Below are 56340 nucleotides of genomic sequence, written 5' to 3'. Positions count from 1 at the left end.
CTGGGCAACATCCATTTCAAATCGAGCACGAACCGCGCACCGCGTCAGACGACGCCCGGCAAGCCCGGTGAGCGCCGCATGCTCCAGCTTGAGCTGAAGGTGCTCGCGGACGTCGGCCTGCTCGGCATGCCCAATGCGGGCAAGTCGACGTTTATCTCGTCGGTGTCGAACGCGCGTCCGAAGGTTGCAGACTATCCGTTCACGACGTTGCACCCCAATCTGGGTGTCGTGCGCACGGCGCCGGGCCGTAGCTTCGTGATCGCCGATATTCCGGGGCTGATCGAAGGCGCTGCCGAAGGGGCAGGCCTCGGCCACCAGTTCCTGCGTCACTTGCAGCGCACCGGTCTGTTGCTGCACATCGTGGACATCGCACCGTTCGACGAAGGCGTCGATCCGGTGGCGGACGCAAAAGCCATCGTCCTCGAATTGCAGAAGTACGACGAGGAGTTGTTCCAGAAGCCGCGTTGGCTGGTACTCAACAAGGTCGACATGGTGCCTGAGGCGGAGCGTGAAGCGCGCGTCGCCGACTTCAAGGAGCGCTACGGCTGGAGCGGCCCGACCTTCGAAATCTCCGCGCTGACGGGCGAAGGTTGCGAGAAGTTGTGTCTGGCGGTACAGGAGTATCTGTACCAGCAGCGTGGCGCGGTCGAAGAAGCGATCGAAGACGCCGCCGCCGATCCGCGTTTCCGCGCAGGTAGCGCCACGCCGCCCGCCGACGCCGCACCACAAATCCCAACGGACGACACGCCAAAGGCGTAAACTCCACATCACTCAAACGCTGGCGCTGACGTCGTAAGGTCTCGAACGTCATCAGGTCCCGGGCCTTGCGCCAACGCCAGCGATCCGGCTGCTGTGGCCCAATGAGAGACGATCCGCACGCGCGGCATCGTCCCGGGGCACGGTGGTCTCGTCTTCCCAATACATCCGCAGGAGAATCCAGGTCCATGCGTTCGGTCATCGCCGATGCCAAGCGGCTCGTGGTGAAAGTGGGCTCCAGTCTCGTGACCAACGACGGTCGCGGGCTGGATGATGTCGCCATTGCGCGTTGGGCGCAGCAGATCGCCGCGTTGCGGCACGGGGGCGACGGACGTCCGCCAAAGCAGGTCGTGCTCGTGAGTTCGGGCGCGATTGCGGAGGGGATGCAGCGTCTGGGCTGGGCCAAGCGCCCGAAGGCCATCGACGAATTGCAGGCGGCTGCCGCCGTCGGTCAGATGGGCCTCGCGCAAGTCTACGAGACGCGTTTCGCCGAGCATGGCGTGCGCACCGCACAGATTCTTCTCACGCACGCCGATCTGGCCGACCGCGAACGCTATCTGAACGCGCGCACGACGCTGCTCACGCTGCTGCGTCTGGGGGTGGTGCCGATCATCAACGAGAACGACACGGTCGTGACCGACGAAATCAAGTTCGGCGACAACGACACGCTCGGCGCGCTGGTCACGAATCTGATCGACGGCGACGCGCTCGTCATTCTGACCGACCAGTCGGGCCTCTACACGGCCGATCCGCGCAAAGACCCCGATGCCGAGTTTGTGCACGAAGCCGAAGCCGGGGATGAGCGCCTCGAAGCGATGGCGGGCGGTGCGGGCACGAACATCGGTCGTGGTGGCATGCTGACGAAGATTCTGGCGGCTAAACGCGCAGCGACGAGCGGCGCACATACCGTGATCGCGTCGGGTCGCGAAGCGGACGTACTGGTGCGTCTGGCCGGTGGTGAAGCCATTGGCACGCAACTCGTGGCGCGCACGGCGGTCCTGACGGCCCGCAAGCAATGGATGGCCGATCACCTTCAGGTGCGCGGTCGTGTGGTGATCGATGCGGGCGCGTGCAAGAAGCTGATGGAAGAGGGCAAGAGCCTGCTGCCGATCGGCGTGATCGACGTCGAAGGGACGTTTGCGCGAGGTGAAGTTATCTCATGTGTCGACGAGACGGGCCATGAGGTCGCGCGCGGCCTATCCAACTACAGTGCCTCGGAGGCGCGCCTCATTCGTCGTCACCCGAGCAGCGACATCGAACAGGTGCTGGGCTTTGCGAACGAGCCCGAACTGATTCACCGCGACAACCTGATCCTGCGCTGATCCGCATCCGCGCAGACCGTCAGATGCGAAAAACGCCGGCACGTGATACGTGACCGGCGTTTTTTTGCGTCATGACGCCGTCGAGGCGGCGGCGTCGGTCCGGCACAGACTTAGCGATAGGCGGCGGGCGTCGTCGGATAGCGCAGGTTCTGGACGATGTCCTTGGCGGAGCCGTAGGGCGTCTTGTCCTGGCAGAGGAAGTCGCGGTACAGAATGCCCTGATACGCGGTCGAGCCGTACGGCTTGATCGGACGCCATTCGCTGTTGCGCGCCGGTGCCCACGTGCCGTCCGGACGGCCGGTCGCGTACAGACGCGATTCGAACGACGAGCAGTGGATGCCCTCGTACGACACGTTGCGCGCACCGCTCTTGCTGCGGATCACCGCGATGTAGCGCACCACGCCGTCTTCCCGGGTGACTTCGATGGACTTCGCGTCGACGGCATAGTCGAGCGTGGCGTTCGGCAGCGTCGAGAAGCTGATCAGATCGGCGTCTTGCGGCGCGGCCGTCGGCATCTTGTATTCCGCCTCCTTCCACTTGCCCTTGGCGGCTTCCTGCTGCGCCATGTATTCGTCAAAGTCCTGAACGGGCTGGGACACGCTGCTGCAGGCGGCGATCAGCGCCAGAGCGGCCAGAGAGACAAGCGTGGCCAGGCGCGGGGCGCGGCGGGCAATCGAAGGACGCATGGGAATGTGGTCGAGAGATCAAAAAAAGCCGACGCGGGCAACCGTGCCCGCGTCCGGTGTTGAGACAGGCCGTCAGCCGCCCGGTTCAGTGCCCCCGGCGGTGCTGAAGGTCGGCACTGTCGGCAGTGCCGGTGTTGGCGGCAGGATCGGCGGTGTCGCTGCCGTCACTGTCGCCACAATTGCCGCCGCCGTAGCTGTCCTCCTGCTCGTGCGACGCATCCGTAGCCCCCGGCGGCATTTCGCCGACCCGGGCACCGGCGCGCGGAAACCGTCGCCGGTCCTGCTGGGCGCGTGCAGCCGAGCGTCGCAGATAACGCGAGAGTTCGTTCAGGGCGAGCTGATACACATCGCGCTTGAATTCGATCACGGCGTCGAGCGGCACCCAGTATTCGTTCCAACGCCAGGCGTCGAACTCGGGATGATCGGTTGCGCGTAAGCAGATATCGCAGTCGCGTCCGACCATGCGCAGCAGGAACCAGATCTGCTTCTGGCCCCGGTAATGTCCGCGCACTTCGCGTTTGATGAACTTGTCCGGCACCTCGTAACGCAGCCAGTCGCGTGTGCGACCGATGATTTTGACGTGTTCTGGCTTTAGCCCGGTTTCCTCGTGCAATTCTCGGAACATGGCCTGTTCTGGCGTTTCGCCGTACTTGATGCCGCCTTGCGGGAACTGCCAGGAGTGCTCGCCCAGCCGCTTGCCCCAGAACACTTCATTGCGTGCGTTTAAGAGGATGATGCCGACGTTCGGGCGAAAGCCTTCACGGTCCAGCATACAACCACCCCTGAATCCTTTAAAATTGCTTCGATTATAAACAGATAATCACCGGCGCGGCGGCCGGCGGCGGCTCGGGTAACCGGGGCGGCGCGTACGGCCGGCGGGTGTCTCAAGGGATGCGAGGATGGCGCACGGCGTCAATCCGCATCGTCCCGGCCCCGCTTCCCTGCATCAGACCGAACCGTCGCGTGCGCCGTTGACCCTATTTTTTCCGGAAATCTGCATGAAAGCCTCTCGTTTCTTCATCGGCACCCTCAAGGAAGCTCCCGCCGACGCCGAAATCGTCAGCCACAAGCTGATGATGCGCGCCGGCATGATTCGCCGCGTTGCTGGCGGCATCTACGATTACCTGCCGATCGGCCTGCGCTCGATCCGCAAGGTCGAAGCCATCGTCCGTGAAGAAATGAACCGCGCCGGTGCGCTGGAACTGCTCATGCCAGCCGTGCAACCGGCCGAACTCTGGCAGGAGTCGGGTCGCTGGGAGAAGTACGGCCCGGAACTGCTCCGTCTGAAAGATCGTCACGACCGCGATTTCGTCGTCGGCCCGACCCACGAGGAAGTGGTGACGGATATCGCTCGCCGCGAGATCAAGAGCTATCGTCAACTGCCGGTGAACTTCTATCAGGTGCAGACGAAGTTCCGCGACGAAATTCGTCCGCGTTTCGGCGTGATGCGTGGCCGCGAATTCATCATGAAGGACGCCTACTCCTTCGATAAGGACCGCGCGGGCCTGCAAGTGTCGTATCAAAAGATGTTCGACGCCTACGTGCGCATCTTCACGCGCCTGGGTCTGGAGTTCCGCGCTGTGGTGGCCGACAACGGCTCCATCGGCGGCTCGGGCTCGCACGAATTCCACGTGATCGCCGAGACCGGTGAAGACGCCATTGCCTACTGCCCGACGTCGGACTATGCGGCCAACGTCGAGATGGCCGAAGCGCTGCCGCCGCAAGGTGAGCGTCCGGCCGCTGCCGAAGCCATGACCAAGACCGCGACGCCGGGCAAGGCCAAGTGCGAAGCCGTGGCCGAGCTGCTCTCGATCCCGCTGGCACGCACCGTCAAGTCGATCGTGCTGGCCACCGACAGCAAAGACACCGGCACGCAGGTTTGGCTGCTGTTGCTGCGTGGCGATCACGAGCTCAACGAGATCAAGGCGAGCAAGGTGCCGGGGCTGGGCGAACTGCGCTTCGCAAGCGAAGCCGAGATTGTCGAATGGTTCGGCACGCCGCCGGGCTATCTGGGCCCGATCGGCACGAAGAAGCCGGTCAAGCTCGTGGTCGATCGCAGCGTCGCGCACATGAGCGACTTCGTGGTGGGGGCGAACGAGAAGGACTTCCACATCACCGGTGTGAACTGGGGCCGCGATCTGCCGGAACCGGAAATCGTCGCCGATCTGCGCAACATCGTGCCGGGCGACGCCTCGCCGGACGGCAAGGGCGAGATCGCCCTGTGCCGTGGCATCGAAGTCGGTCACGTGTTCCAGTTGGGGACGAAGTATTCGGAGGCGATGAACGCCACGTTCCTCGACGAGAACGGCAAGCCGGCGCCGATGGAGATGGGCTGCTACGGCATTGGCATCACGCGTATTCTCGGCGCGGCCATCGAGCAGAACTTCGACGAGCGCGGCATCATCTGGCCGGAATCGATTGCGCCGTTCGAAGTGGTGCTGTGCCCGATGGGTTACGACCGTAGCGACGCCGTGCGGGCTGCCGCCGACAAGCTGTACGAAGACCTGGTGGCCGCTGGCGTCGACGTGATTCTCGATGACCGTGGCGAGCGTCCGGGTGTGATGTTCGCGGACTGGGAGCTGATCGGCGTGCCGCATCGCGTGGTGATCGGCGACCGTGGCCTGAAGGAAGGCAAGATCGAGTATCAGGGCCGTCGCGACACGGAAGCCCAGTTGCTCGACGCCGCCTCGGTGGCGGAAGTCGTCACCGGCAAGGTGCGCGCCGCCAAGGCGGTCTGATCGAGTGACATGCGACGCGTTGCCGGTAATTGCCGGTAGCGCGCCGCACGATGCTCAGGTCTCGCGCGCCTCGTATCGGCACAAACGCATTACCTGACGGCAGTCGCCCCGGCGGCTGCCGTTGTCATATCTGAAGGCGTCGTCTGTATGGAATACACGTTCGCGTCGGCCACCGTGCTGTTGCTGCTGATTACCGATCCGTTCGGCAACATCCCCATTTTCGTGAATGCACTGAAGAACGTGCCAGCGGGCCGACGGCCACGCGTGATCGTTCGTGAGGTCTTGATCGCGTTCGCGATCCTGTTGTTGTTCATGCTGGTGGGCGAGCGATTCCTGCGCATGATGAGTCTCACCGACCTGTCGTTGCAGCTCGCGGGCGGTATCGTGCTGTTCCTGATCGCGCTGCGGATGATCTTTCCGCGTCCGGACCACGGCTCGCTGCCGGACGCCGGTGAGCCGTTGATTGTCCCGCTTGCAATTCCGGCGCTGGCCGGGCCGTCGGCCCTCGCGACCGTCATGCTGCTCGTCTCGCAGCAGCCGGGTCGCATGCTCGAATGGATTACCGCGCTCAGCGTGACGATGGCCGTGTGCGCGGTGGTGCTGTTGCTTGCCGACCGTATCGAGCGATGGTTGGGCTCGCGGGTTGTGGCGGCGTTCGAGCGGTTGATGGGGCTGATTCTGGTGGCGATCTCTGTCGAGATGATCCTGAAGGGCGTGAAAGTTTTCGTCCACCAGTTCTGACGCTGGCTCAGGCGGCCGGCGCTGCCGGGCGACACAAAAGAAAAGGGGCCTTGTGCAAACAGGCCCCTTTCTTATTTGTCGCGGGACGAACCCGGCGACGATGTTGCATTCCGATTAGCGCGGCGTCGTCAGCGCGCGAATCGCAGGCAGGTTGCGCCAGTATCCCTTGGCGTCCATGCCGCAGCCGAAGACGTAGCGATCCGGCACGGTGAAGCCGCAGAAATCCGGATGCGACGGCTTCTCCTTCGTCAGGATCTTCTCGCACAACACGGCGCTGTAGAACTTCGATGCGCCCATTTCGAGAATGCGGTCGCGAATCGCGGCCATCGTCGCGCCTTCGTCGAGAATGTCGTCGAGCACGAGCACCACGCGGTCGCGCACCGAGTCGCGCGGCGCGACGCGCCACTGCATCGCACCACCGGTGGTGGTGTTGTTGTAGCGCGAGAGGTGGATGTAGTCGAATTCGAGCGGGAAGTCGAGGCGCGGCAACAGCATGCCGGTGAAGACGGCCGCGCCGCCCATGACCGACAGCACCATCGGGAAGTCGTCGCCGACGGCGGCCTTGATGGCTTTGGCCATGGTGTCGACGGACCGGTTGACCTCGTCTGCGGAGACGATTTCTTCGGAATTACGGAATACTTCGAGCGCTTCTTCGCGGTTCATATGGGGCGACCCTGTGGAACGGTGTTGCGGGGGTTTCGCTATGTGCGGCCCGGAGTATATACGGAAAGCCCGTAGTTCAGACCGGACCGCGACCGGATGAGTCTCAATCAGCGCATGCCGGGCATCATGCCCTTCATGCTGCGCATCATCTTCATCATGCCACCGCCTTTGAGTTTCTTCATCATCGTGCGCATCTGATCGTACTGATTCAGCATGCGGTTGACTTCCTGCACCTGAACGCCCGCACCGGCGGCGATACGGCGCTTGCGGCTCGCCTTGATCAGTTCCGGCTTGGCGCGCTCGGCGGGCGTCATCGAGTTGATGATGCCTTCCATGCGGCGCACCTGCTTCTCGGCCTGATCCATATTGGTCTGGCTGGCGGCGGCCTGGAATTGGGCCGGCAGCTTGTCCATGAGCGACGACAGGCCGCCCATCTTCTTCATCTGGCCGATCTGCGCCTTGAAGTCGTTCAGATCGAAGTCGCCACCCTTCTTGACCTTGTCGGCGAGCTTTTGCGCGGCCTGAACGTCAACGCCGCGTTGGGCTTCCTCGACGAGCGCGAGAATGTCGCCCATGCCGAGAATCCGGTTCGCCATGCGATCCGGGTAGAAGACTTCGAGGCCGTCGAGCTTTTCGCCGACACCGACGAACTTGATCGGCTTGCCCGTGACGTGACGCACCGACAGCGCCGCACCGCCGCGCGAATCGCCGTCGAGCTTGGTGAGCACCACGCCGGTGAGCGGCAGCGCGTCGTTGAAGGCGCGGGCGGTGTTCACGGCGTCCTGGCCGAGCATGGCGTCGACGACGAACAGCGTTTCGATCGGTTTCAGCTCAGCGTGCAGGGCACTAATTTCCTGCATCATCGCTTCGTCAATACCCAGACGGCCGGCCGTATCGACGAGCAGCACTTCATGGTGATGGCGACGTGCCCAGTCCACGGCGGCGCGGGCGATATCGACCGGCTTCTGGTCGGGTTGCGACGGGAAGAAGTCGGCGTCGACCTGCTTCGTGACCGTCTCCAACTGGGCGATAGCGGCGGGGCGGTAGACGTCGGTGGAAACCGTGAGGACTTTCTTCTTCTGGGCGCGCAGCAGCTTGGCGAGCTTACCGACGGTCGTCGTCTTACCTGCACCCTGCAAACCGGCCATCAGGATGATGGCAGGCGGGGTAGTGGCGAGATTGAGTTCGGCGGCACGGCCTTCGTAGTCGCCGCCCATCAGCGCGGTCAGTTCGCGCTGCACCACGCCGACGAGTGCCTGGCCGGGCGACAGGCTGGAAATGACTTCCTCACCGAGGGCCTTTTCCTTCACCTTGGCGATGAAATCGCGCACCACCGGCAGGGCGACGTCGGCCTCGAGCAGGGCGAGGCGCACTTCGCGCAGCATTTCCTGCGTGTTGGCCTCGGTCAGCCGGGCTTCGCCGCGCAGGGTCTTGACGACTTTGGCAAGGCGCGTAGTGAGATTGTCGAGCATGAAACGTATCCTGTAAGACCTTCAGCGGCCTCGGTTGCCCGCCCCCCGGGCCGTAGACGGCGGTGGCAAGCACGGCAGCGCGCCCCTCATGGGCTGGTGTAAACTTCAAACATGACTATTTTACTGTATGCGCTGACCGCCATCCTCTACGCCGGGTTGGCGGTTTGTTCGTGGCAAGGATACCGGCGCGACGCCGCGCTCGCACTCGCGGGCGGACAAGTCGCGCCTGCGCCCGTCACGGGCACGCCCTCGCGCTGGCCGATGCAGCTTTCGCTGTTCGCCGCGCTCGTGCTGCACGGGGTGTTGCTGCATCAGACGATCTTCCGCGCCGACAGCATGCACTTCGGTTTCGCGTACATGCTCTCGGCCATGTTGTGGCTTTCGGTCGGCATCTACTGGATCGAGAGTTTCTTTTTCCCGCTCGAGAGCCTGCGACTGATGGTCACACCCGTGGCAGCTGTCGCGTGTCTGTTGCCGATGATCTTTCCGGACGTGCGCATTCTGGGATTTGCCGCCAATCCGGTGTTCAAGGCGCACTTCATCATCGCCAACATGGCCTACGGTCTGTTCGCGCTGGCGGCGTTGCACGCATTGCTGATGATCTATGCCGAGCGGCAACTGCATCCGTCGCGCAGCAACGAGGCGACGGGCTGGCTCTCGCGCTGGCTTGAGACGCTGCCGCCGCTGCTCACGATGGAGAAGCTGCTGTTCCGTCTGATCGGCGCAGGGTTCGTACTGCTTACGCTGACGCTGATCTCCGGCGTGATGTTCTCCGAGGCACTCTTCGGGCGCGCGGTGCGCATCGATCATAAGACCGTGTTCGCGGTGGTGTCGTGGCTGATGTTCGGCGCGGTGCTGCTGGGGCGGCATTTTTACGGGTGGCGCGGCAAGGTCGCGCTGCGTTGGGTTCTGGCGTCGTTCGTGGCGCTGTTGCTGGCGTATGTCGGTTCTCGCTTCGTGCTTGAGGTGGTGCTGCATCGCATGACGGAGACTTGAAGCGCGATGCGCAATATCCTGCTGTTACTGTTGCTCCTTATTGCTGGGACGTGGTGGATGCGTCACAACGAGCGTAAGCGCAATTCCGAAGGCCCCCAACGAAATGAGCGCATGCGCACGCCGCAGGGCAATGGTGGCCAGACCACGACCCAGCAATCGCTGCCGCCCGCCGAGCGCATGGTGCGTTGCAGCGAGTGCGATACCTATCTTCCCGAAAGCGAATCGTTGTCGGGCGCTGGCGGCAAACACTTTTGCAGCACCGCGCATCGCGACGCCTACCTCGCGCGCGAACACCGCGTCTGAGTCCTGCTGCGCGGCCCGTCCGCGCAGCGATCGCGCATCCCTGCACATCTCTGCTCATCTCGCCCGATCCCCTGAGTCCCTGCGAACGCTTTGCATCGCCGCTCACGGCCTGCACCGGCTTGCGCATGCCTGTCGCATGCACTAAAACACAGTAACCGACCCCATTCGTCGAGCTGTGTCGAAACGGTCTTACAGGCGGACGGGGCGACGACAGGAGGGCGCAACATGCTAATGCGCAGACGGATGTATTTCCTTCTTCCCGATCTGGCCAGTGCCCAGCGCACGATGAGCGATCTGTTGCTCGCCCGGATCGAGGAGCGTCACATCCACTTTATGGCACGTGACGAAATGGACCTGGAGGGACTGCACGAGGCTAACCTGCTACAGACTTCCGATATCGTGCACGGCGCCGAAGCCGGGCTCGTGATCGGCGGCTTCTGTGGTCTGGCAGTCGGTGCAGTCGCGGCGTTTTTCCCCATCGTGGGCACACGTCCCCAATGGGAGTTGATGATCGTGACGGCACCGCTCGGCGCGCTGTTCGGCGCATGGGTGTCGAGCATGATCGGTGTCTCGGTGCCTAACTCGCGACTCAAGACGTTTCGTGAACCGCTGGAGCGCGGCATGATCCTGCTGATGGTGGATGTGCGCGAGAGCCGCGTCGAGGAGATTCGCGAGATGCTCAAGGAGCATCACCCCGAAGCCCATATGGAGGGCATCGAGGCCGCGATTCCGGCGTTCCCCTGAAATCGAACGGAGGGAGACCAAGGACAGTGACGTTATTGCGAGTGCCAACGCGTTTTACCGGCCGGCAACGGCCATTAGCGTCGCACCTGTGAGCGGCGCGGGATGGTGTCCGTGTTGTATGACACGAGAGCGGTGCCATCCCCGGGCGTGGACACGCCCACGGAAGCCTCTCGGCCAGGTCAGGCGAGGGGCTTCTTCTTTGGGAATTTCCTTTTTATTTTTCGACTTGTTTCGGACGAAGTCCCACACGACACTGGGACTTCGCCTGCCTCGCGGCGGACTTCCCGACCGGGCCGGTCACCGGCGACGTCACGCCAAGTGGGCTACAATGCCACCCCTCGCTCTACGGGAGTTCGTTGTGCCCGTCATGCTCCAGTCATCTGCGTCCCCTAACGTTTCGCTCCGGTCGTTTGCCCCGCTGCTATCTGTTCGATCGTCTCCATCGACGCGTAGATTCGGGTGGCGCAGCGGCGTCGACGTCGCAGCCGCGCGTTCGCGAGGTGACGCATGAACGCACCGGACAAACTGCCCGCGCTCACACTCGACGCCGAAGGATGGGTGCGAGAGGCGGAGCGCCTGCCGTCGCCGAACTTCGACGTGCGTCCGCCGGGTATGCCCATCGGTTTGCTCGTGGTCCACAACATCTCGCTGCCGCCGGGGCAATTCGGCGGCGACGAGATTCCGGCGTTCTTCCAGAACCGGCTCGATCACGATGCGCATCCGTTCTTCGACGAGATTCGCGGCGTGCACGTGTCGTCGCATTTTCTGGTGCGTCGCGATGGTGCGTTGCAACAGTACGTGTCGTGCGATGCGCGGGCGTGGCATGCGGGGGCGTCGTCGTTCGAGGGACGCACGCGCTGCAACGATTTCTCGATCGGCGTCGAATTGGAAGGGACGGACGACGTACCTTTCACGGCGGCGCAGTACGCGACATTGGCGGCGCTTACGCGTGTTTTGCGTGAGCATTATCCGATTCAAGCCGTGGCCGGACATGCCGATATAGCACCTGGTCGGAAGACGGACCCGGGGCCGCACTTCGAGTGGCAACGGCTGCGTCGGATGGCCGCGCTGGCGCCGGAGGCGCTGCCGTTTCAGAAGGCAGATTAACCCTCACCGGGTGGCAGGTTTTGCTTGACACGAAGACCCGACGGGCCTTCCCGGGAATGAAATTTTTGAGTTTGCGGAGTGCGTCATCTCCACTATACTTAGTGCCAATCCGGCCCCCAACCACTACATATAGTGGTCAGTGACCGGGAAGCAAGATCCATCAATACCGTGCTTGTCCTGCGGCGTTTTGTGGGGCGGCACAGCAGCAAAGCCGTGCAGCGGACACCTCGAACCCTTGGCCGTCCGTCGGTCGTGCGGTGTTCAGCACTTCGCTCCATCGGCGCCCCCAGGGCGCATTTTTGCCGACTTCAGTACTCAGTATTGCTGGTGGAAGTGCGCTAACAGCACCATCTCATTGGAACGGGAGTTTTTACATGCAGACTAACGAAAACCTCACCCGCCCGAACCCGACGCCCGCCGCGAACGCTGGCAGTGGCACGGGTGCGTCGGCGCCCCAGACGACGGGCGCATTCGAGCCGGCAACCAACGCCGACTTCAAAGTGATCCGACGCAACGGCACGGTGGTGGGTTTCGAGCCGTCGAAGATCGCAATCGCCGTGACCAAGGCATTCCTGGCAGTGAACGGCGGTCAGGGTGCGGCTTCGGCGCGCGTACGCGAGCTCGTGGAACAGTTGACGGAAAACGTCGTGCGCGCATTGGTGCGCAGCCGCCCGAACGGCGGTACGTTCCACATCGAAGACATTCAGGATCAGGTCGAACTCGCGCTGATGCGTGAAGGCGAGCACAACGTCGCCCGCGCCTATGTGCTGTACCGCGAGAAGCGTTCGCAAGAGCGCGCTCACGCTGGCGAGACCACGCAAGAGGCGGCAACGCCCGACGCCCCGGTGCTCAATGTCACCGACAACGGTGTGACGCGCCCGCTCGACATGGCGGCACTGCGCGGCGTGGTGAACGCAGCCTGCGACAATCTCGGCAGTGAAGTCACCGCCGAGCCGATTCTGGCCGAGACCATCAAGAACCTGTACGACGGCGTGCCGCTGTCGCAGGTCTACGATTCGGCGATCCTCGCCTCGCGTACCCTGATCGAGAAGGAACCGGCATACAGCCAGGTCACCGCACGTATCCTGATGCACACGATCCGCCGCGAAATCCTCGGCGAAGAAGTGCCGCAGGGCCAGATGGCTGCGCGTTACATCGAATACTTCCCGCGTTTCATCAAGCAAGGCGTTGACGCCGAACTGCTCGACGAGCAACTGCTCTCGTTCGATCTGGGCAAGCTGGCCGCCGCGCTCGACGCCAACCGCGACCTGCAATTCAACTACCTCGGCCTGCAAACGCTGTACGACCGCTACTTCCTGCATATCGATAGCCATCGCATCGAAATGCCGCAGGCGTTCTACATGCGTGTGGCCATGGGTCTGGCACTGAACGAAGTCGAGCGCGAAGCGCGTGCGATCGAGTTCTATCAGATCCTGTCGAGCTTCGACTTCATGAGCTCCACGCCGACGCTGTTCAACTCGGGCACGCGTCGCTCGCAGCTCTCGTCGTGCTATCTGACGACCGTCTCGGACGATCTGGAAGGCATTTACGAAGCGCTCAAGGAAAACGCACTGCTGTCGAAGTTCGCCGGTGGTCTGGGCAACGACTGGACGCAGGTTCGCGCACTCGGCTCGCACATCAAGGGCACGAACGGAAAGAGCCAGGGCGTGGTGCCGTTCCTCAAGGTGGTCAACGACACGGCCGTAGCCGTGAACCAGGGTGGCAAGCGCAAGGGCGCGGTCTGCGCCTACCTGGAAACGTGGCACCTGGACATCGAAGAATTCCTGGAACTGCGCAAGAACACGGGTGACGATCGTCGCCGTACGCACGACATGAACACGGCGAACTGGATTCCCGATCTGTTCATGAAGCGCGTGATGGAAGGTGCGGAGTGGACGCTGTTCTCGCCGTCGACCTGCCCGGATCTGCACGACAAGTACGGCCGCGCGTTCGAACAGGCTTACACGGCTTACGAAGAGAAGGCCGCACGCGGCGAGATCAAGCTGTTCAAGAAGGTGCCCGCACAAGCGCTGTGGCGCAAGATGCTGGGCATGCTGTTCGAAACCGGCCATCCGTGGATCACGTTCAAGGACCCGTGCAACATCCGCTCGCCGCAGCAACACGTGGGCGTGGTGCACTCGTCGAACCTGTGCACGGAAATCACGCTCAACACGAGCGAGACGGAAATCGCCGTGTGTAACCTCGGCTCGGTGAACCTCGTGGCTCACCTGAAGCAGACGGCCAACGGTTACGAGCTGGATCACGAGAAGCTGCAACGCACTATTCGCGTGGCGATGCGCATGCTCGACAACGTCATCGACATCAACTACTACGCGGTGGCGAAGGCGCGCAACTCGAACCTGCATCACCGTCCGGTGGGCATGGGCATCATGGGCTTCCAGGACTGCCTGCACCTGCTGCGCACGCCGTACGCATCGAACGCCGCCGTCGAGTTCGCCGACCGTTCGATGGAAGCGGTTTGCTACTACGCTTACTGGGCGTCGACCGAGCTGGCGAAGGAACGCGGTCAGTACTCGTCGTACAAGGGCTCGCTGTGGGATCGCGGCATCCTGCCGCAGGACTCGCTCAAGCTCCTGATGGAAGAGCGCGGCGGTTACGTCGACGTCGATCTGTCGAGCACGCTCGAGTGGGACAGCCTGCGCAAGCACATTGCCGCGCACGGTATGCGCAACTCGAACTGCGTGGCTATCGCTCCGACGGCCACCATCTCGAACATCATCGGCGTGTCGGCCTGTATCGAACCGACGTTCCAGAACCTGTACGTGAAGTCGAACCTGTCGGGCGAATTCACGGTGGTCAACGAGTACCTGGTGCGTGACCTGAAGGCCCGCGGTCTGTGGGACGAAGTGATGGTCGCCGACCTGAAGTACTTCGACGGTTCGCTTGCCCGTATCGACCGTGTGCCGGCCGACCTGCGCGAGATCTACGCCACGGCGTTCGAAGTTGAGCCGAAGTGGCTGGTCGAAGCAGCGTCGCGTCGTCAGAAGTGGATCGATCAGGCGCAGTCGCTCAACATCTATATGGCGGGTGCGTCGGGCAAGAAGCTTGACGAGACGTACAAGCTGGCCTGGACGCGTGCACTGAAGACCACGTACTACCTCCGTACGATGGCCGCAACGCACGTCGAGAAGTCGACGGTCAGCCACGGCGCACTGAACGCAGTGCCGAGCTCGGGTGGCGTGTCGGGTGGCTTCTCGGCCGAGCCGACCTCGCCGCTGGCGCAGCCGATGCCGGAAGCCGAAGGCGCCGTCTGCACGATGCGTCCGGGCGACCCGGGCTTCGAAGAGTGCGAGGCTTGCCAGTAAGTTGTTTGTGATGCGGTGCCGCATGTCACATGCGGCTCGCGTCTTCGGGAAAACCCCGTCGATCCGAAAGGGCGACGGGGTTTTTCTTTGGCTGCGGCTAACGTGTGTTTTCGGATCAGGCCAGATCGATGCGCATCGACAGATCGAGCGTCTGACCGTGAGCGAGCACTACGTGGTCGGTGTCGAACTCGCCCACGCGATGCGTCGACGGCTCCAGACAGAGATAGGGGCGGCCAGCGGGCGAGTGCAGGACGAGCCAGGTCGCATCGTCGCTACGCACGGTGGCGCTGCGCAGCCCGCCAGCGTAGTCGATGCGGGCGTCGAAGCGTCCCGACTCGGTGGGGACTTCGGCAAACCAGGTCGAACGTCCGCCCGTATCCAGGCCACCGCCGACCGACACCACTTCCATCTGCCCGAGGTGCACGCGTTGCTCGCTCGGCCAGCGAATGTCCTCCGACGGCGAGCGCCACAGCGCCTCGGACTCGAACGCCACGCGCGCGCCGGCGGGCCAGCGAAAGTACGGGTGCAGGCCGAGCCCTGCGGGCATGTCCTGCGCCGAGAGGTTGGTGAGCGAGAGCTGCATGTCGACGCCTTGCTCGTCGAGCGTCACCGAAAGGTACGCCTGATAGTGCCAGGGCCATTCGGGCTGCGCGGGGCTGTCGAGTTGCAGCACGCAGCAATGCGTGCTTTCGTCGACGACCTCCCACGCGCGTCGCAGCCCCCAGCCATGCAACGAACTCGACGTGGCGGGCGTCTCGTGAACGGCGATCGTGCTACCGCGCCAGTGCAGCGTGTCGTCGCGCAACATATTGGTATACGGCAGCATTGGGAACGCACCGGCCTTGGGCCATTCGTCCGAGGAAAATGGCTCATTGCCGAGCGGTACGAGGTAGTCGAACAGGTCGCCGCGGGTGTCGCGACGCGCCAGACGCGACAGGCGCGCGCCGCAACCCGGCTGCACTTCGGCGATGAGCGCACCTCTGGTGAGGCGGATCGGTTTGCCGGGGGTGAGGGTGAGCGGTGTCGGACCCGGTTCGTTGGCCGGGGCCTGTGCGCCGTCGGCGCGTGGGGATGTCATCGTCAGTATCTCCTTCGTTGGCGCCGGGGAGGTGGTGGCAGTGGCGCGCGCCGCAATCTTGTGTTCCGGTCCGCGACGCTCTGGCGCTTGCCGCACAGGATACGCCAATGCGGCCGCGCGTCATTTTGATGCACTGCAAACGCTGTCGTGCGGCGTCGTTTCGTGGCAAGATGCCGGTCCCGCAAGGCCGCGCGTCACGTGACGACGGTATGCTCGCAAACACTAGGTATTGTGGTGGCGGCATGACACGACACAATATATGGTGTCGATGGACTGGAATGCGTGACGGTATTGTGCTAAATTGGAGTCATTCGATCGACGTCGGGAGATCATGATGTTGCAAGACAAAGATTGCAGCCTCGGGACCGGAGTCATCATCGACGTTGTCATTCAAATTAGCGCGAAAGCGAATCTGCTTTACCCCCAATACCAAGCATTGCCACTCGCGGATTTTTCGTCGTCGTCCTCTGATTGACGGCAGCAATATCGCAATTTTTTCGTCGGCCTTCGTGCGCGAACGGCTGATCTGTCACTTCGGCGATACGCGTACCAAACGTGTTTCGCATCAACCTGAACGGACCGAGACCCTATGCTGAACTGGGAAGAAGAGACCTCTACCGCCAAACCGGCACCTGCCGCAGCACCGGCTGCGCCTGCATCGAACATTCTGGGCACGCAAGACGACGCGCCGCACACGATCGCCTCGCAGTCGACGCGCCGCGTGAGCGCCTCGGACAAGCGCGTGATCAACGGCACGACGGACGTGAACCAACTGGTGCCGTTCAAGTACAAGTGGGCCTGGGAAAAGTACCTTGCCGGTTGCGCGAACCACTGGATGCCGCAGGAAATCAACATGTCGCGCGACATCGCCTTGTGGAAGGACCCGAACGGTCTGACCGAAGACGAGCGCCGCATCATCAAGCGCAACCTCGGCTTCTTCGTGACGGCCGACTCGCTTGCCGCGAACAATATCGTGTTGGGCACCTATCGCCACATCACTGCGCCGGAGTGCCGTCAGTTCCTGCTGCGTCAGGCGTTTGAAGAAGCGATCCACACGCACGCCTATCAGTACATCGTCGAAAGCCTGGGTCTGGACGAAGCCGAGATCTTCAACGCGTATCACGAAGTGGCGTCGATCCGCGACAAGGACGAATTCCTTCTGCCGTTCATTGAAGTGGTGGCCGATCCGTCGTTCAAGACGGGTACGCAGGAAGCTGACCAGAAGCTGCTGCGTTCGCTGATCGTGTTCGCCTGCATCATGGAAGGTCTGTTCTTCTACGTGGGCTTCACGCAGATTCTGGCGCTGGGCCGTCAGAACAAGATGACCGGTGCTGCGGAGCAGTATCAGTACATCCTGCGCGACGAGTCTATGCACTGCAACTTCGGCATCGACCTGATCAACCAGGTGAAGCTGGAAAACCCGAATCTGTGGACGCCGGAATTCCGCGAAGAGATTCGCGAGCTGTTCAAGAAGGCAGTCGAGCTTGAGTATCGCTACGCAGAAGACACGATGCCGCGCGGCGTGCTCGGTCTGAACGCGGGCATGTTCAAGAGCTACCTGCGCTTCATCGCGAATCGTCGTTGCGCACAGATCGGTCTCGAAGCGCTCTACCCGAACGAAGAGAATCCGTTCCCGTGGATGAGCGAAATGATCGACCTGAAGAAGGAACGAAACTTCTTCGAAACGCGAGTGATCGAGTACCAGACCGGTGGCGCACTGAGCTGGGACTAAGCATTGAGTGAAAAATGGATGCGTCGCGCAAAGCGAGCATCCATGCGGGTTTCGAGAGGGTGGTGTGTGCGTGCCCGGCACGCGCGACTGATGCAAGAGAAGACGAAGAAGAGGCGTCGGTCACACACATCATCCTCACTCGCACGTTGAAGTTCTCGCTTCGAAGTTGGCTTCGGAGATCGCTTCAGAGATTGCAGTGAAGCGCATGTCGAAGACACAGCAGAGCACGTCGAAGACATCGAACACACGCATCGCACGCATCGACATGCGAGTGTGATGTGCATCAAATACAACAGATTGACTTCTTCGTTACGATTGATGTGCGCTTTTTTACGCACAAAGTATTAACATCGCATCACAAAAGAATTATTATTCGCTCAAATAAATTGCAGTCTCGATGAACACACGAAAGCACTCACTGCTTTCCTCCCGCGACAGAGAGCTGGTAGTTACGGAGCGTAAAAACCTTGGTGCATAGCAAGCTGTATCGCTTATCCGCTATCGCAATCTCCTCCATCCCGATGACGGGACAGGCAAGCTACCCCCCGAAGAATCTGGCGATCCCCCTTTCTCAAGACAATCGAATTGCTGGCGGCAATGTCGCCGGCAATTTTTTTGCGCGCGTGACCACATACGGTCAGCGTCATGCGCGCAGCGCCGAATTCATTAGCGTAAGCGGTCGTAGTTCGATGCGTACGCCGATGAATAGCCCGCTCGCCGGCGGTTCCCGCACGGTGGTCGGGTTTCCTTCTCAGGTAGTTTCGTTTGAGTGATCTCTCACGTTAAGGAGTTTTGTCATGGCTACGATTAAGAAGGCTGTTGCCAAGAAGCCGGCGGCTAAGAAAGCTGTCGCCAAGAAGCCCGTTGCAAAGAAGGCCGCCGCCGCCAAGAAGCCGGTAGCGAAGAAGGCTGTCGCTGCCAAGAAGCCGGTAGCGAAGAAGGCTGTTGCCGCTAAGAAGCCGGCAGCAAAGAAGGTTGCCGCCAAGAAGCCGGTCGCCAAGAAGGCAGCGGTGAAGAAGGTTGCCGCTAAGAAGCCGGTCGCCAAGAAGGCAGCGGTGAAGAAGGTTGCCGCCAAGAAGCCGGTTGCCAAGAAGGCAGCAGTGAAGAAGGTTGCCGCCAAGAAGCCGGCCGCCAAGAAAGCAGCAGTGAAGAAGGTTGCTGCCAAGAAGCCGGCCGCGAAGAAGGCAGTTGCTGCCAAGAAGCCGGCTGCGAAGAAGGCTGCGGCCAAGAAGCCTGCTGCAAAGAAGGCTGCTGCTAAGCCTGCTGCGAAGAAGGCCGCTGCGAAGCCTGCCGCGAAGAAGCCTGCTGCGAAGAAGCCGGCCGTCAAGAAGGTTGCCGCTAAGCCTGCTGCTGCTCCGGCCGCAGCACCCGCTGCTGCACCGAAGACGGCACTGAACCCGGCAGCGGCATGGCCGTTCCCGACCGGCAGCCGTCCGTAATCCGAGTGCCGATGCAGGAACCAAGGCACTTAGGTGTCTTCTGATCGGGTAGGCCTACCCGGTCCGAAACCCGCTGTGATGAGTGATCGTCACAGCGGGTTTTTTCATGGCCAAACAAAAATGGGCGACCCGAAGTCGCCCATTTTTTCGGTGTGACGTGTCGCCTTAGTGCGTTACACGCGTCACGCCGCCGCTCGAGAGCAGGCGCACGCGCTGACCCGGCTGGAATGCCTCGTCGGCATCCTGAGTAATCGCGCGCAATTCACCGTTGTCCAGACGCACGGTGATCTCGAGACCGGCCTTCTTGCTCACGCGGCTCTCGATGGCCTGACCGGCCACCGCACCGAGAATACCCCCGACGATGCCCGTCGCAATCGAACCGCGACCGCCACCGATGGCGCTGCCGCCAATGGCGCCGAGCGCGCCGCCACCGGCGATGCCCAGAATGCCCGGGTCACCGTTGCTGCTATCGATCGTGACCGGACGCACCGATTCGACCGTGCCCATTCGCACGACCTGTTCGCGTTGCGCCTGACGGCTGTTGTAGACGCTTGCCGAGTTGCTCGGGCCGAACGCCGTGCAGGCGGACAGTGTGAGCGACGCCGCAGCGGCGAGGATGATTAGCGGTGTGGTGAGTCGTGCCATCGTTATGCCTTTCGTCAAATCATTCGAAGCGGTGGCCGAACGCTTCTTCATATTGCGCTTCGATTTCCGAGCGCGTCGGTGCATACGTCTGCGGACCCTGCTCGGCAATCTTGAGCGAACCCATCAGGCTGGCCAGGCGGCCGGTCGTCGGCCAGTCGAGGCCCTTTTCGATGCCGTACAGCAAACCACCACGGAACGCGTCGCCGCATCCGGTCGGGTCGACGACACGCTTGGCGGGCACGGCAGGAATGTCGTGTTGCTTGCCGCCGGCGAAGATCTGGGCCCCGTGTTCTCCGCGCGTGACGACAAGTGCCTCGACACGCGACTGGAGATCTTCCATCGACCATCCGGTCTTCGTGCAGAGGAGCTTGGCTTCGTAGTCGTTGACCGCCAGATACGTGGCAAGTTCCACCATGCGACGCAGTGCCTCAGGCGACAGAATCGGCAGGCCCTGACCCGGATCGAACATGAACGGCACGCCCGCAGCGGCGAAACCTTCGGCGTGCGTGAGCATGGCGTCCGAGGCGTCCGGTGCGACGATGCCGAGCGTGGCGCCCTTTGCATCGGCCACGCGGTTACGCGACGAGAACATCATCGCCCCCGGGTGAAAGGCGGTGATCTGGTTGTTGTCCAGATCGGTGGTGATCATCGCATTGGCCGTCATGCTGTCCGTGACCGTGCGCACGAACTCCGTCGTCATACCGAGCGACTGGAAGCGCTCAAGGTACGCGGCGCCATCTTCACCGACCGTCGCCATGACGACCGGCGAGCCACCCAGCAGATGCAGGCTGTAGCCGATGTTGCCGGCGCAGCCGCCGAAGTTGCGACGCATTGTCGGCACGAGGAAGCTGACGTTCAGGATGTGCACCTGATCAGGCAGGATGTGCTCGCCGAAGCGACCTTCGAACGTCATGATGTTGTCGTAGGCCAGCGAGCCGCAGATCACGGTAGTCACGGGAAAGTCCTTGCGAAAAGTAAGCGGGGGAGCGCCAGCAGAAGACGGCAGACGGTGATGACCAGTCGCGCTGTCTTGGGCCGCTGGACAAAAACGCGCCGGCGCATTGGCGGCACCGGCTCGGGTAAGACAAAGACTGCGTATGCTGCAAATGCGGTTCGACTCGCCTATGAAAGACGGTTTATGTCGGGTGATTTATACCAGCCAACAATGAACCCTCGATTAAGGCAAGTCGATTTTCAGCGATCGGATCAGGACAGTGCGGCGAGCGCAGCGTCGTAATTCGGTTCGTTCTTGATTTCCGGCACCAGCTCCGAGTGCACGACGCGGTTGTCGGCGTCGAGCACGACTACAGCACGTGCCGACACACCGGCGAGCGGGCCGGTCGTGATGGCAACACCGTAGTCCTTGAGGAACTCGCGACCGCGCATGGTCGAGAGCGTGACGACGTTGTTCAGACCTTCGGTGGCGCAGAAGCGGCTCATTGCGAACGGCAGGTCAGCCGAGATCACGAGCACGACGGTGTTGTCGAGCTTGCCGGCGGCTTCGTTGAACTTGCGGGTCGACGTAGCGCACGTCGGCGTGTCGAGGCTCGGCACGATGTTGAGGACTTTGCGCTTGCCAGCGAAGTCGTCGAGCGTGACGTCTGCCAGTTTTGCGTTGACCAGCTTCAGCGCCGGTGCGGTCTGACCCTTTTGCGGGAACTGGCCGTCGACTTCGATGGGGTTGCCCCCGAGCGTGACTTGGGACATCTATATCTCCTAGGTTGAGTGCAACAGCGCTATCAGGGATAGAACGCGAGCACCCGGTAATTACTGGCTAGCGCTGCCTGCGCCGACAATCGTAACCGAATCGTGCGTTCGCTGCGTGGTGCCAGACCGGCATCGCGCAGGGTTGCCCCGGTTACGTAGTCGTTCGCTGAAAAAACGCGACGCACGACCGGCTTTCCGTCGATATCCGAGAGCGTCAGTTCGAGCGATGGCCAGGCCAGTGCATAGTCGGCTTCGTTGCGTACGAAGACGGTGAGCGTCATCGGTACGCTGTCGGTCGGGGCGTCGGCAGATGCTGCGGAAGCGTCGCTGGCGGTAGCTGCCGACGCGACGCCGCTGTCGTCGTTGCTGCCGATGGCGTCGGTCACCAACGTCACGCTCGAAATCTGGATCATGTCCGGCTGGCGCGGCAGCCCGACCGCCACGTGCATCGGACGGCCGATCGCGGCGAACACGCCGTGCAATGCCGGTATACGGTCGACGAGCGCAGCACGCTCGATCCATGCCCATTGGCAGAGCAGCGCGATGACGGCCAACGTCATGAGCACGCGCCAGATCACGCGCGCCGCGCCGGGGCGCTTGTCCGCGACGGTGGAACGGGGGTGCGTTTCCGCGCGTAAGGAAGGCGAGGCCGTCGGCGCGGTAAGCACCGTCGGATCGTCGTCGTCCATATAACGGCCCGGGCCGTGCTGCATCTGCGCGCGGCTTTCGTCGGGCGAGCCGAGCAGCGCGGCGATGGCCGTGGGCGTCAGCATCTCCGGCACCGGCTTTTCGCTGATGGCTGCGGACGATGAGGACGTTGAAGACGGTGAGAACGGTGAAGATGACGATGCACCTTCATGCGTGGAGGGGCGTGTTGCCGTTGAGGTTGCCGACGCAGCGTCCGGCGTCGCGCCGGGTGATGAGGATGCGGGCGGGGTGTCCTCGGCTGGCGGATCACAGAGATACGCGCGTCCGTCGAACACCTCACGGCAGTGGCCGCAACGCACGAGGCCGTCGCGCAGCTTGAGCTGATCCGCGACAACGCGAAAAACGGTGTGGCAGTGAGGGCAGCGGGTAGCGAGAACGCGCGAGGACTGGGTCATGAGGCTCGGGGGACTCGTTGGACTCGTCGCATCGGGCGCATCGCGTGCGGCAGCGCGGCGGGCGGGCGGTTAATCTACGGACCCGGTGGCAGCCTGCCCGTGCAGGCAGACCCAGCCGTCGTGAGCGCGCCAGACCGACATCTTCATATAGGGCGCGTAGGCGGCGATCACCTCATCGGCCTGTCGTTCCAGCACGCCGGACAGCGCGAGCCGTCCACCCGGGGCCACACGAGACGTCAACATCGACGCGAGCAGCTTGAGCGGATTCGACAGAATATTGGCGACCACGATGTTGAACTGACCGTCACGCAGATCGTCGGGCAAACCGTATTCGACCTGCGCGTGATTGCGTTCGCTGTTGTAGCGGGCGGATTCGACGGCTTGCGGATCGATGTCGATACCGATGACCGGATCGGCGCCGCACTTGCGCGCGAGAATCGCCAGGATGCCCGAGCCGCACCCATAGTCGAGCAACGACTGACCCGTCTGCACGTGCTGTTCGAGCCACTCCATGCAAAGGCGCGTTGTCGGATGGCTACCGGTGCCGAAGGCCAGACCAGGGTCGAGTTCGAGGATGAGGGCGTCGGTGTCGGGTGCGTCGTGCCACGACGGCACGACCCAGATCCGCTGGCCGATCTGCATCGGCTCGAACTGCGATTGCGTCAGACGCACCCAGTCCTGTTCCTCCACGTCACGCAATGTGAAGGCAGGCGACTCGGCGAGTCCCAATTCATTGACTGCCGCCGCGAGCAGCACGGCGGCGTCCTGATCTTCCCCCACCAGCGCGACCACGCGCGAGCGTTGCCACGCAGTGTCCGGCGGGGTCAGACCCGGCTCGCCGAACATCGGTTGCTCGTCGGGCGTGTCGGCATCCGCGTCTTCCACGGAGACCGACAGCACGCCCAGATCGAGCAGGGCGTCTGACAGGGCCTCGGCCTGGGCGCGGGCAACTTCTACGACGAGTTCGCGATACATAGCGAGTGATTCCTACGAATTAACGACTTAATTGCCGCCGACGGCAGACTTCTGCGCCAGCTTGTGTTCCAGATAGTGAATGCTCGTGCCGCCTTCGACGAACTTGGCGTCGAGCATCAGTTCCCGGTGCAACGGGATGTTCGTCTGGATACCTTCGACCACGATTTCCGACAGGGCCACGCGCATGCGGCGGATCGCCTGCTCGCGCGTTGCGCCGTAAGCGATCAGCTTGCCGATCATCGAGTCGTAGTTCGGCGGCACGAAGTAGCCGTTATAAGCGTGCGTGTCGACGCGGATGCCGGGGCCGCCCGGCATATGCCAGGCGGTGATGCGACCCGGCGACGGCGTGAACTTGAACGGATCTTCGGCGTTGATACGGCATTCGATGGCGTGGCCACGGAACTCGATGTCGCGCTGACGGTAGGCGAGCTTTTCACCAGCCGCGATGCGAATCTGCTCCTGAACGATGTCGACGCCCGTGATCATCTCCGTGACCGGGTGTTCAACCTGCACACGCGTGTTCATTTCGATGAAGTAGAACTCGCCGTTCTCGTACAGGAACTCGAACGTACCGGCACCGACGTAGCCCATCTTCTTGCACGCGTCGGCGCAACGATCGCCAATGCGCTCGATCAGACGACGCGGGATCAGCGGTGCCGTAGCTTCTTCGATCACCTTCTGGTGACGACGCTGCATGGAGCAGTCGCGCTCACCCAGCCAGATCGCTTGCTTGTGCTTGTCGGCGAGAATCTGGATTTCGATATGGCGCGGGTTCTCGAGGAACTTCTCCATATAGACTTCCGGGTTGCCGAAGGCACGACCGGCTTCTTCGCGCGTCATGTTGACCGCGTTCACGAGCGCCGCTTCCGTGTGCACCACGCGCATGCCGCGACCACCGCCGCCGCCTGCTGCCTTGATAATCACCGGATAACCGACCTGACGTGCAATGCGCACGATTTCCTTCGGATCGTCGGGCAACGCGCCTTCAGAGCCCGGCACGCACGGCACGCCGGTCTTGATCATCGTCTGCTTGGCCGACACCTTGTCGCCCATCAGGCGAATGGTTTCGGGGCGCGGACCGATGAACGTGAAGCCCGATTGCTCGACGCGCTCGGCGAAGTCGGCATTTTCGGAGAGGAAGCCGTAACCCGGGTGGATCGCCTGGGCGTCCGTCACTTCCGCCGCGCTGATCAGCGCAGGCATGTTCAGATAGCTCAGCGGCGAGGGGGCCGGACCGATACAGACCGCTTCGTCGGCGAGCTTGACGTACTTCGCTTCCTTGTCGGCTTCGGAATAGACCACGACGGTCTTGATGCCCATCTCGCGGCACGCGCGCTGGACGCGCAGAGCGATTTCGCCGCGGTTGGCGATGAGAATTTTTTCAAACATTATGTGCAGTCCTGCCCGTAAGGGGAGAGGAGCGGGGCCGGACGCTTCATGTCGCCACGCGGCCGAAGGCTGCGGGCGGAGCGTCCGACAACCGGCATTAGCCGATCACGAACAGCGGTTGACCGTATTCCACGGCCTGACCGTTCTCGACGAGGATTTCCTTGATCACGCCGGCCTTGTCCGACTCGATCTCGTTGAGCAGCTTCATCGCTTCGATGATGCACAGCGTCTGGCCTTCCTTGACCGAGTCGCCGACTTGCGCGAACGGATCGGCACCCGGCGACGGGGCGCGGTAGAACGTACCGACCATCGGCGACGTCACAATGTGGCCTTGCGGCAGTGCCGGTGCAGCAGGCGCTGCGGCGGCGGGCGATCCGACGGGAGCTTGCGCAGCGACTTGCGGCATGGCGGCCGGCATGGCCATCTGCATCGGGGCGGCGATCACTTGCGGCGGTGCCTTGACGATGCGGACCTTGCCTTCGCCTTCGGTGACTTCGAGTTCGGAAATACCCGATTCGGCCACGAGGTCGATCAACGTCTTGAGTTTGCGCAAATCCATGAAGGAAGCTCCTTGATTCTGTATCGACGCGGGCGCAACGTCCCGCGAGAGGAAATGGGGTGTGAGAGGACTACCCGCCGGCGAGTCGCCGCAGGGCAAAATCGAGTGCGTAGGTATACCCGCGCCAGCCCAGGCCGCAGATCACACCTTGCGCAATATCGGAAAAGTACGAGTGATGCCGGAAGGCTTCGCGCGCATGAACGTTCGAGAGGTGAACTTCGACGAACGGGATGCCTACCCCGGCCAACGCGTCGCGAATTGCCACGCTCGTGTGGGTGTAGGCCGCCGGGTTGATGACGATGAAGTCGATCGACTCACCGCGCGCCGCCTGAATCCGGTCAACCAGTGCGCCTTCGTGATTGCTTTGGAATGTCGCCACCTCGGCACCCGCCGTCTGGGCCTGCGCCACAAGGGCGGAGTCGATGTCGGCCAGCGTCGTGCGACCGTACACCTCCGGCTCGCGAGTACCGAGCAGGTTCAGGTTGGGGCCGTGGAGCACGAGAATGCGGTGAGGCATCGGCGAATCAAATTTCACGAAATTGGGCGCAATTAAACGCCAGTTGGTGGATTTTGTCCAGTGGGGCGAAATAGGGACTGCCCCTCGGAGGACCGCCGGTCACGTCCGGCGGGGCTTCGCGGGATCCCCCTCCCACCGTGTTAGGGTCAGATGAGTGGTTTGAGCGCAGTGCGGACCTCGTCCGACGTAATGCGGCCCAGCTTCTCATAATGCACGCGGCCCTGCGGATCGACGACGACAGTAAAGGGCAATGCGCCCGCCTTGTTGCCGAGTGCGCGGGCCAGGTCCGTACCGGCATAACCTGCCACGAGCAGCGGATAGTCCACTTTCACCTTTTGCTCGAACGCAATCATGTTCTGAGCCGTATCGATACCGATGCCGACAAATTGCACGTTTTTCGTTCCGAACTCGGCAGAGAGCGCCTGCAAATCGGGCATTTCCTCGACGCACGGCCCGCACCACGGCGCCCAGAAGTTCACCACCAGCGTCTTCCCCTTCCATTGAGAGATGGCCTGATCGTTGCCCTTCAGGTCGGGCAGGCGGGTAGCGAGCAGTTGAGCGACGGCGGCGTCCGAAGCGCTCGGTGCCGGCTGGTTGCGGTGGCCGAGCCAGAATCCGCCTGCCAGCCCGACGAGAGCCAGAATCACCAGAATAACGATGCGTTTTGCCATGATGGATAGAAGGCGGAAGTGCCGGGATAAGACGGTAAACGAAAGACGAACGGTAATTGCGAAGAATTAGTGGCGATTTTGTCGTGATTTCGTCGTGATTGTGCCGTGATTTTGCTGTGAATGCGCGTCAGCCTACGATCCGCTCAATGACTCGGTGCATGGCTGGCGGCATCGGCCTGCGCGATCAGCGCCCGCAGCCCGTCGGCGTCGACCCGGACCGGACGGCCATTGCCGTCGGATGCTTTGAGCGCGCCGCGCATGTCGTCCATCGAATAGAGCGATAGATGGACGCCCGCAGGTTCGCCCTGCTGACGACGTTCGCGCCACAGAAAACTCAACGTCTCGACCATCCCCCGGCCATTGAAATGGCGGCTTTCAGAGACTTCGTAGTCGATGCCCCGGTTCAGCAAGTCGATGGCCACTTCCTTGGGGTTGTCGCAAAAAGCCTGCAAGTAGATATCGGATAGCGCAGTGGCCGTACCGTTATAGACCGCACCGGTGATGAACGGGCGGTAACGCGCCAGCTCTGTCATCACGGTCAGTGCGACCTGACGCAGGTGCGCCAGCTCGGCGGGTTGCGTATCGGAGAGGAACATTTGCACGTACTCCCGGACTTCCGCTTCGATCTGGTCGTTATCAGGCAGTAACTCGCCAGCAATTCGCGATTCGCCCGTTACCTGCTTGGCCGCTTTGCGCTTCGCGGAGGCGTAGTCGGCCCCCTCTTCGGCGATAAGGCGAGCGGCCGCCAGCGCGATTTCTTCGCGCAGACGTTGGGCGTCGGTCCAGGATTTGCGTGTCATGCAAACGATGATACCCGAAAGGCATTGCGGTTCACGTGACAGGTACAATGGAGCCCCTGGCTTCTCTGCACTCCCATTTCCCGCACGGGTTCGGCCCGTCCTCACCACGCTCCCCATCCATGCATATTCATATTCTTGGCATCTGCGGCACGTTCATGGGCGGACTGGCAGTCCTCGCGCGTCAGGCCGGTCACACCGTCACGGGTTGCGACGCCAACGTCTATCCGCCGATGAGCACTCAGCTCGAGGCGCAGGGCATTCGCCTGATCGAAGGGTTCGACGCTGACCAGGTCTCGCTGGAGCCTGACCTGTTCGTGATCGGCAACGTCGTGTCGCGCGGCAATCCGCTGATGGAGGAGATCCTGAACCGGAATCTGCCTTACACCTCCGGCCCGCAATGGCTCGGCGAGCACGTGCTGTCGAAGAAGTGGGTGCTGGCGGTGGCCGGTACGCACGGCAAGACGACCACGACGTCGATGCTGGCGTGGATTCTCGAAGACGCCGGGTACAACCCGGGCTTCCTCGTCGGCGGCGTGCCGATGAACTTCGGTATTTCGGCGCGGCTGACCGACAGCGATTTCTTCGTCATCGAGGCGGACGAGTACGACACCGCGTTCTTCGACAAGCGCTCGAAGTTCGTCCATTACCACCCGCGCACCGCCATCCTGAACAATCTGGAGTTCGATCACGCCGACATCTTCCCGGATCTGACGGCAATCGAGACGCAATTCCATCATCTTGTGCGTACTGTCCCCGGGCAGGGCCGTCTGATCGTGAACGGTCGCGAACCGGCGCTGGAGCGCGTGCTGACGCGCGGCTGCTGGAGCGAAGTCGAACGCTTCGGCGTGGCAGACGGCTGGCACGTGGCCGAGGCCAACGAAACGCTGGCTGCGGGGCAAGAGGCGTTCTGGGTCCATCAGGGTCCGAAGGCTGCGGGGGAAGTGAAATGGGCGCTTCAGGGCGAACACAACCGGATGAATGCGCTCGCCGCACTGGCTGCCGCACGTCACGTGGGCGTGCCGCCGGAGCAGGGGGCCGCGTCGCTGGGCAAGTTCCAGAACGTGAAGCGCCGTATGGAAGTGCGCGGTGAAGCCGCCGGCGTGACCGTCTACGACGACTTCGCCCATCATCCGACCGCTATTCAGACGACGTTGGCCGGCCTGCGTCGCCGCGCGGGCAAGGCCCGCATTCTGGCGGTGCTCGAACCGCGCTCCAACACGATGAAGCTCGGCGTGATGAAGGCACAACTGCCCGCGAGTCTGGCCGATGCCGATCTGGTGTTCGGCTATGGCGCACCGTCCGGCAAGGATTCGCTCGGCTGGAATCTGACTGAAGCGCTTGCCCCGTTAGGCGCGCGTGCTCAGGCGTTCAGCGACATCGACGGGCTGGTGCGTGCAGTGAGCGCAGCCGCGCAGCCGGGTGACCAGATCGTGGTGATGAGTAACGGTGGCTTTGGCGGCATTCATCAGAAATTGCTTGATGCGCTGGCGGCGCGCGCCTGAGCGCGCCTAAGCCGGTTTCACGTGGCTTGCGCACACTGACTTGGTTTTATCGGGGCTCCCATGATTCTCTATTTGCACGGCTTCCGTTCGTCGCCGCGTTCATTTAAGGCGCAGTTGATGGCTGCCCGTATGCACCGGCTCGGTCTGGGGCACGACTGGGCGTGCCCGCAGTTGCCGCCGTCGCCCCTCGCCGCCGTTGTCGATGCGCAACGCCTGCTGACCGGCGTGAGCCCCGACGAGCTGACCATCGTGGGTAGCTCGCTGGGTGGCTACTACGCGACGTATCTCGCAGAAAAGCTGGGTTGCCGCGCCGTGCTGCTCAATCCGGCGACGCGTCCGTATGACGATCTCGGTAAATGGCTCGGCGAGCAGCCGATGTGGCACGGCGGTGGTTCCATCGTCGTCGAACCGCGCCATCTGGACGAACTCCGCATGATCGACGTGGCACAGATTACCCGCCCCGAGCGCTATTACCTGGTGGCCGCGACCGGCGACCAGACACTGGATTATCGCGACATGGTGGCGAAATTTCCGGGGGCGAAGCTCACGCTGATCGAGGGGAGCGACCACGGGATTTCCGATTTCGCTAACTATATTGACGACGTGCTGCGTTTCGCCGGCATCGACGTACCACCTTCGCCTGACGCAGCAAGCCCGTTCGCGGGCGAATGACGCGTTACCCCGTTCTGTCCTAAACCGCCGTAGTTTGGCGGGCTACAATATCGCCTATTGCGATCGATGGCTGTTTCATGAACATTTTTTTTGAGGAATCCGGCGGCTTCAAGGCTGGCACGGTGTTGTCGCAGCAGGGCGAGTCGTATCAGGTGGAGTTGCCTGGCGGGCGTCGCAGCAAGATCAAGGGACGCGACGTTCTGCTACGTTTCGAGTCGCCCACGCCCGCCGAGTTGATCGCGCAGGCCCAGGCTGCCGCACAGGATATCGATATGAGTTTCCTGTGGGAGTGCGCGCCGGCTGACGAATTCGCGTTTCCCGTGCTCGCAGCCGAGTACTTCGGGGAGGGTGCGAGCGTCGCGCAGCAGGCCGGGCTGGCGTTGGCCTTGCAGGCGTCGCCGATCTATTTCCGTCGCAAAGGCCGCGGTCAGTATCAGCGCGCCGCGCAGGAACAGCTTGAGGCCGCACTGGCCGGACTGGCGCGCAAGCAACAGCAAGCGGAGTTGCAGCAGTCGTACGCCGATCAGATGATCGCCGGCTCGCTGCCGGACGCGCTTAAGGGCAAGGAGCTGCAACTGCTGTTCCGTCCCGACAAGAACGCGCTTGAATGGAAGGCGCTCGATGCGGCTGCCATTGCGTTGGGCAAGACCCACGCCGAGGTCATGCTGGCGTGTGGTGGCATTGCGTCGCCGCGCGCCTATCACGAGGCCGCGTTCCTCTACGAACATTTCCCGCGCGGTACCGGCTTCCCCGATGTGGGGCCGACGCCGCTGCCGTCCGACGATCTGCCGTTGGCCGACGTGCAAGCGTTCTCGATCGACGATTCGACGACGACCGAAATCGACGACGCTCTTTCGGTGCAATTGCTGCCGGACGGTCTGCTGCGCGTGGGTATCCACATTGCGGCACCAGCGCTGGGCATCACGCGCGGCGACGCCATCGACGAGATCGCCCGCGTGCGTCTGTCGACGGTCTATTCGCCCGGCGAGAAGATCACGATGCTGCCCGATTCGGTGGTCGAGACTTATACGCTCGCCGAAGGGGGCGCGCGTCCGGCCCTGTCGCTGTATGTCGTGGTCAAGGCCGACACGTATGAGATCGTGACGACCGAGACGCGCGCAGAACTCGTGCCGATTTCCGCCAACCTGCGCCACAACGAACTCGACGCCATCATCACGGCAGAAACGCTGGCCGATGGCAGCGGCGACTATCCGCACAAGGAAGAGCTGCGTCTGCTGTGGCCGTTTGCGCAATCGCTGTACGACAAGCGTCAGGCTGCGCGTGTGGGCTACGGTCTGCGTCCGGAAGTGCAGAACAAGACCGACTTCAATTTTTACGTCGACGGCGAGCACGTCACGATCAAGCAGCGTCTGCGTGGCGCGCCGCTCGATCTGATCGTCGCCGAAATGGCGATTCTCGCGAACAGCCGCTGGGGGCGCCTTCTGGCCGAATGCGGCGTGCCGGGCATCTACCGCGCACAACGTGCATACGGCGTGAACCGTACGCGTATGCAGACGTCGCCCGCCCCGCACGAAGGGCTGGGTGTCGAGCAGTACGCGTGGAGCACGTCGCCGCTGCGTCGCTATGTCGACCTTGTGAACCAGTGGCAACTGATCGCCTGCGTGCGCCACGGCGTGACGGCCAAACTGGCCGCGCCGTTCAAGCCGAAAGATGCCGATCTCTATGCAACGGTGTCGAGCTTCGAGGCGGCGTACGCGGCCTATGGCGAACATCAGAGCCGCATGGAGCGCTACTGGTGCATGCGCTGGCTGATTCAGGAGAACAAGTCGCAGGTGCAGGCGAGTGTGCTCAAGGGCGATACCGTTCGTCTGAACGACATCCCCCTCACGCTCATCGTGCCGGGACTCGGATTGCATGCGCGTGGCACGCAGATCATGCTCGACGTGCTGTCGTTCGACGTCGTCACACTCAGTATTTCGGTGCGCATCTCGCAGGTGCTCGGCGCGAGCCAGACCGAACTCGCGGATGATGACGACGAAGGTGACGGCGGTGCCGGTGACGGTGGAGAGGGTGGCGAGGGTGGCGAGAGCGGTGGTGCTGACGGTGCCGATGGTGGTGAAGGCTCCGACTCGTCCGAATCGTCTGAGTCGTCTGACGGCGATCTCGGTGCGGCGGGGGCTGCCGAAGGTGCCGCTGACGATGGCGACACCGTGTCCGCCCGGGGCGATGACTCGGTCGCGGCGTCCGACGCCGGGTCGCCGATGGCCGCTGCGCTCATGGCAGCAGGGGCGCACGACGCTTCGGCCAGCCCCGCGTGCTGAAACCGGCTTTACCCTCCGGCGATCTGGCCGCGGCGCGACGTCGCGGCTGGTCGCTGATGCGCGAGCACCCGCTCGCCACCGGCCTGATTTTTTCGGCGGTGGTGCATTTGCTCGCGCTGGCCGTCCATTTCGTTGCGCCCGACAGTTTCCGGTTGCACAGCGCAGATACGCCCCTCGAAGTCGTCCTCGTCAACGCGAAGTCGGCCAACGCACCGGACAAAGCGACGGCGCTCGCGCAGGCCAATCTTGTCGGTGGCGGGGAGCATGACGGCGAGCGCGCCACGTCGCCACTGCCGTCGCAGGCCGTCGAGCGCGATGGTGCCCCCGTCGCACAGGTCCAGCGCAATGTGAGTGACCTTGAAGCGATGCAGGAGAAGCTGCTTTCGCAGCTACGCAGTCAGTACGCGACCACGCCTGAAGCGCAGCGCAATCGCGCGGACACGCCGCAGCGCGGTCATGGACTCGACGACCAGACGGTCGACCAGCAGATCGCACGCTTGCAGGCGGAAATCGACAAGCAACTGCGCGCCTATCAGACACGCCCCAAGCGCGGTCAGGTGACGGCGAACACGCGCGAAGTCGCGTATGCCAGATACTTCGATGGTTTGCGTCATCGTATCGAGCGCTACGGAACTGAGCACTTTCCGCAAATCGGCAACGACCGGTTGTACGGTGAGCTGATCGTCACGCTCAATGTGAATCAACGGGGCGGGCTGGGGTACCACAAGGACGGTTGGAACGTCGTCGGCGTGGAGGTGACTCGCAGTTCCGGCAATCGGGATCTGGATCGACGCGCAGTCGCGATCGTGCAGGCCAGCGCGCCGTTTGGCGACTTCTCGTCCGAGATGAAGCAACGTTATGACATCCTCGAGATCGTCACGCGAATGACATTTACCCGTCAGGGCGTGCAGGCGCAAACGCTCACTGCACCGGCGCAGGGCAACCCGCAATAGCACGTCGGTGTGGCCGCAGCGGACCGCTATCCCGTTGGGATCGTGGTCGGTGAAACTTTCCAAAAATTTCTATAATCGCCGGGTTTTCCCGATCTCGAAAAGTCCGCCATGAAATGGATTGTTCTGGCGATCATTGCTGCTTGTGCTGTGTATGTGCATTTCCGCGGTAAGGTTCGCCATAAATTTTTCCGCCAACTGTCCGACCATTCGACGTTCCTGTCACCGCTGAACGTCTTTATGTACACCTTTTCGCGTGTACCTACGACGCCTTATCTGAAGTCCGACAATTTCCCTGAACTGGAGCCATTGCGTCAGAACTGGGAAGCGATTCGTGCCGAAGCGATGTCGTTACTCGACGCGAGCCGTATCAAAGCGTCCGACAAGTACAACGATGTCGGCTTCAATTCGTTCTTCAAAAGCGGTTGGAAGCGGTTCTATCTGAAGTGGTATGACGAATCGCATCCGTCCGCCAAAGCGCTGTGTCCGGTCACAACCGACCTCGTGCGCAAGATTCCGACGATCAAGGCGGCGATGTTTGCAGAATTGCCGCATGGCAGCCGATTGGTGCGTCACCGCGATCCGTACGCCGGTTCGCTGCGCTATCACCTCGGGCTGGTCACGCCGAACGACGACCGTTGTTACATCGATGTCGACGGTCAACGTTATAGTTGGCGCGATGGTGAAGGCGTGATGTTCGATGAGACGTATATTCACTACGCCGAGAACCAGAGCGGCCAGAATCGCATCATTCTGTTTTGCGATGTCGAGCGTCCGATGAAGTACCGCTGGACGCAGGCCATCAACCGTTGGTTCGGCCGTCATCTGGTGGGCGCAGCAGCGTCGCCGAACGACGCGGGCGACCGTACCGGTGGCTTGAACAAGGTGTTCAAGTATATTTACTCGATTCGCATCGTCGGCAAACGTCTGAAGGCGTGGAACCGTAGCGTGTACTATGCGGTGAAATGGGCGTTGTTCGGAGGCATCCTGCTATGGATTCTCTGGTGACGGCCTGACGCCGTATCGGCCGATGACCTGCTGCATGAATATCAGCGGCGCCTGAGCGAAAGCCAGGCGCCGCGTCTTTGAAAACGATGACAAACCAAACGCCTGCCGGGGATTTGCCCACCGATCGCTACGCCGTGATCGGTCATCCTGTCGAACATAGCCAGTCGCCTTTCATTCACGCCGAGTTTGCGCGTGAGACGGGGCAACGACTCGTCTACGAGCGTCTGCTTGCACCGCTCGACGCGTTTGCCGCCACGGTACGCACGTTCATCGAACAAGGTGCGCGCGGGGCCAACGTCACCGTTCCGTTCAAACTGGAAGCCCATGCATTGGCGGATCGGCTCACCGAACGCGCGCAAGCGGCGGGGGCCGTCAACACACTGGTATTCGACGCGCAAGGCATCACCGGCGACAACACGGATGGCGTCGGTCTGGTGCGCGACATCGAAGGCCCGCTCGGTGTGACGCTCGCCGGGCGCCGCGTGCTGCTGCTGGGTGCAGGTGGCGCGTCGCGTGGCGCGATGCTGCCGCTGATCGAGGCGAAACCGGCGGCGCTCTTCGTCGCGAATCGCACGGCGACGCGTGCCGATGAACTGGTCGCCCGGTTTGCCGATGCGGCCGCACGTCACAACGTGACGTTGGGCGGCGGTGGCTGGGATGCCGTTCCCGCCGGATTCGACGTCGTCATCAACGCCACGGCCGGCAGCCTCCAGGGCGAAGTCCCGCCGTTGCCTGCGGGTGCCTATGCCACGGGTTCGCTCGCGTACGACATGATGTACGGGGCGCAGCCGACGGTCTTCATGACGCACGCGTTGGCCTCCGGCGCGGCGAAGGCGTCGGACGGGCTGGGCATGCTCGTCGAGCAGGCGGCCGAAGCGTTTGCCGTGTGGCGCGGTGTGCGACCGTCGACCGACGTTGTGCGCGCAGCGCTGCGTGCGCGGCTCAACGCCAAAAGCTGATCGTGCCGATGGTTGCCCAGCGACATACATCCCGGACTTCCCGCGCTAACGGCACCCGTCGCAAACGCGCCTGGGGGCCGTGGCAATGGGCGGGCTACTTCATCACGCTGCTGATCGTGGGCGTGCTGGCGACGCAGCTGTACTACTTCCTGCAAATCGGCTGGTGGGTGCGCTTCAATCCGCAATCGACGGCATTCATGCGTGCCGCCGAAGCGCGGCTTCATGAGACGGATCCGAAAGCGACACTGCGACACGAATGGGTGTCGTACGACCAGATTTCGCGCAATCTGAAGCGCGCGATCATCGCTAGCGAAGACGCCAACTTCGTCAATCACGACGGTTACGAAATCGACGCGATGCTCGGTGCGTGGGAGAAGAATCAGAAGAAGGGACGCATCGTGGCAGGCGGCTCGACCATCTCGCAGCAACTGGCGAAGAATCTGTTTCTGTCGAGCGAGAAGAGTTACCTGCGCAAGGCCGAGGAATTTACCATCACCTGGATGCTTGAGTTCTGGATGGACAAGCAGCGCATCTTCGAGATTTATCTGAATTCGGTGGAGTGGGGCGAGGGCGTGTTCGGCGCGGAGGCTGCGGCGCGATACTACTACGGGATTCCGGCGTCGAAGCTCTCGCCGTGGCAGGCTGCACGGCTCGCGGTCATGTTGCCGCGTCCGCGCTACTTCGATACGCATCGCAATTCCCCGTATCTCTCGCAACGCGCCGGGGTGATTGCGCGTCGGATGGGGGCGGCGGAGTTGCCGCAGTAGCAATTGCTACCGATTGCTACTGATGTCCAGCGGTGGCCGCCCCATCGCGATCGGTCGGATGCGATCAATGTCGCGGCTGTGCCGCGTCCGGGATGGTTTGCGTGGGCACCTGCATGACGGTGCGCGTCGGATAAGGCAGTGAGCAACCGACGCCCTCGACCGTCTCCTTCACGTTACGTTGCAGATCCCAATACAGACCCCAGTAGTTGCCCAGCAACGACCAGACCCGCACGTTCACGATCACGGCGCTGTCGCTGACCTGCTTGACCATGATTTCGGGGGCGGGCTTGTCGAGCACACGCTGATCGTCCGACACGTGTTGGCGCAACGCGCTCATCGCGGCGTCGAGGTCGTCGTCCAGCGCAATGCCCACCGTGATTTCCATTCGACGGGTCGCGTTGCGGCTGTAGTTCGTGATCGGCTGTCCCCAGATCTGGTTGTTCGGCACGCAGACGTAAATGCCATCGGCATTCGTGAGTGTCGTCGTGAACAGACCGATCTCTTCGACGGTGCCCGCCACGGTGGACCCGGCCGTCACATAGTCACCATTGCGGAACGGACGCAGCACCAGCAGCATCGTGCCCGCAGCAATGTTCTGCAACGTGCCTTGCAGTGCCAGACCGATGGCCAAACCCGCCGCGCCGAGGACGGCAATGATGCTCGCCGTCTGCACGCCGAACTGTGCCAGTACCGCGATGATCGTGATGATGCGCACGGACCACAGCACCACCGACTCGATCAGCGGTTTGAGTGTGGCGTCGAAATGCGGCGAGCGGCTGAGCGTCTTGTGAACGAAGCGGGACAAGCGCTTCGCGACCCAGAAGCCGACCAGCAGAATCAGCACAGCTTGCAGGAACGACAGGCCGTAGTGCACGGCGTTGGCCGCCAGAAAACCTGTCACGGCGTCGAAAGACGTGAGCGGGGTAGTAACTTCCGCCATGGTTGATTTCTCCCTGTCCGGTGACGTTTCCGCGAGAAACAGCAAAAAACGTCGATGAAAGCGTCGATGAAAGCGCCGAGATGGACGCCAATGAATGCGTGCCGACAAATGCGTCGATATCAAAGTTGACGCAAAGTGCGTGGATTGGTTCGCCGAGCTTGCCAGTGAACGTCGTCGAATCGTGTGAATTCGCGGACTTTAAGAATATTCCTACGAACGATTCCGGTGCTGGCCGACAGGGGGCGCAGAGCGTGTTGTGGCGACCGGTGTGCCGCCATTGGCGTGACTGTGGCGCGGCTGCTACACTGGCGTCGCCTTGTAGCAGGGAGAACCCCGTTTGATCAATGCCTTCGTCATCCATCATGGCCGCCTGCAACAGGTGACTTGTGACCATCCCAGCGATCTGGCCAGCGTTTCGCCGGTCTGGGTCGACCTCCACAGCGAGTCCGAAGAGGAACGCCGCTGGGTCGAAGAGGCCTACAAGGTCAAGCTGCCCTCGCGTGACGAAGTAACGGATATCGAGGCTTCGGCGCGATATTACGAAGACGATGACGGCGTCTTGCACATCCGCACCGATTTTCTGCTCGACGACGAAGAGCAGTCGCGCAACGTGCCTGTTGCATTCGTGGTGGTCAAGGATCTGCTGATTTCCGTTCACGACGAAGATCTGCCGGTATTTCGACTGGTGCGCATGCGTGCGCGCATTCGTCCCGGTTCTGTGCGCGATGCCATGGATGTGCTGCTCGACCTTTACTCGACCGACGCCGAATATTCGGCCGATTCGCTCGAAGGGGTATACGCCGCACTCGAAGAGGTCAGCAAGCGGGTGCTAGGCAAGAACCTCACCGATGCGGACGCCGCCAAGGCACTCGAGAGCGTTGCCGCGCAGGAAGACTTGAACGGGCGCATTCGCCGCAACGTCATGGATACGCGACGGGCGGTGTCGTTCCTCATGCGCGCCCGCATGCTGAAGGACGAGCAATATCAGGAAGGCAAGCAGATCATGCGCGATATCGAGTCGCTCGATAATCACACCGCTTACCTGTTCGACAAGATCAACTTCCTGATGGACGCCACCATCGGCTTCATCAACATCAACCAGAACAAGATCATCAAGATCTTTTCGGTGGCCGCCGTTGCTTTCCTGCCGCCGACGCTGATCGCCAGTATTTACGGCATGAACTTCCAAATGATGCCGGAGTTACGATGGGATGTCGGCTACCCGTTCGCACTGGGTCTGATGATCGTGTCAGCCATCGCGCCGTTCCTGTATTTCCGCTATCGCGGCTGGCTGGATTGATGCTCGCGTGACGTTCTGCGAAGGCCGGTGCAACGCTGGTTTTCGGAAGGTCCGCAAGGGACACGCCGCCGAGCAGGTAAAATGGCGGCCTTGCTGGATCGAACCAGACTCGAATCACTCTCCGTCGGATTACCACCGCCGGAACCCCGCCGGAACCCGTCATGACATTCACCGAAGCTCTCAACGCCGCCTGGACGCGCAACAACTCCCTGCTGTGTGTCGGCCTTGACCCCGAACCGTCGCGTTTCCCTGCGCATCTGCAAGGCAAACCGGACGCGATTTTCGAGTTCTGCCGTCAGATCGTGGACGCGACCGCCCCCTATGCCAGCGCCTTCAAGCCACAGATCGCTTATTTCGCTGCGCATCGCGCCGAAGATCAGCTCGAACAACTGATCGCGCACATCCACGCCGATCATCCGGGCCTGCCGGTGATTCTCGACGCCAAGCGCGGCGATATCGGCAGCACCGCCGAGCAATACGCGCGCGAAGCGTTCGAGCGTTATCGCGCGGACGCCGTCACGGTGAACCCGTACATGGGCTTCGATTCTCTGGAGCCGTATCTTGCGCATCCCGACAAGGGCGTGATCGTCCTGTGCCGGACGTCGAACCCCGGCGGCAGCGATCTGCAATTCCTGGATGTCGACGGTAAGCCGCTGTATCAGACGGTGGCACGACTGGCGGCAGGGCCGTGGAACACGAGCGGTCAGATTGGCCTGGTCGTTGGCGCCACGTTCCCGGCGGAGATCGCCACTGTGCGTAGCATCGTCGGCGACATGCCGCTGCTGATTCCGGGCGTTGGTGCGCAAGGCGGCGACGTCGAAGCGACGGTGACCGCGGGCCGTACCGCCAATGGCGCAGGCATGATGATCAATTCGTCGCGTGCCATCATTTACGCGGGCCGCGACGAGGACTTCGCCGCCGCTGCCGCTGCCGCCGCACAGAAGACGCGCGACAGCATCAACGCGTATCGCTGAACCGTCGCGAAACAAGGCGAGATCGGTGTCTGACGCATCGATCTTCGCGCACCAACAAAAACAGCGCCTCGCGAATTCGCGGGCGCTGTTTTTTATTGGCTGCGTTGAATTACGCTTCGCCCTTGTCGAGCAACTCGATCACGCCGCGCAGCGCGTATTGCGCCGCCTGACTGCGCACCTGCGTGCGGTCACCCTTGAAGTGCTTTGTCTCGACGATGGTGGTGACACGATTGCTCCAGCCGAAGCAGACCATCCCCACCGGCTTGTCGGCCGTTCCGCCGCCGGGGCCGGCGACGCCTGTGATCGACAGCGAAATTTGGGCGCGACTGTTGAGCAGCGCGCCTTCCGCCATGGCACGGGCGACGGGCTCACTCACCGCACCATGCTTGTCGATCAACTCGGGCGGCACGCCGATCATCTCGGACTTGGCCTGATTCGAGTACGTCACGAAGCCACGCTCGAACCAGTTGCTGCTCCCGGAAATATCGGTGATGGCCGCAGCGACGAGACCGCCGGTGCACGATTCGGCCGTTGCCAGCATCAGGCGCTCATCGCGCAGACGGTTGCCGACTTTCACCGACAATTGGGCCAAAAGATTTTGTTCGGAAACCACGGGGTGACGCCTTCAAAAATTCAGATCGAGCGCCAGAGCGCAATGACGAGCAACGTGCAGAATGCGGCGACCAGATCGTCCAGCATGATGCCGAGACCGCCCTTGACGGTCCGGTCGAAGTAGCTGATCGGCGGCGGCTTGACTGCATCGAAGAAGCGGAACAGCACGAACGCGACCAGTTGACCGACGAAGCTCGCGGGCGTGATGAGCAGCAACACAATCCAGAACGCGACGATCTCATCCCACACGACGGCGCTCGGGTCCTGCACGCCAAGCTTGCGTGCGGTAAAGCTGCAAATCCAGATGCCGCCGATGATGGAGGCGGCGATCAGCACCGCCCAGCCCGTCACCGTCAGATACAGGTTCAGCACCAGATATGAGGCCCAGCCGAAAAGCGTTCCTACCGTGCCCGGTGCGAACGACGACAAGCCCGTGCCGAAGCCGAGCGAAAACAAATGTGCGGGGTGCGACAGCAGGAAACGCGAGTTCGGCCGGCGCGGGCCGCTGCCCGAATTGACGGCGGCCGTTTGATCAGTGCTCATTGGAAATGGTCGAAACTTTTGAAATCGGCAGCGACGCTCGCGCCTGTATTGTCATGGAGATGCAGTATCGTTCGGCGCGCGTCGGGAATCGCTATTGTACCGATACGAGTGACGCGTATCCCGAGTTCGTCGCCGATCGTCTCGATTCGCCCACGTTGTGTGGCATCGGCGCAGAAACAAAGCTGGTAGTCGTCTCCTCCTGCGAGCGTGCACAGCCGCTGAATGTCAGAGGACTGCGTGCCGAGCAAGTCCGAGCGTGGGAGCGCATCGACATCGATTCTTGCGCTCATCGAGGATCGTTCGAGAATATGCCCGAGGTCACCGATCAGGCCGTCCGAGATGTCCAGTGCGGAGCGCGCAACGCCCCGCAATGCCAGCCCGAGCTTCACTTGCGGTTCCGGCCAATCCATCGCCCGGCGGGCGAGCGCGAGTTCACTGTCCTGCAAGGACCATTCGCCGCGCAGCGCCCCGAGCGCGAGGCGCGCATCGCCAAGCGTGCCGGAGACCCAGATGTCGTCCCCCGGTTGCGCGGCGTCCCGACGTAGCGCCTGTGCGCCGGGCACGCTGCCAAAGACTGTTACGCAGAGATTGCGCGGGCCGCGTGTCGTGTCGCCGCCGACGAGCGGGCAAGCGTAACGGTCCGCCAGTTCGGCGAGACCTTGTGCAAACGGCCCGAGCCATGCCGGATCGCTGTCGGGCAACGCAAGCGCCAGCGTGAAACCCAGCGGTCGTGCGCCCATCGCGGCCAGATCCGAAAGGTTCACGGCGAGCGTCTTGTGGCCGAGCGCGCGGGGATCGACGTCCGCAAAAAAATGGCGACCTTCCACAAGCATGTCAGTCGAGATCGCCAGTTGTTCACCCGCGGGCGGGCGCAGCAGAGCACAGTCGTCGCCGATGCCGAGCGTCACATGCTCGCCCTGATGCGTCGCTCCGGCAAAGAAGCGGTCGATCAGAGAAAACTCGGACAACGATGACGAGGCGGCGGGATGTGAAGTCATGGGCAACGAGGCAGTGATACGACGCAAACCCCTATTCTAAGAGGCCGTGACCGCTTTCCCAAGTGAGCAAACGGGCTTGGGTCCCGTTTTCAGACGCCTTCTCATGCCGGTCTCGGACAACACCCTAATAGTTTTTCATCCGTTATCCGAAAACGCACCTAATGGTGCAATGCAGCGTTGAGTTTGCACAGAATATTCGCCACTATCAGCCTGGAATTGCTTCATTGCGAGCGTGGCCGTTATCCGTTTTTTGCATAAATGACGTGAATAAATAGGGCTACAATTCGCACTGAAAATTTGACCCTCCTGTTCGCCAAGAGCTTCCCCTTATGCCCACGCCGATCGATCCGAAACTGCGCGAAGCTGCGCTCGAGTATCACGAATTTCCCACCCCCGGCAAAATCGCTATCGCGCCGACCAAGCAGTTGCTCAACCAGCGCGATCTGGCGCTGGCGTACTCGCCGGGCGTCGCAGCCGCGTGTGAGGAAATCGTTGTAGATCCGCTCAACGCTTCGCGCTACACGGCGCGCGGCAATCTGGTCGGCGTGATAACGAACGGTACGGCCGTGCTGGGCCTCGGCGATATCGGGCCGCTGGCGTCGAAGCCGGTGATGGAAGGCAAGGGCGTGCTGTTCAAGAAGTTCGCCAACATCGACGTGTTCGACATCGAAATCGCGGAGAAAGACCCGGAGAAGCTGGTCGACATCATCGCGGCGCTCGAACCGACGTTTGGCGCGATCAACCTCGAAGACATCAAGGCACCGGAGTGCTTCATCGTGGAGCGCAAGCTGCGTGAGCGCATGAAGATTCCGGTCTTCCACGACGATCAGCACGGCACGGCCATCGTGGTGGCGGCGGCGCTTATCAACGGGTTGAAGGTCGTCAACAAGAACCTGGCGTCGGTCAAGGTCGTGACGTCGGGCGCAGGTGCGGCGGCACTCGCCTGTCTGGATCTGCTCGTGGACATGGGGCTGCCTATCGAGAACATCTGGGTGACGGATCTGGCCGGGGTTGTGTACGAAGGGCGTACCGAACTGATGGACCCCGAGAAGATCCGCTTCTCGCAGAAGACGGAAGCCCGCGGTCTGGCTGATGTGATCGGTGGTGCCGACGTGTTCCTCGGACTGTCGGCCGCCGGTGTGCTGAAGCCGGAAATGGTGAAGACGATGGCCGATAAGCCGCTGATCTTTGCGCTGGCTAACCCGAATCCGGAAATCACGCCGGAGCTGGCGAAGGAAGTGCGTCCGGATTGCGTGATGGCGACGGGCCGCACGGACTATCCGAACCAGGTCAACAACGTGCTGTGCTTCCCGTTCATTTTCCGTGGCGCCATCGACGTCGGTGCGACGACGATCACGCGCTCGATGGAAATTGCGGCCGTGAACGCGCTCGCCGAGCTGGCGCGTCAGGAGCAGAGCGATATCGTGGCTTCGGCGTACGGCATCAAGAACCTGTCGTTCGGCCCGGAATACCTGATTCCGAAGCCTTTCGATCCGCGTCTGTTGGTGAAGGTCGCCACCGCAGTGGCGCAAGCCGCGATGGCGGCCGGCGTGGCAACGCGTCCGCTGGCGGACATCGACACCTATTCGCAGTCGCTTCAGCAATTTGTGTATCACAGCGGCGGTCTGATGAAGCCGCTGTTCTCGGTGGCGCGCAGTGTGCCGGCCGATAAGAAGCGAATTGCCTTTGCCGAGGGCGAAGAGGAGCGCGTGCTGCGCGCCGTGCAAGTGCTCGTGGATGAGCGCGTCGCAACGCCGGTGCTCGTGGGTCGTCCGGCCGTGATCGAACATCGCATTCAGCAGTACGGTCTGCGCCTCACGCCGGGCGTCGACTTCACCGTGGTCAATCCGGAACACGATGAGCGCTATCGCGATTACTGGGAGACGTATCACCGTCTGACGAATCGCAAGGGCGTCACGGCGTCCTACGCGCGCGTGGAAATGCGTCGCCGCACGACGCTGATCGCGGCCATGCTGGTGAGCAAGGGCGAAGCCGATGGCATGATCTGCGGCACGGTCTCGACGCCGGGACGTCACTTGCACTTTATCGACCGTGTCATCGGTAAGCGTGAAGGCGGCAACGTCTATGGCGCGATGAACGCGCTGGTGCTGCCGAATCGTCAACTCTTCCTGGTCGATACCCACATCAACCAGGACCCGACGGCGGAGCAACTGGCTGAAATCACGCTGATGGCGGCCGACGAGATCCGTCGTTTCGGTATCCAGCCGAAGGTCGCGCTCCTGTCGCATTCGAACTTCGGTACGAGCGATGCGAATTGCGCACGCAAGATGCGCGAAACGCTGGCGATTCTGCAGGAGCGTGCACCAGAACTGGAGGTTGATGGCGAAATGCACGGTGACTGCGCATTGGACCCGGAGCTGCGCGCGCGCATCATGCCGGATTCGACGCTGACCGGTGCGGCCAACCTGCTGGTGATGCCGAATATCGACGCCGCCAACATTGCCTACAATCTCCTCAAGACCGCTGCCGGTAACAACGTGGCGATCGGGCCGATTCTGCTGGGCGCGGCCAAACCGGTGCACATCCTGACCGAATCGGCGACGGTGCGTCGCATTATCAATATGGTGGCGCTGGTCGTGGCCGATGCGGCTGCGCAACAACAGGGGCACTGAGCCTACGTAACGGATTGAGCGGGCGAAGCCGGCGGCGCTGACCGAGGCAACATATTTGACGTCAGCGCCCGGTGGTTCGCTGCGGTTTCGACCCGGTTAACCGACGTAAGAAAGAAACGCCGCGCCCCTCGGGGCGCGGCGTTTTGTTATCCGGGTGATGCATTTTTTGGCATCGTATATCTCAATGTGTGTGCTTACTGTCGTGAAAATCCCTGTATTTTCGTGAATTTGTTGAGTAGTTTGGTTGCAAAATGTAAGCCGACATTGATTCTGATGACCAATAGCGATAATCTTACGGCTTCACCCACCAGAACGGGCCGGTAGCGCAAAGCCGCGCCGGGCGACAGCTAGCTATGACAATGGCACGTTGGCTTCACCGGAGCATCGTGGCACTGACTGCGGCGGGAAGTGTCTTTCTGGGGGCTAACGCTGTGGCGCGCGAAACCGCGCCATACGTCACGGATCAAACAGCAACGGTCTCCGTTGCCGAGTTACCTCGCGAAGCGCAGCGCACGCTGACGCTGATTGCCCAGGGCGGGCCGTTTCCCTATGCCAAAGATGGCATCACGTTCGGGAACTACGAAAAGCGCCTGCCCAAAATGCCGCGTGGCTATTACCATGAATATACGGTGCCGACTCCCGGTGCCCGCAATAGAGGTGCCAGGCGCATCATCTGTGGCGGTAACCAACGTGCGGTCGAGCCGTGTTACTACACCCAAGACCACTACAACAGCTTTAGACGAATAAGGGAATGACAGCAGTATGAGTGAGCCGGTTTTCGCACAAGAACGCGGGAAAGATCTTATGGCAGATCCATTCGGTGCGGGCGAGGGCAACTTGTTCAAGCAGGTGCTGGGCCTGCATGCTGTCGCGCGGGCCGGCCATCGCCGTAGCCTATCGGAAGAGGGAGATATGAGTCTTTTCCAGGCCGTGAGGCCGAACATCGTGCAGTCGATCCGTGCATTCCGCGTGCCGGAACTGGCGGCAGAGGCCGAGCGCCTCGGACAGCACTTCCTCTATGCCAATTGTTCGCATGCACAAAGCAAGGCGGAAGTGCTGGAGACGATCGCCACATCGTTCCTGTTCCCGAAGCATTTCGGAAAGAACTACGACGCGTTGCATGACTGTCTGACCGATCTGGTCGCCCACTGCGGGCCGCAACCCGGGTTTGTCGTCGTGCTGGAAGGCTTGCCGGTCGTCACCAAGTTCGACAAAGATGGGCGCGAGACTCTGCTGGAAGTGTTCCGCGATACCGCCGAGTTCTGGAGCGAGCGTCGCGTGAGTTTCCGCGTTTTCTACTCGTTTGCCTAAGGCTCACGTATCGTCTGACGCGAAACGTCCGCGAATATCAGTAGGCTTTTCGTGGTTTCCGTAGACGACACTGTCAAGTCCTGAAATAGGTTGACAGTTATTTCAGGTTAAAACGCCCGATGCACCGCATCGGGCGTTTTGTATTTCAGGGCAGCATGTGGCCGCTCGTGGTTGTAGATGTGCACGGATTGCTCGACCATCTTGGCAGCCTGCTCAAGATCAACAGGACGCTGCAAGAGGAACTCGTCTTTAAGGATGCCGTTGACCCGTTCGGCCAGCGCGTTCTGATAACAGTCATAGCCGTCAGTCATCGAGCAGCGCAAGCCGTGGCGTCGGTGGATCTCCTGATAGTAGGTCGAGCAGTATTGGATGCCCCGATCAGAATGATGTATCAGTGGTTGGCGACTTCGGCGTTTGCGCAGCGCTTTTTGGAGCGCCTGACTGACCTGTTCAGTTTGCAGGCTATCGTGAACGTGATGACCGACAATCTTGCGTGAAAACGCGTCCGTGATGAGACTCAAATAGACAAACGAACCGGCCGTCGGTAAGTACGTGATGTCGGCCACCCATACCTGTTCAGGGCCAGTTGGCACGACCTGCTGCGGCCCCGGCTTAAGCAGATTCGGATGGCGCCGGAAGCGATGATGACTTTGCGTTGTCTTGTGGTACGCCCGGTGGGCCACTACGAGCAGACGCGCGCGGCGCAGCATCTCGAACATTCGGTCCCGCCCCAGCTTGATGCCTCGCTCGACCAGCGTTGGTCCGAGTAGATAGTGCAATTTTCGGGTCCCGATTCGGGGCTGACGCAACCGGACATCGCGCACCAGCGCTGTCACGGCCTCGGCCTGTGAGCAGCGACGCACCTCACTTTGGATGCGCTTGTAATATGCCTGGCGGCTGATACCCATGTATCGGCAGGCTCGCTCAACGCTTAGCTTTTCGATCCGCTTTTGCGCAACGACCTGCCCGAAGGCTTTTTTACGGTGATTCCGTAGTCCTTGCGCATCACGTCGAGCACCGCCTCGAATAGCGCAGCCTTTTCCTGCGCTTCTCGCAATTGCGTCTCCAACTCCTTGATGCGCTGCTCCGGCGTGAGCGGCTTTGAATCTTGTTTTGACATGGTGGAACCCGATTGAGCACGCCCGGATGGATCGGCCCAATCCTGCAAGCCGTGCTTGCGTAACCATACCAGTACTGTCGAGCGACCCTGAATTCCGTATCGCCGCTGCGCCTCCCTGTAGGTCAGCTCGCCCTTTTCGACTTGCTCCACCACCGATAGCTTAAAAGCCAGGCTGTAGTCCCGCTGCGTCCGCTTAAACCCTTGCTCCATTTGCCACTCCTTCAATGCATCGAAAAAGTGACAACCTATTTCAGGACGGGTCACACGCAAGAAAAAAGGTCCGCACTGCGGACCTTTTTTCATTTCCGGCCGATCGTTGTGAATCAGCCGGTGTGGTTGCCACCGAGGAACTGCTGGGCCAGCGAAGCCAGATCCAGCGAGCCTTGCGGTAGCGAGCCGTTCGGCGTCAACTGGTTGACGACCTTGGGCAGCAGATCCGACAACTCCTGTGCTGCTTCGCTTTCCGAGACGCCCGCCGAGCTTGCCAATTGCTGCAACTGACCGCCGGGGCCGAGCGCTTGCGTGACCTGATCGGCGCTGACCGCCTGATTGGCGCCCGTGCCGACCCATGAGTTAACGGCTTCGCCGAGACCCCCCTGGTTCAGAACCTGGGCGAGTCCGCCCAATCCACCGAGTTGTCCCAGCAGACCGCCCTCCGGCGCCCCCGGTGCACCTGCCGCCGACGACTGCGCGCCGCCGAGTAGTCCGCCGAGCAAACCACCCAGACCGCCCGCCCCACCGGCACCGCCTGCCGCGCCGCCACCGAGCATGCCGCCAAGGGCGCCGCCGAGGCCGCCGAGCAAACCACCGCCTTCACCACCTTGACCCTGAGCGCCACCCGAGCGGCTGGCAATCATCGCCAGCAAGCCCATCAGCAACATGGTCTTCGTGCTGAAACCGCCGCCACCGGCCTGATTGCCGGACCCACCACCGAGAATGTTGTCGAGGATACCCATGACGATTACTCCTTAAGGCTTGTGAGGCCGTTTTCTCGAATCATCGATGCTTACCATCCGCCCCAGCGAGCGGCCAACGCAGCGAGGACAGCCATGCCCGCCGTTTCGGTCCGAAGAATGCGTTCGCCAAGACGGATGGCCGAAAATCCGACCTGCCGTGCAAGCGCTTCCTCCTGAGGTGCCAGCCCACCTTCGGGGCCGAAGAGCAGAACGCCAGGCGCGGACGGCGCGTCCAGCGGCAGCGAATCGAATCCGCTGTCCGCTCTAGGTGACAATAGCACACGCCATCCGTCACTCTTTATGACATCCCGGTCACCGAGCCACGCCGTAATCGGACGGATCGGTAGCACCTTCGGCACCCGATTTCGTCCGCACTGTTCGCACGCGGCTTGCACGAGCGCTTGCCAGTGCGCGACGCGTTTGGCGGCGCGCTCGCCTTCGAGGCGAATGACCGAACGCTCCGTCGCGAGCGGCTGAATTTCCGTCACGCCGAGTTCGATGGCCTTCTCGATGAGCCAGTCCATCTTGTCGCCGCCTGCGATGCCTTGCGCCAACGTAATGCGATAGGGTGGCTCAGCTTCACGAGGGTCGTGCTCACCGAGTTGTGCCGTCGCGTGACGCTTTTCCAGCGTCGTCAGTACCGCTGGATATTCACCGCCCGTGCCATTGAATAGCGTGAGCGTGTCGCCTGTCTTCAGGCGCAGGACCTGGACGTGGCGAACAACGGTGTCCGGGAGGTCGAGGAGGGCGTCGGCGTGCAGCGGCGCATCGATGAAAAAGCGAGGCATTCGGGCGAGAAGGCGTGGGTGAGGAGGGTGGAATGGCAGCCGGTGTTGGCGTCGGGGATCGAAGCATACCCCAACGTGCCCCGACGCCCGGCGTTGCGACGCGCGGGAGTAGCTTCAACTGCGAGGGGCGACGGGCCGGGCGAAACCCCAACGATAACCGTCCGGGTCTTCCAACTGGCAGAAGCGATCGCCCCAGAACTGGTCGCTCGGCAGCATCAGTCCCTTGGCGCCGGCGGCGGTCGCGCGTGCGTAGAGCGCGTCGACATCTTCCGTGTAGACATAGAAGCTCTGCGGCGCTTCGACACCCGAGGTACGCGGCGTGCGCGCGGTCGTCGCGAACGCACCTTCGGGGGCGAACATCAGGATCAGTTGTCCCTGATAGAACATTTCGACGTGCATCACCGCGCCGTCGTCGTCCACCATGTCATGCACGGAAAAGCCGAAGGCCTGCTCGTAGAACGTGGCGGCCGCACGCGCATCGCGAACGGTCAGATACGGCGTGAGCCACGGCACGTGGGATGGGCGGGGATCGGACATGGTTTTGCTCCGTTGGGGCCGTCGGCGCGAAATCGATGGGTGTCCGACGGTCTTGGCAAGTTCCCAATATACAAGGAACGCGTATCCGCTTCATCCGTTGCGCGCGATGGCGTGTGGGATCACCCCCGATCGGTGCTGTAACGAGTCATGGCGCCAAGGACGGCACTCAGCTCCGGCGGGATATCGAAGAGCGCAGCGTGACGGGCGGGCGAATAGTGGCGCACGCCCTGGAGCGCTGTTGCCGATGGATTCGTCGTCAGCGCATTGAAATCGGTCACGGTAAGTGAATTACTGGCCATCGCAAGCGCCCATTGCGTACCGTAGAGCGGCACATAAGCGGTCATCGGCAAGACGCAGGCGAACACCGAATGCAGCGCGTCCAGCATGCGACGCACTTGCGCGCCTTCAAACCACGGTGCCCCCAGTTGCAGGGCGATGCCCCCGCGTGGACCAAGTAAGTCGCGGACTTTCGCGAAGAATGCGGCATCGTGCAGCGACGCCGCATCGCCGTCGGCTTCCGTGAGATCGAAGACGATGGCGTCGAAGTGTTCGCCGCTCGCCAGTGCTGCGTCGACAAGATCCCGTGCGTCGCCGATGACGAGCGTGGTGCGAGGGTCGTCGAACGCGCCGTCGGCCAGCGCGGGCATGTGTCGAAGGATGGCGTCGGGCACTTGCGCGTCGAGTTCGGCGACGACCACTTCCCGCACGCTGACATGCCGCAGCGCTTCACGCGCAGAGCCGCCGTCCCCGCCGCCGAGGATCAGCACGCGTTGCGCGTTGCCGTGCGCGAGCAGCAGCGGATGCACCATGCACTCATGACAGATGTGGGCGTCGGCCAGCGACGCCATGAAGCGGCCATCGAGCCGATAGGCCCGCCCGAGTTCGCCGAAGGCAGGCAAATCCACGATCTCGATGTGCTGATGAGGTGACGTTGTGGCGTACACCGGCATCGCGGCGAACGTATAGCCTGCCCACGGCCCGAGCGGTGCCCCGTAAGACGTTGTCAGCTTGGCGGACGAGCCCGCCGGGGTGTCGGGTTGGGTGGCGGAGGTGTCGTGTTTTTCGGGCATTGGCAAGACAACTTCCTCTAATTTGTGGCGATCGCATCACTTCTTCGCATGATTCCACGTTCCCGCCGGTTGAGGAAGTTCGCCGTGAACGACCCGGGCAGGGGGCGATTCTGGTAAAATCTTGGTCTTTTCCCGCATTTGAATTTCGCGCGGCAGCTCGCGGCAACGGGGCACGCCCGCTCTTCCGGCTGGTCACCATGACGAACTCCTCTCCTGCTACGGCTGCGCTGATGGCCTCTGCTATTCGCGTCCTTTCCATGGATGCGGTCCAACAGGCCAACTCCGGTCACCCTGGCGCGCCCATGGGCATGGCCGATATCGCGGTCGCTCTGTGGGGCCGCCATCTCAAGCACAACCCCACCAATCCGCATTGGGCCGACCGCGACCGCTTCGTGCTGTCGAACGGCCACGGCTCGATGCTGATCTACTCGTTGTTGCATCTGACGGGTTACGATCTGCCGATCGAAGAGCTCAAGCACTTCCGCCAACTGCACAGCAAGACGCCGGGTCACCCGGAAGTGGGCATCACGCCGGGCGTCGAGACGACCACGGGCCCGCTGGGTCAGGGCATCACGAATGCTGTCGGTTTCGCACTCGCCGAAGCGCTGCTCGCCAAGGAATTCAACCGTCCGGGCAACGACATCGTCGATCACTATACGTATGCGTTCCTCGGCGATGGCTGCCTGATGGAAGGCATCTCGCACGAAGCCTGCTCGCTCGCGGGCACGCTGCGTCTGAACAAGCTCATCGCGCTGTACGACGACAACGGCATCTCGATCGATGGCGACGTCGAATACTGGTTTGCCGACGATACGCCGAAGCGTTTCGAAGCCTATGGCTGGAACGTGATTCGCGGTATCGACGGTCATAACGCCGATGCGGTCGACGCGGCTATCGCGCAAGCCAAGAAGTCCGATCGCCCGACGCTGATCTGCTGCAAGACGCTGATCGGCAAGGGTGCACCGAACAAGGAAGGCGGTCACGACGTGCACGGCGCGCCGCTGGGTGCCGATGAAATCGCTGCGACGCGCGCCGCGCTCGGCTGGAATCTGCCGCCGTTCGAAGTGCCGGCCGACGTCTATGCCGCATGGGACGCCAAGGCGGCCGGTCAGAAGGCCGAAGCCGCGTGGAACGAACGTTTCGCTGCCTATCGTGGCCAGTTCCCGGCGGAAGCTGCCGAGTTCGAGCGCCGCATGAAGGGCGAACTGCCCGGCGACTTTAAGGCGGCCGCTGCCGCCCTCATCGCCAAGACCAATGAAAAGGCCGAGACGGTAGCAACGCGTAAGGCGTCGCAACTCGCCATCGAAGGGCTCGCTGCGGTGCTGCCGGAATTCCTTGGCGGCTCGGCCGACCTGACCGGCTCGAACCTCACGAACTGGAAGGCCAGCAAGGCGGTACGCGCCAATGCAGACGGCGTGCAGTTCGGCAATCACATCAACTATGGTGTGCGCGAGTTCGGCATGAGCGCCATCATGAACGGCATTGCGCTGCACGGTGGTTACATCCCGTTCGGCGGCACGTTCCTGACCTTCTCCGACTACAGCCGCAATGCGCTGCGTATGGCGGCGCTCATGAAGCTGCGTTCGATCTTCGTGTTCACGCACGATTCGATCGGTCTGGGCGAAGACGGCCCGACGCACCAGTCGATCGAGCATGTCTCGAGCCTGCGCCTGATTCCGCAAATGGATCTGTGGCGTCCGTGCGATACGACGGAAACGGCGGCTGCTTGGGTGGCTGCGGTGGAGCGTCACGACGGTCCGTCGAGCCTGGTGCTGAGCCGTCAGAATTTGCCGTTCGTCTCGCGCAGCGATGCGCAGATCGCCGATATCCGTCGTGGCGGCTACGTGCTGCGCGACGTAGCCAATCCGCAGATCATCCTGATCGCGACCGGCTCGGAAATGGATCTGGCGCTCAAGGGCGCCGAAGCGCTGGCGGCCGAAGGGATTGCCGCACGTGTCGTGTCCATGCCGTCGACCAATGTGTTCGATCGTCAGGACAAGGCCTACCGCGAGAGCGTGCTGCCGCGCGGCGTGCCGCGTGTGGCCGTGGAAGCCGGCGTGACGGCTTTCTGGCATAAGTACGTCGGCCTGGAAGGCGGCGTGGTCGGCATCGATACCTTTGGCGAGTCGGCTCCGGCCGGCGTGCTGTTCAAACACTTCGGCTTCACCGTCGACCATGTGGTCGCGACGGCAAAGTCCGTGCTTGGCTGATTTCGTTAGACCTTACGGAGATACCCCCATGACCATTCGCGTCGCTATTAACGGCTACGGCCGTATCGGCCGCAACGTACTGCGTGCCCACTACGAAGGTGGCAAGAAGCACGACATCGAAATCGTTGCCATCAACGATCTCGGCAATGCACAGACGAACGCCCACCTCACGCAATACGACACGGCGCACGGCAAGTTCCCGGGCACCGTGTCCGTCGATGGCGACTTCATGATCGTCAACGGCGACAAGATCCGCGTGCTGGCCAACCGCAACCCGGCCGAACTGCCGTGGGGCGAGCTGAACGTCGACGTCGTGCTCGAGTGCACCGGCTTCTTCACCACGAAGGAAAAGGCCAGCGCTCACCTGAAGGGCGGTGCGAAGAAGGTCATCATCTCGGCCCCGGGCGGCAAGGATGTAGACGCGACGGTCGTGTTCGGCGTGAACGAAGGTGTGCTCAAGTCGACCGACACGGTCATCTCGAACGCTTCGTGCACCACGAACTGCCTGGCACCGCTGGTCAAGCCGCTGCACGACAAGATCGGTCTGGAAACGGGCCTGATGACGACCGTTCACGCCTACACGAACGACCAGGTGCTGACGGACGTCTATCACGAAGACCTGCGTCGCGCCCGTTCGGCCACGATGAGCATGATCCCGACGAAGACGGGTGCAGCTTCCGCCGTCGGCCTGGTGCTGCCGGAACTCAACGGCAAGCTCGACGGCTACGCCATTCGCGTCCCGACGATCAACGTGTCGATCGTTGACCTGTCGTTCATCGCTAAGCGCGACACGACGGTCGATGAAGTCAACGCGATCCTGAAGGAAGCCGCCGAAGGCCCGCTGAAGGCCATCGCTACGTACAACACGGCACCGCTGGTGTCGGTCGACTTCAACCACAACCCGGCGTCGTCGAACTTCGACGGCACGCTGACGAAGGTGTCGGGTCGTCTGGTGAAGGTCAGCTCGTGGTACGACAACGAGTGGGGCTTCTCGAACCGCATGCTCGACACGACCGTCGCGCTGATGGCTGCGAAGTAATCGCCGGTATCAGAAGTCAAAAAAGCCGCTGTCGGGAGACAGCGGCTTTTTTATTGGCGTGCCGGATGTGCGGAGCGTGGCATTGCCAGTCCCCGTACCTTGGCTTGCGACTCAGGTGCTGCGTTTGCGCGACAGGCCGACAATAACACCGGCAATCACGCCCAGGGCCAGGCCGCCGAGACCGAAGAACACCTTGCGAGGGAAGGCAGGTTCCTCGTCCACACGAATCGCACTGACGATGCGCGTGTTGTACGACTGATCCGGTGCGAGGAGCTGCGACACGCGATATCGGCTGTCATTGAGCGTTGCACGTTCAGCGCGGCTGCTCTGCAGCGCGCTCAGCGCCATGACGGAATCCGTATTCTTCGAATTGGCCAACGCAGTATTCAGATCTGCCTGCGCCTTGGTGTTGGCTTCAATCGCTGCGTCGATCACGCCGAGCTGCTGCTTGGGCAGGGTTCGCGCACGGTCGAGGATTGCTGCGTGCTCGGTGATGATCTGGTTAGACGCGAGCTGAAGGGCTTGTTCCGCCTGTTCGATCGATGTGCCGCGTGCCGAGATTTCGACATAGACGGTACCGGTCACCATCCGTGCCTTGAGGTTTTTCCAGACGACGGTCTTGTGCAGCGCATCTGTGTTCGCCTTCAATTGCGGATAGACTTCCCCGGCAACGCCATCGCGAAATGCGCTGAGCAGCACGCGACCGACCGTCTGCTGAACCGATTCGATGAGCGGGCCGTCCGGGCCTGCCACCGGCGAGCCGGCCGACCGGCCGACCTGAAGCGTAACTTTGCCTTCCCACTGCTTCTGAACGACAAACGTGCTGCCGATGCCAAGCACCGTGCCAATTACCGCCAGGCCAAGAATCGGCTTCAGGTTTTCGCGGATAAATCTCCAAACATCTGCGAGGGAAACATCGTTTTCTTCGCTTTGTGCCATATCAGTGGGCATCTCTTCGTGGTTCATAGGAGGGTGTGGCCGTGCTGCGAGATTGCGCGTGTGCGAAAAGCGTTCTATTCGAAAAAAATGCGGCCGCTATGCTACGACGGTGGGCGGCAGCGCTTGGTTCAAAAGATGCAAGGAAAGGGCGAAATCCGAAAATGCCCTCGAAAAGAGGGCATTTTGACAAACTTCTTTTTAATTTTTTTGACGGTGGGGGCACGGATCCTTCGTGCAACTGCCGTACATGGCCAGCGAATGCTCCTGGAGTGCGAAGCCGCGCTCCTTGGCGATCAGCTTCTGGCGGCGTTCGATCTCGGCATCGAAGAATTCCTCGACGCGTCCGCAGTCCATGCACACGAGGTGATCGTGGTGATGGCCTTCGTTGAGTTCGAAAACGGCCTTGCCGGATTCAAAGTTGCTGCGCGACAATAGCCCGGCTTGCTCGAACTGGGTCAGGACACGGTAAACCGTGGCCAGGCCGATATCGAGATTTTCTCCGAGCAGATGACGATATACGTCTTCAGCGGTCAAGTGGCGCACCTCACTGTTCTGGAAGATTTCCAGAATCTTGAGGCGCGGAAGCGTGGCTTTCAGTCCGATATTTTTCAAATCGGCGGGATTCGGCATCGCTCTACGTCCCTAGAGTACAATACAGCCCCAATAATAATGCCTTTTTGCCTTGCCCGGGCGCAAACCGGGGCAAACGGGACGGTTGTGCCGTCAACGGGGGCGATGTGGCGGCGCGCCCGGCGTGCCGGATTCAAGTTCGATCTTTTTGAAAGCGAGTCAGATTTGCGTCGTTATCTCTCCCTTCCGTTCTCCGTCTGCGCAGCCGCGGCATTCCTTGCCCTGGCTGGCTGCTCGACGTATGACAGCATGACCGACAAGGTCATCGGCGTGGTCACGCCGTATCGAATTAACATCGTTCAGGGCAACTTCGTCTCGAAGGAAGCCTATGAGCAGCTCAAGGCAGGCATGACGCGCGATCAGGTCCGCCAGTTGCTCGGTACGCCGCTGCTGGCCGACATCTTCCATGCGAATCGCTGGGATTACGTCTTCTACTTCAAGCGCGGCAACGCGTCGATCGTTCAGGAACGTCACCTGAAGGTGTACTTCGAAGGCGACACGCTGGCACGTTGGGAAGGCGGCGAAAATCTGCCGACCGAGTACCAGCTGGTGCAGGAAATCGACGGCCAGAAGGGCAAGACCGTGAAGACGGATGCGCCTGCACCGTCGACGGCGAGCGCTGCGGCTGCCGAAGCCGCCGCACCGTCGCCGGACGCCGCCGCAACGGCACCGACGGCAGCACCTGCACCGACCGATGTGGCGACCGTCTCGACGGATGCCGCCGCCAATGTTGCGGCCGCAGCCAAGCCCGCACCGACGGCGCAACCGAGCACGCCGGCATCGAGCACCAGTACGCCCAGCCCGGCCGGCACGGCCTCGGGCACGGGACTGGTCCCGTCGCCGCGCGTGACCTCCGGTGGCGGTCTCTTCTCGATGCCCCAGTAAGCGGCTGAAAGCCGGTAGAAAGACGACGAAAGACTCACCATGATGAAGATTGCGATTGCAGGGGCCTCCGGCCGTATGGGCCGGATGCTGATCGAAACCGTGCTCGCGGCAGACGACGCCGAACTGGTCGGCGCACTCGACCGTGAAGGCAGCCCGGCGCTCGGTATCGACGCTGGCGCGTTCCTCGGCCGCGACACCGGCGTGAAGATCACCGCCGATCTCGACGCTGCTCTGGCCAATGCCGAATACCTGATCGACTTTACGCGCCCGGAAGGCACGCTGATGCATCTGGCGGCCGCGCAAAAGCACGGCGTGAAGATGATCGTCGGCACGACCGGTTTCTCGGAAGAAGACAAGGCACTTCTGGCAAAGGGCGCGGAACAGGTCGCCGTCGTGTTCGCGCCGAACATGAGCGTGGGCGTGAATGCGACGTTCAAGCTGCTCGAAATCGCCGCGAAAATCCTCAATACCGGCTATGACATCGAGATCATCGAAGCCCATCATCGCCACAAGGTCGATGCCCCGTCGGGCACGGCGCTGCGCATGGGCGAAGTGGTGGCCGAAGCGCTGGGCCGCGATTTGAAGGAATGTGCGATCTATGGCCGTGAAGGCGTGACCGGCGAACGCGATCCGTCGACGATCGGTTTCGCGACGGTGCGCGGGGGCGATATCGTCGGCGATCACACAGTGCTGTTCGCCGGGATCGGCGAGCGTATCGAAATCACGCACAAGTCGTCGAGCCGCCTCTCGTACGCGCAAGGTTCGCTGCGTGCGGCGCGTTTCCTCGCACAGCACAAGACCGGTCTGTTCGACATGCAGGACGTGCTGGGCCTACGTTGATCGGCATAGGTTCCACCGGGCGGCCAGCGGTGCTGGCCTGAGTGCGCCAAGGGCGTCAGCTTGTACAGACTCAGGCACCGCAGGCCGGTCCCGGATGCCGCCATGGCGGCGCGCTCCACCGGCGGTCATACGACAGACCTGCCGGATCGGAAGCGAAAGTGACGCAAAGGTCACATCCCCTCGCCAACGTCACGCCGAATCCACTTCCGGCGGCGTTATAATCATCGTTTTCCCCGGATCTGCCCCATATTTCCTGCGTACCGCGCATCCCGATGACGCGTACCAGCCGGGCCGACACCGAGCCGAATCCTATCCGCCGACCCATCATGCAAGAAAAATACGTTCCCGCCGACGTCGAAGCCTCCGCCCAGTCTCACTGGCAGGCGATCGATGCCTACAAGACCAC

The 56340-nt window shown here is 62.1% G+C and carries 55 protein-coding genes (2 of these 55 only partly in view); 29 read left to right on the top strand and 26 right to left on the bottom strand.

Annotated features, from left to right (window positions below):
* Both cgtA and proB read left to right on the top strand, forming a co-directional pair.
* Positions 1–759: the 3' portion of an Obg family GTPase CgtA gene (cgtA, locus tag NTU39_RS23795; RefSeq protein WP_150666584.1), read on the top strand. It extends 372 nt beyond the left edge of the window; 759 of the gene's 1131 nt are visible here — the last part of the coding sequence; its start codon lies beyond the left edge, outside the window; its stop codon occupies positions 757–759.
* A gap of 185 nt (positions 760–944) precedes the next feature.
* The gene (gene proB / locus NTU39_RS23790) at positions 945–2078 is read left to right on the top strand and encodes a glutamate 5-kinase (RefSeq protein ID WP_150666583.1); all 1134 of its coding nucleotides are present in this window, start codon (positions 945–947) and stop codon (positions 2076–2078) included.
* Between the two features lie 110 nt (positions 2079–2188).
* On the opposite strand, the gene NTU39_RS23785 is transcribed toward proB, so the two are convergent.
* Both NTU39_RS23785 and NTU39_RS23780 read right to left on the bottom strand, forming a co-directional pair.
* Positions 2189–2764 (bottom strand): CNP1-like family protein, encoded by a 576-nt coding sequence (locus NTU39_RS23785; protein WP_150666582.1) that lies wholly within the window; start codon positions 2762–2764, stop codon positions 2189–2191.
* 85 nt (positions 2765–2849) lie between these two features.
* Positions 2850–3536, bottom strand: a complete 687-nt coding sequence (locus NTU39_RS23780; RefSeq protein ID WP_150666581.1) for an RNA pyrophosphohydrolase — start codon at positions 3534–3536, stop codon at positions 2850–2852.
* Positions 3537–3762: 226 nt separating this feature from the next.
* Between NTU39_RS23780 and NTU39_RS23775 the strand changes: the two genes are divergently transcribed.
* Both NTU39_RS23775 and NTU39_RS23770 read left to right on the top strand, forming a co-directional pair.
* Positions 3763–5502, top strand: a complete 1740-nt coding sequence (locus NTU39_RS23775) for a proline--tRNA ligase (RefSeq protein ID WP_150666580.1) — start codon at positions 3763–3765, stop codon at positions 5500–5502.
* A gap of 147 nt (positions 5503–5649) precedes the next feature.
* A complete protein-coding gene (locus NTU39_RS23770; RefSeq protein WP_150666579.1) occupies positions 5650–6243 on the top strand; it encodes a MarC family protein in 594 nt (197 codons plus the stop codon).
* Positions 6244–6357: 114 nt separating this feature from the next.
* Here the strand turns inward: NTU39_RS23770 and NTU39_RS23765 are convergent, their stop codons facing one another.
* Positions 6358–6906, bottom strand: coding sequence for a hypoxanthine-guanine phosphoribosyltransferase (locus tag NTU39_RS23765; protein WP_046289850.1), 549 nt, complete (start codon positions 6904–6906; stop codon positions 6358–6360).
* 107 nt (positions 6907–7013) lie between these two features.
* Positions 7014–8378, bottom strand: coding sequence for a signal recognition particle protein (gene ffh, locus NTU39_RS23760; protein ID WP_150666578.1), 1365 nt, complete (start codon positions 8376–8378; stop codon positions 7014–7016).
* A gap of 111 nt (positions 8379–8489) precedes the next feature.
* Here ffh and NTU39_RS23755 point away from each other — a divergent pair, with 111 nt between their 5' ends.
* The 5 genes from NTU39_RS23755 to NTU39_RS23735 all read left to right on the top strand — a co-directional run bounded on the left by NTU39_RS23755 (position 8490) and on the right by NTU39_RS23735 (position 14854).
* A complete protein-coding gene (locus tag NTU39_RS23755; RefSeq protein WP_039393291.1) occupies positions 8490–9374 on the top strand; it encodes a cytochrome C assembly family protein in 885 nt (294 codons plus the stop codon).
* A 6-nt stretch (positions 9375–9380) separates the two neighbouring features.
* Positions 9381–9677 (top strand): PP0621 family protein, encoded by a 297-nt coding sequence (locus NTU39_RS23750; RefSeq protein ID WP_039393289.1) that lies wholly within the window; start codon positions 9381–9383, stop codon positions 9675–9677.
* Between the two features lie 231 nt (positions 9678–9908).
* Complete coding sequence (locus NTU39_RS23745) at positions 9909–10421, top strand: DUF1269 domain-containing protein (protein ID WP_150666612.1); 513 nt, start codon at positions 9909–9911, stop codon at positions 10419–10421.
* A 507-nt stretch (positions 10422–10928) separates the two neighbouring features.
* Positions 10929–11528 (top strand): 1,6-anhydro-N-acetylmuramyl-L-alanine amidase AmpD, encoded by a 600-nt coding sequence (ampD, locus tag NTU39_RS23740; protein ID WP_257958725.1) that lies wholly within the window; start codon positions 10929–10931, stop codon positions 11526–11528.
* Positions 11529–11902: 374 nt separating this feature from the next.
* Positions 11903–14854 (top strand): ribonucleoside-diphosphate reductase subunit alpha, encoded by a 2952-nt coding sequence (locus NTU39_RS23735; RefSeq protein WP_150666576.1) that lies wholly within the window; start codon positions 11903–11905, stop codon positions 14852–14854.
* A gap of 115 nt (positions 14855–14969) precedes the next feature.
* Here NTU39_RS23735 and NTU39_RS23730 read toward each other — a convergent pair whose 3' ends face one another.
* On the bottom strand, positions 14970–15932 hold the full coding sequence (locus tag NTU39_RS23730) for an aldose epimerase family protein (RefSeq protein WP_257958724.1): 963 nt from the start codon (positions 15930–15932) through the stop codon (positions 14970–14972).
* A 589-nt stretch (positions 15933–16521) separates the two neighbouring features.
* On the opposite strand from NTU39_RS23730, the gene NTU39_RS23725 reads away from it, so the two are divergent.
* The 3 genes from NTU39_RS23725 to NTU39_RS23715 all read left to right on the top strand — a co-directional run bounded on the left by NTU39_RS23725 (position 16522) and on the right by NTU39_RS23715 (position 19103).
* The gene (locus NTU39_RS23725) at positions 16522–17664 is read left to right on the top strand and encodes a ribonucleotide-diphosphate reductase subunit beta (protein ID WP_150666574.1); all 1143 of its coding nucleotides are present in this window, start codon (positions 16522–16524) and stop codon (positions 17662–17664) included.
* 467 nt (positions 17665–18131) lie between these two features.
* Entirely contained in the window at positions 18132–18437 is a 306-nt protein-coding gene (locus NTU39_RS23720) for a hypothetical protein (RefSeq protein ID WP_150575904.1), read from the top strand.
* Positions 18438–18461: 24 nt separating this feature from the next.
* Complete coding sequence (locus NTU39_RS23715; RefSeq protein ID WP_257958722.1) at positions 18462–19103, top strand: histone H1-like DNA-binding protein; 642 nt, start codon at positions 18462–18464, stop codon at positions 19101–19103.
* 165 nt (positions 19104–19268) lie between these two features.
* On the opposite strand, the gene NTU39_RS23710 is transcribed toward NTU39_RS23715, so the two are convergent.
* The 10 genes from NTU39_RS23710 to NTU39_RS23665 all read right to left on the bottom strand — a co-directional run bounded on the left by NTU39_RS23710 (position 19269) and on the right by NTU39_RS23665 (position 27469).
* Positions 19269–19748: an outer membrane lipoprotein gene (locus tag NTU39_RS23710; RefSeq protein ID WP_150666572.1), complete on the bottom strand. Its 480-nt coding sequence runs from the start codon at positions 19746–19748 to the stop codon at positions 19269–19271.
* A 19-nt stretch (positions 19749–19767) separates the two neighbouring features.
* Positions 19768–20703 carry a carbohydrate kinase family protein gene (locus NTU39_RS23705; protein WP_039393270.1) on the bottom strand — a complete coding sequence of 312 codons (936 nt, stop codon included), beginning with the start codon at positions 20701–20703 and terminating at the stop codon, positions 19768–19770.
* A 251-nt stretch (positions 20704–20954) separates the two neighbouring features.
* A complete protein-coding gene (gene tpx / locus NTU39_RS23700) occupies positions 20955–21455 on the bottom strand; it encodes a thiol peroxidase (RefSeq protein WP_150666571.1) in 501 nt (166 codons plus the stop codon).
* A 32-nt stretch (positions 21456–21487) separates the two neighbouring features.
* Positions 21488–22558, bottom strand: a complete 1071-nt coding sequence (locus NTU39_RS23695; RefSeq protein ID WP_257958721.1) for a DUF3426 domain-containing protein — start codon at positions 22556–22558, stop codon at positions 21488–21490.
* Between the two features lie 69 nt (positions 22559–22627).
* A complete protein-coding gene (gene prmA, locus NTU39_RS23690; protein WP_150666569.1) occupies positions 22628–23533 on the bottom strand; it encodes a 50S ribosomal protein L11 methyltransferase in 906 nt (301 codons plus the stop codon).
* 27 nt (positions 23534–23560) lie between these two features.
* Positions 23561–24922, bottom strand: a complete 1362-nt coding sequence (gene accC / locus NTU39_RS23685) for an acetyl-CoA carboxylase biotin carboxylase subunit (RefSeq protein WP_150575909.1) — start codon at positions 24920–24922, stop codon at positions 23561–23563.
* A gap of 97 nt (positions 24923–25019) precedes the next feature.
* A complete protein-coding gene (gene accB / locus NTU39_RS23680) occupies positions 25020–25481 on the bottom strand; it encodes an acetyl-CoA carboxylase biotin carboxyl carrier protein (RefSeq protein ID WP_039393257.1) in 462 nt (153 codons plus the stop codon).
* Between the two features lie 70 nt (positions 25482–25551).
* Complete coding sequence (gene aroQ, locus NTU39_RS23675) at positions 25552–25998, bottom strand: type II 3-dehydroquinate dehydratase (RefSeq protein WP_039393255.1); 447 nt, start codon at positions 25996–25998, stop codon at positions 25552–25554.
* Positions 25999–26144: 146 nt separating this feature from the next.
* Positions 26145–26669 (bottom strand): TlpA family protein disulfide reductase, encoded by a 525-nt coding sequence (locus NTU39_RS23670; protein ID WP_150666568.1) that lies wholly within the window; start codon positions 26667–26669, stop codon positions 26145–26147.
* A gap of 143 nt (positions 26670–26812) precedes the next feature.
* Positions 26813–27469, bottom strand: coding sequence for a UDP-N-acetylmuramate--alanine ligase (locus NTU39_RS23665; protein WP_257958715.1), 657 nt, complete (start codon positions 27467–27469; stop codon positions 26813–26815).
* Positions 27470–27588: 119 nt separating this feature from the next.
* Between NTU39_RS23665 and mpl the strand changes: the two genes are divergently transcribed.
* The 7 genes from mpl to mtgA all read left to right on the top strand — a co-directional run bounded on the left by mpl (position 27589) and on the right by mtgA (position 35609).
* Positions 27589–28971 (top strand): UDP-N-acetylmuramate:L-alanyl-gamma-D-glutamyl-meso-diaminopimelate ligase, encoded by a 1383-nt coding sequence (gene mpl, locus NTU39_RS23660; RefSeq protein WP_150666566.1) that lies wholly within the window; start codon positions 27589–27591, stop codon positions 28969–28971.
* Between the two features lie 60 nt (positions 28972–29031).
* Positions 29032–29643, top strand: coding sequence for a YqiA/YcfP family alpha/beta fold hydrolase (locus NTU39_RS23655; protein WP_257958714.1), 612 nt, complete (start codon positions 29032–29034; stop codon positions 29641–29643).
* Between the two features lie 77 nt (positions 29644–29720).
* The gene (locus tag NTU39_RS23650) at positions 29721–31925 is read left to right on the top strand and encodes a ribonuclease catalytic domain-containing protein (protein ID WP_257958713.1); all 2205 of its coding nucleotides are present in this window, start codon (positions 29721–29723) and stop codon (positions 31923–31925) included.
* Positions 31919–32878 (top strand): energy transducer TonB, encoded by a 960-nt coding sequence (locus NTU39_RS23645; protein WP_233327454.1) that lies wholly within the window; start codon positions 31919–31921, stop codon positions 32876–32878. The genes NTU39_RS23650 and NTU39_RS23645 overlap by 7 nt, the downstream gene beginning before the upstream one ends.
* Before the next feature lie 108 nt (positions 32879–32986).
* Positions 32987–33883: a lipid A hydroxylase LpxO gene (lpxO, locus tag NTU39_RS23640; RefSeq protein WP_150666563.1), complete on the top strand. Its 897-nt coding sequence runs from the start codon at positions 32987–32989 to the stop codon at positions 33881–33883.
* An 86-nt stretch (positions 33884–33969) separates the two neighbouring features.
* Positions 33970–34842, top strand: a complete 873-nt coding sequence (gene aroE, locus NTU39_RS23635; RefSeq protein ID WP_257958711.1) for a shikimate dehydrogenase — start codon at positions 33970–33972, stop codon at positions 34840–34842.
* 8 nt (positions 34843–34850) lie between these two features.
* Complete coding sequence (gene mtgA / locus NTU39_RS23630) at positions 34851–35609, top strand: monofunctional biosynthetic peptidoglycan transglycosylase (RefSeq protein ID WP_150666561.1); 759 nt, start codon at positions 34851–34853, stop codon at positions 35607–35609.
* Between the two features lie 64 nt (positions 35610–35673).
* On the opposite strand, the gene NTU39_RS23625 is transcribed toward mtgA, so the two are convergent.
* Positions 35674–36549, bottom strand: a complete 876-nt coding sequence (locus NTU39_RS23625; RefSeq protein ID WP_150666560.1) for a mechanosensitive ion channel family protein — start codon at positions 36547–36549, stop codon at positions 35674–35676.
* Positions 36550–36886: 337 nt separating this feature from the next.
* On the opposite strand from NTU39_RS23625, the gene corA reads away from it, so the two are divergent.
* Together corA and pyrF are read left to right on the top strand one after the other, a co-directional pair.
* Positions 36887–37849, top strand: coding sequence for a magnesium/cobalt transporter CorA (gene corA, locus NTU39_RS23620; protein WP_150666559.1), 963 nt, complete (start codon positions 36887–36889; stop codon positions 37847–37849).
* A 161-nt stretch (positions 37850–38010) separates the two neighbouring features.
* Entirely contained in the window at positions 38011–38823 is an 813-nt protein-coding gene (pyrF, locus tag NTU39_RS23615; protein ID WP_150666558.1) for an orotidine-5'-phosphate decarboxylase, read from the top strand.
* 109 nt (positions 38824–38932) lie between these two features.
* Here pyrF and NTU39_RS23610 read toward each other — a convergent pair whose 3' ends face one another.
* Genes NTU39_RS23610 through thiL form a run of 3 tightly spaced genes read right to left on the bottom strand, consistent with a single transcriptional unit; the run spans position 38933 to position 40976 of the window.
* Positions 38933–39436, bottom strand: coding sequence for a CinA family protein (locus NTU39_RS23610; RefSeq protein ID WP_257958709.1), 504 nt, complete (start codon positions 39434–39436; stop codon positions 38933–38935).
* Positions 39437–39456: 20 nt separating this feature from the next.
* Positions 39457–39978, bottom strand: a complete 522-nt coding sequence (locus NTU39_RS23605; RefSeq protein WP_150666556.1) for a phosphatidylglycerophosphatase A family protein — start codon at positions 39976–39978, stop codon at positions 39457–39459.
* Complete coding sequence (thiL, locus tag NTU39_RS23600) at positions 39975–40976, bottom strand: thiamine-phosphate kinase (protein WP_150666555.1); 1002 nt, start codon at positions 40974–40976, stop codon at positions 39975–39977. The genes NTU39_RS23605 and thiL overlap by 4 nt, the downstream gene beginning before the upstream one ends.
* A gap of 329 nt (positions 40977–41305) precedes the next feature.
* Here thiL and NTU39_RS23595 point away from each other — a divergent pair, with 329 nt between their 5' ends.
* The 3 genes from NTU39_RS23595 to NTU39_RS23585 all read left to right on the top strand — a co-directional run bounded on the left by NTU39_RS23595 (position 41306) and on the right by NTU39_RS23585 (position 44920).
* Positions 41306–43609 (top strand): NADP-dependent malic enzyme, encoded by a 2304-nt coding sequence (locus NTU39_RS23595; RefSeq protein WP_308340627.1) that lies wholly within the window; start codon positions 41306–41308, stop codon positions 43607–43609.
* A gap of 359 nt (positions 43610–43968) precedes the next feature.
* Positions 43969–44364 carry a guanyl-specific ribonuclease gene (locus tag NTU39_RS23590; RefSeq protein ID WP_150662207.1) on the top strand — a complete coding sequence of 132 codons (396 nt, stop codon included), beginning with the start codon at positions 43969–43971 and terminating at the stop codon, positions 44362–44364.
* A gap of 7 nt (positions 44365–44371) precedes the next feature.
* A complete protein-coding gene (locus NTU39_RS23585; RefSeq protein WP_039393221.1) occupies positions 44372–44920 on the top strand; it encodes a barstar family protein in 549 nt (182 codons plus the stop codon).
* 107 nt (positions 44921–45027) lie between these two features.
* Here the strand turns inward: NTU39_RS23585 and NTU39_RS23580 are convergent.
* From NTU39_RS23580 to NTU39_RS23560, 5 genes are all read right to left on the bottom strand, one after another.
* Positions 45028–46250 (bottom strand): IS3 family transposase gene (locus tag NTU39_RS23580; RefSeq protein ID WP_257958446.1). Its coding sequence is split into 2 segments (ribosomal slippage): positions 45028–45882 and positions 45885–46250, totalling 1221 coding nucleotides; the frame shifts between segments, so codons are not numbered across the junction.
* A 113-nt stretch (positions 46251–46363) separates the two neighbouring features.
* Entirely contained in the window at positions 46364–46996 is a 633-nt protein-coding gene (locus tag NTU39_RS23575; protein WP_257958708.1) for a YidB family protein, read from the bottom strand.
* Positions 46997–47046: 50 nt separating this feature from the next.
* Positions 47047–47784, bottom strand: coding sequence for a 16S rRNA (uracil(1498)-N(3))-methyltransferase (locus NTU39_RS23570; RefSeq protein ID WP_150666552.1), 738 nt, complete (start codon positions 47782–47784; stop codon positions 47047–47049).
* A 114-nt stretch (positions 47785–47898) separates the two neighbouring features.
* Positions 47899–48321 (bottom strand): VOC family protein, encoded by a 423-nt coding sequence (locus NTU39_RS23565; protein ID WP_150666551.1) that lies wholly within the window; start codon positions 48319–48321, stop codon positions 47899–47901.
* Between the two features lie 119 nt (positions 48322–48440).
* Entirely contained in the window at positions 48441–49391 is a 951-nt protein-coding gene (locus tag NTU39_RS23560) for a spermine/spermidine synthase domain-containing protein (protein WP_257958706.1), read from the bottom strand.
* Between the two features lie 197 nt (positions 49392–49588).
* Between NTU39_RS23560 and tkt the strand changes: the two genes are divergently transcribed.
* Together tkt and gap are read left to right on the top strand one after the other, a co-directional pair.
* Positions 49589–51601 (top strand): transketolase, encoded by a 2013-nt coding sequence (tkt, locus tag NTU39_RS23555; protein ID WP_150666549.1) that lies wholly within the window; start codon positions 49589–49591, stop codon positions 51599–51601.
* Between the two features lie 28 nt (positions 51602–51629).
* Entirely contained in the window at positions 51630–52640 is a 1011-nt protein-coding gene (gap, locus tag NTU39_RS23550; protein ID WP_150666548.1) for a type I glyceraldehyde-3-phosphate dehydrogenase, read from the top strand.
* A gap of 111 nt (positions 52641–52751) precedes the next feature.
* On the opposite strand, the gene NTU39_RS23545 is transcribed toward gap, so the two are convergent.
* Together NTU39_RS23545 and fur are read right to left on the bottom strand one after the other, a co-directional pair.
* Entirely contained in the window at positions 52752–53606 is an 855-nt protein-coding gene (locus tag NTU39_RS23545; protein ID WP_150666547.1) for a GumC domain-containing protein, read from the bottom strand.
* A gap of 171 nt (positions 53607–53777) precedes the next feature.
* Positions 53778–54209: a ferric iron uptake transcriptional regulator gene (gene fur, locus NTU39_RS23540; protein WP_039393197.1), complete on the bottom strand. Its 432-nt coding sequence runs from the start codon at positions 54207–54209 to the stop codon at positions 53778–53780.
* A 249-nt stretch (positions 54210–54458) separates the two neighbouring features.
* On the opposite strand from fur, the gene NTU39_RS23535 reads away from it, so the two are divergent.
* The 3 genes from NTU39_RS23535 to leuS all read left to right on the top strand — a co-directional run.
* Complete coding sequence (locus NTU39_RS23535; protein ID WP_246184762.1) at positions 54459–55094, top strand: outer membrane protein assembly factor BamE; 636 nt, start codon at positions 54459–54461, stop codon at positions 55092–55094.
* A gap of 42 nt (positions 55095–55136) precedes the next feature.
* Positions 55137–55934, top strand: coding sequence for a 4-hydroxy-tetrahydrodipicolinate reductase (dapB, locus tag NTU39_RS23530; RefSeq protein WP_039401415.1), 798 nt, complete (start codon positions 55137–55139; stop codon positions 55932–55934).
* Between the two features lie 326 nt (positions 55935–56260).
* On the top strand, positions 56261–56340 hold the start of the coding sequence (gene leuS, locus NTU39_RS23525; protein ID WP_150666546.1) for a leucine--tRNA ligase. The gene runs 2512 nt beyond the window's last position; the window shows 80 of its 2592 coding nt (coding positions 1–80); the start codon lies at positions 56261–56263; the stop codon falls past the right edge of the window.

It is taken from the genome of Pandoraea commovens (genome assembly GCF_024704525.1).
Classification (GTDB): domain Bacteria; phylum Pseudomonadota; class Gammaproteobacteria; order Burkholderiales; family Burkholderiaceae; genus Pandoraea; species Pandoraea commovens.
The sequence above is the reverse complement of the archived record's forward strand: the minus strand, read 5'-3'. Positions and strand labels throughout refer to the sequence as shown.

Coding starts and splice junctions, on each gene's coding strand:
- proB (WP_150666583.1), top strand. CDS start 945: ATGCGTTCGGTCATCGCCGATGCCAAGCGGCTCGTGGTGAAAGTGGGC.
- NTU39_RS23785 (WP_150666582.1), bottom strand. CDS start 2,764: ATGCGTCCTTCGATTGCCCGCCGCGCCCCGCGCCTGGCCACGCTTGTC.
- NTU39_RS23780 (WP_150666581.1), bottom strand. CDS start 3,536: ATGCTGGACCGTGAAGGCTTTCGCCCGAACGTCGGCATCATCCTCTTA.
- NTU39_RS23775 (WP_150666580.1), top strand. CDS start 3,763: ATGAAAGCCTCTCGTTTCTTCATCGGCACCCTCAAGGAAGCTCCCGCC.
- NTU39_RS23770 (WP_150666579.1), top strand. CDS start 5,650: ATGGAATACACGTTCGCGTCGGCCACCGTGCTGTTGCTGCTGATTACC.
- NTU39_RS23765 (WP_046289850.1), bottom strand. CDS start 6,906: ATGAACCGCGAAGAAGCGCTCGAAGTATTCCGTAATTCCGAAGAAATC.
- ffh (WP_150666578.1), bottom strand. CDS start 8,378: ATGCTCGACAATCTCACTACGCGCCTTGCCAAAGTCGTCAAGACCCTG.
- NTU39_RS23755 (WP_039393291.1), top strand. CDS start 8,490: ATGACTATTTTACTGTATGCGCTGACCGCCATCCTCTACGCCGGGTTG.
- NTU39_RS23750 (WP_039393289.1), top strand. CDS start 9,381: ATGCGCAATATCCTGCTGTTACTGTTGCTCCTTATTGCTGGGACGTGG.
- NTU39_RS23745 (WP_150666612.1), top strand. CDS start 9,909: ATGCGCAGACGGATGTATTTCCTTCTTCCCGATCTGGCCAGTGCCCAG.
- ampD (WP_257958725.1), top strand. CDS start 10,929: ATGAACGCACCGGACAAACTGCCCGCGCTCACACTCGACGCCGAAGGA.
- NTU39_RS23735 (WP_150666576.1), top strand. CDS start 11,903: ATGCAGACTAACGAAAACCTCACCCGCCCGAACCCGACGCCCGCCGCG.
- NTU39_RS23730 (WP_257958724.1), bottom strand. CDS start 15,932: ATGACATCCCCACGCGCCGACGGCGCACAGGCCCCGGCCAACGAACCG.
- NTU39_RS23725 (WP_150666574.1), top strand. CDS start 16,522: ATGCTGAACTGGGAAGAAGAGACCTCTACCGCCAAACCGGCACCTGCC.
- NTU39_RS23715 (WP_257958722.1), top strand. CDS start 18,462: ATGGCTACGATTAAGAAGGCTGTTGCCAAGAAGCCGGCGGCTAAGAAA.
- NTU39_RS23710 (WP_150666572.1), bottom strand. CDS start 19,748: ATGGCACGACTCACCACACCGCTAATCATCCTCGCCGCTGCGGCGTCG.
- tpx (WP_150666571.1), bottom strand. CDS start 21,455: ATGTCCCAAGTCACGCTCGGGGGCAACCCCATCGAAGTCGACGGCCAG.
- NTU39_RS23695 (WP_257958721.1), bottom strand. CDS start 22,558: ATGACCCAGTCCTCGCGCGTTCTCGCTACCCGCTGCCCTCACTGCCAC.
- prmA (WP_150666569.1), bottom strand. CDS start 23,533: ATGTATCGCGAACTCGTCGTAGAAGTTGCCCGCGCCCAGGCCGAGGCC.
- accC (WP_150575909.1), bottom strand. CDS start 24,922: ATGTTTGAAAAAATTCTCATCGCCAACCGCGGCGAAATCGCTCTGCGC.
- accB (WP_039393257.1), bottom strand. CDS start 25,481: ATGGATTTGCGCAAACTCAAGACGTTGATCGACCTCGTGGCCGAATCG.
- aroQ (WP_039393255.1), bottom strand. CDS start 25,998: ATGCCTCACCGCATTCTCGTGCTCCACGGCCCCAACCTGAACCTGCTC.
- NTU39_RS23670 (WP_150666568.1), bottom strand. CDS start 26,669: ATGGCAAAACGCATCGTTATTCTGGTGATTCTGGCTCTCGTCGGGCTG.
- NTU39_RS23665 (WP_257958715.1), bottom strand. CDS start 27,469: ATGACACGCAAATCCTGGACCGACGCCCAACGTCTGCGCGAAGAAATC.
- mpl (WP_150666566.1), top strand. CDS start 27,589: ATGCATATTCATATTCTTGGCATCTGCGGCACGTTCATGGGCGGACTG.
- NTU39_RS23655 (WP_257958714.1), top strand. CDS start 29,032: ATGATTCTCTATTTGCACGGCTTCCGTTCGTCGCCGCGTTCATTTAAG.
- NTU39_RS23650 (WP_257958713.1), top strand. CDS start 29,721: ATGAACATTTTTTTTGAGGAATCCGGCGGCTTCAAGGCTGGCACGGTG.
- lpxO (WP_150666563.1), top strand. CDS start 32,987: ATGAAATGGATTGTTCTGGCGATCATTGCTGCTTGTGCTGTGTATGTG.
- aroE (WP_257958711.1), top strand. CDS start 33,970: ATGACAAACCAAACGCCTGCCGGGGATTTGCCCACCGATCGCTACGCC.
- mtgA (WP_150666561.1), top strand. CDS start 34,851: ATGGTTGCCCAGCGACATACATCCCGGACTTCCCGCGCTAACGGCACC.
- NTU39_RS23625 (WP_150666560.1), bottom strand. CDS start 36,549: ATGGCGGAAGTTACTACCCCGCTCACGTCTTTCGACGCCGTGACAGGT.
- pyrF (WP_150666558.1), top strand. CDS start 38,011: ATGACATTCACCGAAGCTCTCAACGCCGCCTGGACGCGCAACAACTCC.
- NTU39_RS23605 (WP_150666556.1), bottom strand. CDS start 39,978: ATGAGCACTGATCAAACGGCCGCCGTCAATTCGGGCAGCGGCCCGCGC.
- thiL (WP_150666555.1), bottom strand. CDS start 40,976: ATGACTTCACATCCCGCCGCCTCGTCATCGTTGTCCGAGTTTTCTCTG.
- NTU39_RS23595 (WP_308340627.1), top strand. CDS start 41,306: ATGCCCACGCCGATCGATCCGAAACTGCGCGAAGCTGCGCTCGAGTAT.
- NTU39_RS23590 (WP_150662207.1), top strand. CDS start 43,969: ATGGCACGTTGGCTTCACCGGAGCATCGTGGCACTGACTGCGGCGGGA.
- NTU39_RS23585 (WP_039393221.1), top strand. CDS start 44,372: ATGAGTGAGCCGGTTTTCGCACAAGAACGCGGGAAAGATCTTATGGCA.
- NTU39_RS23575 (WP_257958708.1), bottom strand. CDS start 46,996: ATGGGTATCCTCGACAACATTCTCGGTGGTGGGTCCGGCAATCAGGCC.
- NTU39_RS23570 (WP_150666552.1), bottom strand. CDS start 47,784: ATGCCTCGCTTTTTCATCGATGCGCCGCTGCACGCCGACGCCCTCCTC.
- NTU39_RS23565 (WP_150666551.1), bottom strand. CDS start 48,321: ATGTCCGATCCCCGCCCATCCCACGTGCCGTGGCTCACGCCGTATCTG.
- NTU39_RS23560 (WP_257958706.1), bottom strand. CDS start 49,391: ATGCCCGAAAAACACGACACCTCCGCCACCCAACCCGACACCCCGGCG.
- tkt (WP_150666549.1), top strand. CDS start 49,589: ATGACGAACTCCTCTCCTGCTACGGCTGCGCTGATGGCCTCTGCTATT.
- gap (WP_150666548.1), top strand. CDS start 51,630: ATGACCATTCGCGTCGCTATTAACGGCTACGGCCGTATCGGCCGCAAC.
- NTU39_RS23545 (WP_150666547.1), bottom strand. CDS start 53,606: ATGAACCACGAAGAGATGCCCACTGATATGGCACAAAGCGAAGAAAAC.
- fur (WP_039393197.1), bottom strand. CDS start 54,209: ATGCCGAATCCCGCCGATTTGAAAAATATCGGACTGAAAGCCACGCTT.
- NTU39_RS23535 (WP_246184762.1), top strand. CDS start 54,459: ATGACCGACAAGGTCATCGGCGTGGTCACGCCGTATCGAATTAACATC.
- dapB (WP_039401415.1), top strand. CDS start 55,137: ATGAAGATTGCGATTGCAGGGGCCTCCGGCCGTATGGGCCGGATGCTG.